The organism is Streptomyces sp. NPDC001970, assembly GCF_053594115.1.
In genome coordinates, this window is sequence record NZ_JBSFDW010000021.1 from 1 (window position 1) to 55488 (window position 55488).

Genomic DNA, 55488 nt, shown 5'->3' on the forward strand with positions numbered 1-55488 from the left:
TACATTTCGAACCCGGAAGCTAAGCCTTTCAGCGCCGATGGTACTGCAGGGGGGACCCTGTGGGAGAGTAGGACGCCGCCGAACAATTATTGGGGGAAGCCCCGGACCTTGTGGTCCGGGGCTTTTCTGCGTTCAGGCTCCAACCCGCCCGGCGATCCTCCGAAGTGATGCCCTGCCAGACGAGGTTTGGTGCACACGTCAGTTCGGGGTATGCTCTGTTGCGTTGCCGCGCGGGAGACCGTGAGAGTGCAACAGGCCCCTATAGCTCAGTCGGTAGAGCGTCTCCATGGTAAGGAGAAGGTCAACGGTTCGATTCCGTTTGGGGGCTCAGGACTGCAAAAGGCCCCCGCCTCACGGCGGGGGCCTTTTGCGTACCCTGACGCAAGCTCAGATTTTCTGCGGCTCCGGGACGCGCATCGCGAGGATCGCCATGTCGTCCGAAGCGGGCTCGGCCGCGAAACGCTCGACCGCGCGCAGGATGCGTGCCGCGACCGCGCCGGCCGTCAGGCCCGTACAGGTCGTCAGAACGTCGACGAGGCCGTCGTCGCCGAGCATGCGTGTGCCCTCGCGGCGTTCCGTGACGCCGTCGGTGACGCAGAGCAGGACATCGCCCGGGTCGAGGGTGACCGTCTGCTCGTACAGCTCCAGGTCGTCCATCACGCCCAGCAGCGGCTGTGGCTCGGCCGCGGGCTCCACAGTGCCGTCCTGGCGCAGGCGCAGGGGAAGAGGGTGGCCGGCGCAGACGACCTTGAGGAGCGCCGAGCCGTCCTCCTGGGGCCACAACTCGCCGTACAGGAGCGTGAGGAAGCGGCTGCGGGCGCCCTCGTCGAGGATCGCCGCGTTCAGTCGCTCCAACACTGCCGGGCCGCCGAAGCCCTCGCGGGCGAGCAGGCGCAGGGCGTGGCGGGCGAGGCCGGTGACCGCTGCGGCCTCCGGGCCCGTACCGCAGACGTCGCCGATGGCGAAGCCGTACGCGCCGTCGCGGATGGGGAAGAGGTCGTAGAAGTCGCCGCCGACCTCGTTGCCTTCGCCCGCCGCGCGGTAGATGACCTCGACCTCGACGCCCGGGATCTGCGGCAGGCCGGGTGGGAGCAGGCTGCGCTGCAGCGACTGACTGATGGCCGTGCGCTCGGAGTAGAGGCGTGCGTTGTCGAGGGCGAGGGCCGCTCGGCGGGAGAGGTCCTCGGCGAGTTCGAGGATCTCTTGGCGGAAGTGGTCGTCGGAGGGCTTGCCGAGGGTCAGCATGCCGATGACGCGGTTTCGGGCGACGAGCGGGAGGACGACGGTCTCGCCGCCCACCGCGGATGCGGTGGCCAGGGTCGCATTGCTGCCGGCGGACAGATAGGTGGTGCCGAGGCCCAGTTCGCGCATCGAGGTGCGCAGCGCGGCCTTGTGGGCGGCTTCGGCCGGGGCGGTCCATACGCGGGCGCCCGGGGTCGGCACCGGGTCCGGAGGCGCGATCCTGGAGAGGAGTGCCTTGAGGCCGTCGATGCGCTCCTCGTCCTCGTGGAGGACGTACGAGAGGTACGGGTCCGACGCCTGGTCGGCGATCGTGTAGACCGCGCACCAGGTGGCGAGAGTGGGCACCGTCATCTGGGCCATGAGGGCCAGGGTCTGGTCGCGGTCGAGCGTGCCGGCCAGCAGGTCGGAGGCTTCGACGAGGAAGCTGAGGGAGCCTCGGCGGAGCCGTTCCAGCTCGCCGAGGCGGGCGGACTCGACGGCGAGCGCGATGCGGTCGGCCGCGAACTGGAGGCGCAGGGCCTCCTCGTTGGAGTAGCGGCCCGCGGATTCGGCGGCGACGCCGAGCGAGCCGGTGAGGCGGCCCTCGACCTTGAGCGGCACGGTGACGACGGAACGCATGCCCGTGCCCGCGAGGAGCGGGACGGCGCCGGGTACGGCGGTGAGGTCCTCGTGGACGGCCGGCATGCGCGCCGAGCCGTAGCGGCCGGTGCCGGCCTCGACGGGGACGCGGGCGAAGCGCTGGCGGGCGGACGGGAGGCCGGTGGTGGCCCGGACCTCGAGCTCCGTCTCGTCGTCGGTGGCCAGCAGCAGGAACGCGGAGTCGCCGTCGAGCATGTCGCGGGCGCGCTCCACCGTGCGCTGGAGGAGGCCGTCGAGGTCGTCGGGGGCGGGAGAACCGATGAACAGTTCGAACGGGTCCGAGCTGCGGCTCTCGGATCCGCCGTCGGTGGAAGGGGTGCGCAGGGGCGTCTGCAGGACCGCGCGCTCGTAGTCGCGGACGAGGAGGCAGACCGTGGATGCCTCGCCCTGCGTGTCGCGGACGCGGAGATGGGAGGCGTACACGGGGACGACGCGTCCGTCGGCGTCGCGAAGTCCGTAACTGCCCTCCCAGCGGGAGAGTTGGAGGGCCTCGGCGATGCCGGTGCCGGTGCCGGGGGTGTGCGGCCAGGCCGCGAAGTCGCCGAGGGGCTTGCCGAGGACCTGGTCGGCCGCGTAACCGAAGAGGTGCTCGGCATCGTCGTTCCAGGAGCCGATCGCGCCGTTCCGGTCGATCTGGACGACGGCGACGCGGACGCGTTCGTCGGCGACGGGCAGGAGGTCGGCAGGGAGGACCGGGCCCGCCGAGCGGGTACCGACCTGGCGCTGCGGCATGTCGAGTTGGAACCAGACCTGCTTGTGGGTCGGCGTGTACTCAACACCCCAGCGGGCGGCGAGGGCGGCGCAGAGCAGCAGTCCCCGGCCGTTCTCGCGGTCGGGATGGGCGAGGGTCCTGCCGGAGCCCTGGAGGGGGATCTCGCGCTCGGGGTAGCGGTCGGCGACCTCGACCCGTACGCCCTCGTCGGTCCGCAGGCAGAGCACGTCGGCGGCGGTTCCGGCGTGGATGACCGCGTTGGTGACGAGTTCGCTCGTGAGGACCACGGCGTCGTCGACGACGTCGGAGTACCCCCAGCCCTGGAGGGTGTCTCTGACAAAGGCGCGGGCGGTCGCGACGGACCGCCCCACGGGGTCGAAGCTGGCGGCCGCCCGCGCGGTGATCACAGAAGTTTTCGTACGCGTCTCGACGCCCGGCTCTGCCATGGTCGGTGCCTGCCCCTCCCGGTGCCCGGTGGTAGTCCCTCGCTCCGTCCCGTCCGCGCCGGGCTACCGGGGCGGTTGGACAGCCGGATGCCAGGTTACTTACCTTCACTGTCCGAGCGGATGCCGGTCACCGCCGTTTCCGCCCACAAAGGGCGGGGACGCTATGCGAAGCTGCCGAACTGTTATGGCCTGGTTCGGCTGTGGTGAAACACTGGGAAAGCTTCCTGAGTCAGCACGAGCATGACGGTCGACCCCTGTGGGAGGGACACGGTGGAGTCTGGTGCAGCAGCGCGGGTCACTGGCACGCGCGCACAAGGCGGACAGTCCCGGAGAAATCAGCCACGTGGGGGGACGACGGCGGTGGACACCGCCGCTCTGAACCGGCTGCTGGCGGCGCTCGTCGCGATGCGGGACGGGAACTTCCGCAAGCGGCTGACCGTCTCCGGCGACGGTGTGATGGCCGAGATCGCGGCGGTGTTCAACGAGGTCGCCGACCGCAATCTGCATCTCACGGGTGAGCTGGCGCGGGTGCGCCGGGTCGTCGGACGTGAGGGAAAGCTCACGGAGCGGCTGGAGCCCGGGGCCTGCGAGGGCTCCTGGGCCGCCGCCATCGACGCGTCCAACGCGCTGGTGGACGATCTGGCCCGACCGGTGTCCGAGGTCGGCAGGGTGCTGTCCGCGGTCGCCGAGGGCGATCTGCAGCAGCGCATGGAGCTCCGGTCGCACGGGTCCGAGAGCGACGGCTCGGTGCGGCCGCTGCGCGGTGAGTTCCTGAAGGTCGCGCGCACGGTCAACAATCTGGTCGACCAGCTGTCGGCGTTCACCGATGAGGTGACGCGGGTCGCACTGGAGGTCGGCACCGAGGGCAAGCTCGGCGGCCAGGCGCAAGTGCGAGGTATGTCCGGTTCGTGGAAGGATCTCACGGATTCGGTCAACACCATGGCGTACCGGCTGACGGCTCAGGTGCGTGACATTGCTCTCGTCACGACGGCGGTCGCCAAGGGCGATCTGTCGCGGAAGGTCACCGTCCATGTGGACGGCGAGATGCTCCAGCTGAAGAACACCGTCAACACGATGGTGGACCAGCTGTCCTCGTTCTCCTCCGAGGTGACGCGGGTCGCGCGCGAGGTGGGTACGGAGGGCGAGCTCGGCGGCCAGGCGGTCGTCCCGGGCGTCGCGGGTGTGTGGAAGGACCTCACGGACTCCGTCAACACGATGGCGGGCAATCTGACCTCGCAGGTGCGGGGCATCGCCGAGGTCACCACGGCGGTCGCGAACGGCGATCTGTCGCAGAAGGTCACGGTCAGCGCGCGCGGCGAGGTGGCGCAGCTCGCCGAGACCATCAACCAGATGACGGAGACGCTTCGTACGTTCGCGGACGAGGTGACCCGGGTGGCGAGCGAGGTCGGCGCCGAGGGCCTGCTGGGCGGTCAGGCGCAGGTGCCGGGCGCGGCGGGGACGTGGAAGGACCTGACCGACTCGGTCAACACCGTCTTCCGCAACCTCACGACACAGGTGCGGGACATCGCGCAGGTGACGACGGCGGTGGCGAACGGCGATCTGTCGCAGAAGGTCACCGTCGATGTCGCGGGCGAGATGCTGGAGTTGAAGAACACCGTCAACACGATGGTGGACCAGCTCCAGTCGTTCGGTTCCGAAGTGACCCGGGTGGCCCGTGAGGTCGGCGTCGAGGGCCGGCTCGGCGGCCAGGCCGAGGTGCCGGGCGCGGCGGGGACGTGGAAGGACCTCACGGATTCGGTCAACACGGCGTTCCGTAACCTGACCGGCCAGGTGCGGGACATCGCGCAGGTGACGACGGCGGTGGCGAACGGCGACCTGACGCAGAAGGTCACGGTCGACGTGGCCGGCGAGATGCTGGAGTTGAAGAACACCGTCAACACGATGGTGGCGCAGCTGTCGTCGTTCGCCGACCAGGTGACGCGGATGGCGCGGGACGTGGGCACGGAGGGCCGGCTCGGCGGCCAGGCCCGCGTCGACGGTGTGTCCGGTACGTGGAAGGAACTCACCGACTCCGTCAACTTCATGGCGGGGAACCTGACCTCGCAGGTGCGGCAGATCGCCCAGGTGACCACGGCCGTGGCGCGCGGTGACCTGTCGCAGAAGATCGACGTGGACGCGCGCGGCGAGATCCTCGAGCTGAAGAACACCATCAACACGATGGTCGACCAGCTGTCGGCGTTCGCCGAGCAGGTGACCCGGGTGGCCCGCGAGGTGGGCACGGACGGGCGGCTCGGCGGTCAGGCACAGGTGCCGGGCGTCGCCGGTGTGTGGCGCGATCTGACCGACTCGGTGAACGGCATGGCCGGGAACCTCACCGCCCAGGTGCGCAACATCGCCCAGGTCGCCACGGCCGTGGCGCGCGGTGACCTGTCGCAGAAGATCGACGTGGACGCGCGCGGCGAGATCCTGGAGCTGAAGAACACCCTCAACACGATGGTGGACCAGCTCTCGAACTTCGCGGAGCAGGTGACCCGGGTGGCCCGCGAAGTGGGCACCGAGGGCATCCTGGGGGGCCAGGCCGAGGTACAGGGCGTCTCCGGCACCTGGAAGGACCTCACCCAGTCCGTCAACTTCATGGCGAACAACCTCACCTCGCAGGTGCGCAACATCGCCGAGGTGACGACAGCGGTCGCCAAGGGCGACCTGTCCAAGAAGATCACCGTCGACGCCAAGGGTGAGATCCTGGAGCTGGTGACGACCGTCAACACGATGGTCGACCAGCTGTCCAACTTCGCCGACGAGGTGACGCGAGTCGCGCGCGAGGTGGGCACGGAGGGCATCCTCGGCGGCCAGGCCCGCGTGCGCGGCGCCACGGGCATCTGGAAGGACCTCAGCGACAACGTCAACACGATGGCCGCCAACCTGACCAGCCAGGTGCGGAACATCTCCCGGGTGTCGTCCGCGGTCGCCAACGGCGATCTGACCAAGAAGGTGACGGTCGAGGCGCGCGGCGAGGTCGCCGAGCTCGCCGAGACCGTCAACACGATGGTGACGACGCTGTCGTCGTTCGCGGCCGAGGTGACCCGGGTGGCCCGCGAGGTGGGCACCGAGGGCGAACTGGGCGGCCAGGCCCGCGTCCCGGGCGTCTCCGGCACGTGGAAGGACCTCACCGAGTCCGTGAACTCGATGGCGTCCAACCTCACCGGTCAGGTGCGCCAGATCGCCACGGTCACCACCGCCATCGCCAAGGGCGATCTCACCAAGAAGATCGACATCGACGCCCGCGGTGAGATCCAGGAGCTGAAGAACACCATCAACACGATGGTCGACCAGCTGTCGTCGTTCGCCGAGGAGGTCACGCGAGTGGCCCGCGAGGTGGGCACGGACGGCATGCTGGGCGGCCAGGCGCGGGTGCGGGACGTCGACGGCACGTGGCGCGACCTCACCGAGTCCGTGAACGAGATGGCCGGGAACCTGACCCGGCAGGTGCGCGCGATCGCCGCCGTCGCCACCGCGGTGACCCGCGGCGATCTCAACCTCAAGATCGATGTGGACGCGGCGGGCGAGATCCAGGTCCTCCAGGACAACATCAACACGATGATCGCGAACCTGCGCGACACCACCCTCGCCAACGAGGAGCAGGACTGGCTGAAGGGCAACCTGGCCCGTATCTCCGGTCTGATGCAGGGCCGCCGCGACCTCGAGGACGTCGCCTCGCTCATCATGGGTGAGCTGACGCCGGTGGTCTCGGCCCAGCACGGCGCGTTCTTCCTGGCGATGCCGACGGGCGGCGGGGAGCTCGGCGCGGACGGCGACGGCTCGTACGAGCTGGTGATGCGCGCCAGTTACGGCTACTCGGCGGGCTCGATGCCCACGTCCTTCCGGCCGGGGGAGACCCTGATCGGGACGGCCGCCGAGGAGAAGCGGACCATTCAGGTCAATGTGCCACCGGGCTATCTGAAGATCTCGTCGGGTCTCGGCGAGGCCTCGCCCGCGCATGTGGTCGTGCTGCCGGTGCTGTTCGAGGGGACGGTCCTCGGTGTGATCGAGCTGGCGTCGTTCCAGCCGTTCACCCAGATCCAGCGCGACTTCCTCAACCAGATCGCCGAGATGATCGCGACGAGCGTCAACACCATCAGTGTCAACACCAAGACCGAGGTGCTGCTCAAGCAGTCGCAGGAGCTGACCGAGCAGCTGCGCGAGCGCTCGGAGGAGCTGGAGAACCGGCAGAAGGCACTCCAGTCCTCCAACGCCGAACTGGAGGAGAAGGCCGAACTGCTGGCCCAGCAGAACCGCGACATCGAGGTGAAGAACACCGAGATCGAGGAGGCGCGGCAGGTGCTGGAGGAGCGGGCCGAGCAGCTCGCGGTCTCCATGCGCTACAAGTCCGAGTTCCTGGCGAACATGTCGCACGAGTTGCGCACCCCGCTCAACTCGCTGCTGATCCTCGCCAAGCTGCTCGCCGACAACGCCGACAGCAACCTGACGCCGAAGCAGGTCGAGTTCGCCGAGACGATCCACGGCGCGGGATCCGATCTGCTCCAGCTCATCAACGACATCCTCGATCTGTCGAAGGTCGAGGCGGGCAAGATGGACGTCAGCCCGACCCGTATCGCGCTGGTGCAGCTCGTCGACTACGTGGAGGCGACGTTCCGGCCGCTGACGGCGGAGAAGGGGCTCGACTTCTCGGTGCGGGTCTCGCCCGAGCTGCCGGCCACGCTGCACACCGACGAGCAGCGACTGCTCCAGGTGCTGCGCAATCTGCTGTCGAACGCGGTGAAGTTCACCGACACCGGGGCGGTCGAGCTGGTGATCCGGCCCGCGAACGCCGACGTGCCGCAGTCGATCCGGGAGCAGCTGCTGGAGGCGGGTTCGCTGCGTGACGCGGACGGTGATCTGATCGCCTTCTCGGTCACCGACACCGGTATCGGGATCGCCGCCAGCAAGATGCGCGTCATCTTCGAGGCCTTCAAGCAGGCGGACGGTACGACCAGCCGCAAGTACGGCGGTACGGGCCTGGGGCTGTCCATCAGCCGGGAGATCGCACGGCTGCTGGGTGGCGAGATCCATGCGGCGAGCGAGCCGGGCCGCGGTTCGACGTTCACGCTGTATCTGCCGCTCCACCCGAGCGAACTGCCCCCGCAGGGCTACCCGCAGCTCGCTCCCGGTGCCGATCCGCAGTTCGCCCGGCTCGACGATCCGGCGGCCGTCGAGACCGGTCCGCAGGAATCGCAGCACTCGCACTCGCAGCGCACCGCGAGCGCGCCGCCGTCGAACGTCGACGGGCACGCCGCCGGCTCGGCGACGCTCTTCCGGCGCCGCCGCAAGGCACTGGGCGGCATGGACCTGAGGTCCGCTCTGCCCGGCCAGCCGGCAGGATCGCCGGGCCCGGTGCAGGACTCGTGGGCCGGGCAGCATCCGCAGGAGGCCGGGGGCGAGCCGCGGCGCACCTTCGAGTTCCACAGCGAGAAGGTGCTCATCGTCGACGACGACATCCGTAACGTCTTCGCGCTCACCAGCGTGCTGGAGCAGCACGGGCTGTCCGTGCTGTACGCGGAGAACGGGCGCGAAGGCATCGAAGTCCTCGAGCAGCACGACGATGTGACGGTCGTACTGATGGACATCATGATGCCCGAGATGGATGGATATGCGACGACGACGGCGATCCGCAGAATGCCGCAGTTCGCCGGACTGCCGATCATCGCGCTGACCGCGAAGGCGATGAAGGGCGACCGGGAGAAGGCGATCGAGTCGGGCGCGTCCGACTACGTCACCAAGCCGGTCGACCCTGATCATCTGCTGTCGGTGATGGAGCAGTGGATGCGCGGAAAGTGACGAGGGTTGGTCGCGGGTGCATCACGGTCTGATTGCGGGCTGTGCGAGTATCCGCGAGTTGCTGACCGGCTGTGGCCGAAGGCGTGTGAGGAGGCGCTGTCCGGGGAACCTTCTGGTCTCCTACCGCGTTTCTGCTACGTGCACAGTGACATCGCGGTGACAGGGTGTGGCGACGGGCGGGGTGCGGCTACCATGACCGGCACAAGGACGGGCGACGCAAGGGAGTCGTCCCCTGGGGCGGCGCCCGGTGCTTCCCCCGGCTCGTCGAGCTGGGGTGACCCCAAGCCGGGGCGAGGAGGGCGAGGCATGGTGCAGAAGGCCAAGATCCTCCTGGTCGATGACCGGCCGGAGAATCTGCTGGCGCTGGAGGCCATCCTCTCTGCGCTCGATCAGACGCTGGTACGGGCATCGTCCGGGGAGGAAGCGCTCAAAGCGCTGCTGACGGACGATTTCGCGGTCATTCTGCTGGACGTCCAGATGCCAGGAATGGACGGATTCGAGACCGCCGCGCACATCAAGCGGCGGGAACGGACCAGGGACATCCCGATCATCTTCCTGACCGCGATCAACCACGGCCCGCACCACACCTTTCGCGGGTACGCCGCGGGCGCGGTGGACTACATCTCCAAGCCGTTCGACCCGTGGGTGCTGCGCGCGAAGGTCTCCGTCTTCGTCGAGCTGTACATGAAGAACTGCCAGCTGCGCGAGCAGGCCGCGCTGCTCCGGCTCCAGCTCGAGGGCGGCCACGCGGGCGCCGGTGACAGCAAGGAGCCGGCCGGCCTCCTCGCCGAGCTCTCTGCCCGGCTCGCGGCCGTCGAGGAGCAGGCCGAGGCGCTGTCCAAGCAGCTCGACGACGAATCGGCGGACGCCGCGGCGGTCGCCACCGCCGCTCACCTCGAGCGCAAACTCACCGGCCTGCGCAGGGCGCTGGACGCCCTGGAGCCGGGCACGGGCAGCAGCGCGCCCACGCTCCCCTCGCAGAGCTAGGGGCCCCCGACAGGGCCAGGCCCGATCCGGAGGACGGGCCTCTCGACCCCGTCCTGCCGTTCCGGTGCCACCTCGGCGCCATCGGCCGGACGGATCATCGGCCGGGCGGGACCGGATTGCCGCGTGTACGTGTGTTGTACGCCTGCCGCTTGAGGAAACGTCAGTTCCGGGTCCAGTAAGGGCGACACGAACGGGTGAAGCGGTGGGCACACGTGTCCGCCGCCGTTCACACCGGTAACCTCACCACCATGGCCTCACGTACGTCCGGCAAGGGTTCCCAGGGCACGGCGGGCACCGCAAAGCCGCGCGCCGGCCGTACGACTGGCGCCGCGAAGAAGGCGGCACCCGCCAAGAAGACCACGCCCGCGAAGAAGACCGCGGCCAAGAAGACCACGCCCGCGAAGAAGGCGCCCGCCAGGAAGACGGCGGCGAAGAAGCCCGCGCCCAGGTCCGCACCCAGCCCCACCGGCGGCGTGTACCGGCTCGCACGCGCCGTGTGGCTGGGCGTCGCGCACGCCCTCGGCGCGATGCTCCGCGGCATAGGGCGCGGCGCCAAGGGACTCGACCCCGCGCACCGCAAGGACGGCCTCGCGCTCCTCCTGATCGGCATCGCCCTGATCGTCGCCGCCGGCACCTGGTCCCATCTGCGCGGCCCGGTCGGCGACCTCGTCGACATGCTCGTCACGGGCGCATTCGGCCGTCTCGACCTGCTCGTGCCGATACTGCTCGCCGCGATCGCCGTACGGCTGATCCTCTACCCCGAGAAGCCCGAGGCCAACGGGCGTATCGTCATCGGCCTCTCGGCCCTCGTCATCGGTGTGCTCGGCCAGGTCCACATCGCCTGCGGTTCGCCGGGCCGCGGCCAGGGTTCGGAGGCGATGCAGGACGCGGGCGGGCTGATCGGCTGGGCCGCCTCCAAGCCGCTGATCTTCGCGATGGGCACGGTCCTCGCCGTACCGCTGCTGGTGCTGCTCACCGTCTTCGGTCTGCTCGTCGTCACCGCGACCCCCGTCAACGCGATCCCGCAGCGGCTGCGCGGGCTCGGGATCAGGCTCGGCCTCATCGACGCGCCCCACGAGCCCGGCGAGGACGGCGGGGACGACGACGAGCGGTACGACGACCAGTGGCGCGACGCCGTGCCCGCCAGGTCCTCGCGCCGTCGTGGACCGTCTTCCGGGGCAGACGTGTACGACGCCGAACTCGTGGAGGAAGAGGCGCTCTCGCGGCGCCGGGGGCGCAGAACCTCCGTGCAACCCGCCGCCCTGGAGCGGTCCATGGACGCGGTCGACGTCGCCGCGGCCGCCGCGGCGGCCCTCGACGGGGCCGTGCTCAACGGAATGCCCCCCTCACCGGTCGTCGCCGATCTGACCCGGGACCTCGCCGCCGACCGGCTGCGCGCCGTCGGCCCCGTGCCGGGCGCACGGACCGGGCAGTCCGAGCCGGGTGTCCCCGTACCGGATCAGGGTGTCTCCGTACCGGATCTGACCAAGTCCGCGCCCGAGGAGCCGCAGCCGCTCCCGCCGCGCGCCGAGCAGCTGCAGCTGTCCGGTGACATCACCTACTCCCTGCCGTCGCTCGACCTCCTGGAGCGGGGCGGACCGGGCAAGACCCGCAGTGCGGCCAACGACGCGATTGTCGCCTCGCTGACGAACGTCTTCGCGGAGTTCAAGGTCGACGCCGCCGTCACCGGCTTCACCCGCGGGCCGACGGTCACGCGCTACGAGGTGGAGCTCGGCCCGGCCGTGAAGGTCGAGCGGATCACCGCGCTGACCAAGAACATCGCGTACGCCGTGGCCAGCCCCGACGTACGGATCATCTCGCCGATCCCCGGCAAGTCCGCCGTCGGCATCGAGATCCCCAATTCCGACCGCGAGATGGTCAACCTCGGCGACGTGCTGCGGCTGGCAGACGCGGCGGGGGACGACCACCCGATGCTGGTGGCGCTCGGCAAGGATGTCGAGGGCGGCTACGTCATGGCCAACCTGGCGAAGATGCCGCACGTCCTGGTCGCCGGTGCCACCGGCTCCGGAAAGTCGTCCTGCATCAACTGCCTCATCACCTCGGTGATGATGAGGGCGACCCCGGAGGACGTCCGGATGGTCCTCGTCGACCCCAAGCGGGTCGAGCTCACCGCGTACGAGGGCATTCCGCACCTGATCACGCCGATCATCACCAACCCCAAGCGGGCCGCCGAGGCGCTCCAGTGGGTCGTCCGCGAGATGGACCTGCGCTACGACGACCTCGCGGCGTACGGATACCGCCATATCGACGACTTCAACCAGGCCGTCCGGAACGGCAAGGCCAAGGCGCCCGAGGGCAGCGAGCGCGACCTCCAGCCGTACCCGTATCTGCTGGTGGTCGTCGACGAGCTCGCCGACCTGATGATGGTCGCCCCGCGGGACGTCGAGGACGCCATCGTCCGGATCACGCAGTTGGCGCGCGCGGCCGGCATCCATCTGGTCCTGGCCACCCAGCGGCCATCGGTGGACGTCGTCACCGGTCTGATCAAGGCGAACGTGCCCTCCCGGCTCGCCTTCGCGACCTCGTCGCTCGCCGACAGCCGCGTCATCCTCGACCAGCCCGGGGCCGAGAAGCTGATCGGCAAGGGCGACGGCCTCTTCCTCCCCATGGGGGCCAACAAGCCGACCCGTATGCAGGGCGCCTTCGTGACCGAGGAGGAGGTCGCGGTCGTCGTTCAGCACTGCAAGGACCAGATGGCCCCGGTCTTCCGGGACGACGTGGTGGTCGGGACGAAGCAGAAGAAGGAGATCGACGAGGACATCGGCGACGACCTGGATCTGCTCTGCCAGGCCGCCGAACTGGTCGTGTCCACTCAGTTCGGGTCGACGTCCATGCTCCAGCGGAAGCTTCGCGTCGGCTTCGCGAAGGCCGGCCGGCTGATGGATCTGATGGAGTCACGGAACATCGTCGGACCCAGCGAGGGGTCCAAGGCGCGCGACGTTCTGGTGAAACCTGATGAGCTGGATGGAGTGCTTGCCGTGATCCGTGGGGAGTCTGACTCGTAAGAGATGTCATAAAGGATGACGTACGGGATTGTGAGGCAACCGTTTCCCTTGGTTGTACGTCAAGTTGGGTGGAGGGACGGGTTCGTGTCCGACTCTCTCGCTGTCGGGCCGTGCTGTCCGGCCATACAGATGGCGTACAAACGGCACCCGCCCGGTTGCCCCACCCTTTCGTACCACCCCTAGACTGAACATCCAGCAGGTGGCTACACGCTCGAAAGGCGCCCCCGTGTCCATCGGCAACTCCCCCGAAGACGCCCGGCCTTCCACCGAGGACGACCGGCCCTCGATCGGAGACGATCTGCCTTCGATCGGCCGCTCGCTCCAGCAGGGTCGGATCGATGCAGGTCTGACCGTGGACGAGGTCAGTACCTCCACCCGTGTCCGTGTCCCCATCGTGCAGGCGATCGAGCAGGACGACTTCTCCCGCTGTGGCGGCGATGTGTACGCACGCGGGCACATCAGGACGCTCGCGCGCGCCGTTGGACTGGATCCCGCCCCGCTCGTCGCGCAGTACGACGCCGAGCACGGCGGCCGGCCTGCGCCCACCTCCGCTGCGCCGCTCTTCGAGGCGGAACGTATCCGCCCAGAGCCCAGGCGGCCGAACTGGACCGCCGCGATGGTCGCGGCGATCGTCGCGGTCGTCGGTTTCGCCGGCTTCACCCTCTTCAACGGTGGGGACGACGCCAAGAGCGGAAAGCAGGTCGCCGAGGGCCCGGCCCCGGCGAAGACCACCCCGAAGCCGACCCCGCCCCAGCCCGCCACCCCCAAGCCCGCGCCCTCGGAGAGCGCGATCGCCGCTGTTCCGCAGGACAAGGTGACGGTGAAGCTGACCGCCATCGACGACAAGAGCTGGATCTCCGCGAAGTCCGCCAACGGAAAGCTGCTCTTCGACGGGCTGCTCCTCGCGGGCGAGTCCAAGACGTTCCAGGACGACGAGCGCCTGGACCTGATCCTTGGCAACGCCGGCGCGATCGAACTGTTCGTGAACGGCAAGAAGGTCGAGGACAAGTTCGAGCCCGGGCAGGTCGAGCGGCTGTCGTACTCGAAGGGCGACCCCGAGGCCGGCTGACCCGGGGCGGGGTGGTCCCCGACTGTTCACCTCGCGGAACGGGTGTGGGCCAGGACAAAGTAGTCTTGAGCCCATGCCCGAACGCCGTACCGTCGCCCTTGTCACTCTTGGCTGCGCCCGTAACGAGGTGGACTCGGAGGAACTCGCAGGCCGCTTGGCAGCGGACGGCTGGGAGCTCGTCGAGGAAGCCGCCGACGCGGATGTCGCGGTCGTCAACACCTGCGGATTCGTCGAGGCCGCCAAGAAGGACTCCGTCGACGCGCTCCTCGAAGCCAACGATCTCAAGGATCACGGCAGGACTCAGGCCGTCGTCGCCGTGGGATGCATGGCCGAGCGGTACGGCAAGGAGCTCGCCGAGGCCCTGCCCGAGGCGGACGGCGTGCTCGGCTTCGACGACTACGCCGACATCTCCGACCGCCTCCAGACCATCCTGAACGGCGGCGTCCACGCCCCGCACACCCCGCGCGACCGGCGCAAGCTGCTGCCGATCAGCCCGGCCGAACGTCAGTCGGCCGACGTGGCCCTCCCCGGGCACGCCCAGGCCCCCGTGGCCGTCGCGGCCCCCGAGAACGTGCCTGTGGACCTGCCGGAGGGCCTCGCGCCCGCCAGCGGGCCGCGCGCGCCCCTGCGCCGCCGCCTGGACACCAGCCCCGTCGCCTCGGTGAAGCTGGCCTCCGGCTGCGACCGGCGCTGCTCCTTCTGCGCCATTCCGTCCTTCCGCGGCTCCTTCATCTCGCGGCGCCCCAGCGATGTGCTGGGCGAGACGCGCTGGCTCGCCGAGCAGGGCGTCAAGGAGATCATGCTGGTCTCCGAGAACAACACCTCGTACGGCAAGGACCTCGGCGACATCCGGCTGCTCGAGACCCTGCTGCCGGAGCTGGCGGCCGTCGACGGGATCGAGCGCGTCCGGGTCAGCTATCTGCAGCCCGCCGAGATGCGTCCGGGCCTCATCGACGTCCTGACGTCGAGCGAGAAGGTCGCGCCCTACTTCGATCTGTCCTTCCAGCACAGTGCGCCGGGCGTGCTGCGCGCGATGCGGCGCTTCGGCGACACCGAGCGGTTCCTCGAACTGCTGCAGACGATCCGCTCGAAGGCCCCGACGGCCGGTGTGCGCTCCAACTTCATCGTGGGCTTCCCCGGCGAGACCGACGAGGACTTCGCCGAGCTCGAGGGCTTCCTCACGGCCGCGCGGCTGGATGCCATCGGTGTCTTCGGCTACTCCGACGAGGAGGGCACCGAGGCCGCCACGTACGACAGCAAGCTGGACCAGGACATCGTCGACGCGCGGCTCGCGCGGCTGTCGCGGCTCGCCGAGGAGCTGACCGCCCAGCGCGCGGAAGAGCGGATCGGAGAGACCCTGGAAGTACTGGTCGAGTCCGTCTTCGACGCGGATCCGGACGGGGAGCAGGACGAGGACGAGTACGCGGCGGTGGGCCGGGCCGCGCACCAGGCGCCCGAGACCGACGGTCAGGTGATCTTCACGAGCGCCGACGGCTTGGTCCCCGGCCGCATGGTCGAGGCCAAGGTGGTGGGCACGGAGGGCGTCGACCTGGTGGCCGACATCGTTACGGAATGTCGTGAGGAGGCAGCCAGATGACGGGAGTCCCGGCATCCGCAGCGGGCGGGACCGGAAGGCCGGCGCCCGGGGGCAAGCTGGGTGCTGCGGCCGTCAATCAGGCCAGCCTGTGGAACATCGCCAACATCCTCACCATGGTGCGGCTGCTGCTCGTACCGGCGTTCGTGATCCTGCTGCTCCAGGACGGCGGCCACGACCCGGTCTGGCGCGCGTGGGCCTGGGCGGCGTTCGCCGTCGCCATGATCACGGACATCTTCGACGGGCATCTGGCGCGGGCGTACAACCTGGTCACCGACTTCGGGAAGATCGCGGATCCGATCGCCGACAAGGCGATCATGGCGTCCGGTCTGATCTGTCTCTCGGCGCTCGGTGATCTGCCCTGGTGGGTGACGGGCGTGATCCTCTTCCGTGAGCTGGGAATCACGCTGATGCGTTTCTGGGTGATCCGGCACGCGGTGATCCCGGCCAGCCGCGGCGGCAAGCTGAAGACGCTCGCACAGGGCACGGCGGTCGGCATGTACGTACTCGTGCTGACCGGTCCGCTGGCCACCCTGCGGTGGTGGGTGATGGCCGTGGCGGTCGTGCTGACCGTGGTCACCGGGCTCGACTATGTGCGCCAGGCGGTGGTCCTGCGGCGCAAGGGGCTCGCGGCCGAGAGGGCCGAGCGTGCCGCCGCAGAGGCGCAGACCACCGGACGGGGCGGAGCGGAGCGCTCGCGATGAGCGTCGTGCCCGCTGCCGCGGCCGGGGTGCTCGCGCTGCTCGAGGCGCGTGGCGAGACACTGGCCGTCGCCGAGTCGCTCACCGGCGGTCTGGTGGCCGCCGAGCTGACCGCCGTGCCCGGATCCTCGAAGACCTTCCGCGGCTCCGTGACGGCGTACGCGACGGGCCTGAAGCAGGACATCCTGGGTGTCGACGGGACCCTGCTGGCCGCGCGCGGCGCCGTGGACGCGGACGTCGCGGCGCAGATGGCGGCAGGGGTGCGGACCAGGCTCGGGGCCGGCTGGGGAATCGCGACCACGGGCGTCGCGGGGCCCGAGCCGCAGGACGGGCAGCCCGTCGGAACGGTCTTTGTGGCGGTCGCCGGGCCTGACGGGACACGGAAAGTGTCCGCGCTGCGATTGAACGGCGACCGTGCGGAAATCCGTAGAGAGAGTGTACGGAGCGTGCTGGAACTGCTCGCGACAGAGCTCGCCGGCGAACGCTTGGGCGAACTCTCGGAGTATGAGCGGGCACAGGATACGGAACAGAACGGGGGGACTTGATGTTTGCAGCCCTGAGTGAACACGTCATCGCTCCCCGCACGGCCGCAGCGCGAGGCGGTACGGTGGGGCGTGAAGGATGCGGTTTCGCGGTCCGAGGAGGGAGCCACCGATGATTCTGCTCCGTCGCCTGCTGGGTGACGTGCTGCGTCGGCAGCGCCAGCGCCAGGGCCGTACTCTGCGCGAAGTCTCCTCGTCCGCCCGAGTCTCGCTCGGCTATCTCTCCGAGGTGGAACGGGGGCAGAAGGAGGCTTCCTCCGAGCTGCTCTCCGCGATCTGCGACGCGCTTGACGTACGGATGTCCGAGCTCATGCGTGAAGTGAGCGACGAGCTGTCGCTGGCCGAGCTGGCCGAGTCGGCAGCGGCGAGTGAGCCGGTGCCTGCGCCAGTACGCCCGATGCTCAATTCCGTGTCCGTGACGTCGGTGGCGGGCGGGCCGACGGAGCGGGTGACGATCAAGGCGCCCGCGGAAGCGGTGGACGTCGTCGCCGCGTGACGGCGAGGAACTGCATGGCAGCGAGGAGCCGCATGGCGTCCGTTCGCTGAGTCTCGGCGTGTGAGCATGTGTGAGCCCCGGTCGGGTGGGTACCCGGCCGGGGCTTCACTCTGCCGTCGAATGACCGTTTCTCACCATTTGTGCCATCGTGGGAGGCGGTGTCATCGCAAGGAGGTCACGCATGTCTGTCGTGAAGAGCCCGCTGTCCGAGGCGGACCGGAAGGTCACCGGCGAGGCGCTCCAGGGCGCGCTGGTGGATCTGGTCGATCTGGCGCTGGTGGCCAAGCAGGTCCACTGGAACGTGGTCGGCCCGCGCTTCCGCTCCGTGCATCTCCAACTCGACGAGGTCGTCGCCACGGCGCGGCAGCACTCCGACACGGTGGCGGAACGGGCCTCGGCGATCGGTGTCGCGCCGGACGGGCGGGCCGGGACCGTCGCGTCGACGAGTGCCATCGGGAAGGTGCCGGAGGGCTGGATCCAGGATGTGGACGTGGTCAGCACGATGGTGCAGGCGCTCGGCGCCGTGATCGGGAAGATGCGGGAGCGCATCGACGCCACGGAGGAGCCCGACCCGGTCAGCCAGGACATCCTGATCGGCCTCACACGCGACCTGGAGAAGCACGCCTGGATGTTCCAGGCGGAGAGCGTCTAGCCGAGTGGCGGGCGTCCCGGTGGTGACCGCCCAGGGGCCTCCAGGGCTGTCCGAGAGGCCTTCCGAGGGCTCGGTCACAGACGCTCGTGCCGCTGTGATCGCGGGAACTCGTGCCGCCGTGGTCGGGGGAACTTGTGCCGCCGTGGTCGCGGGCGCTCCGGATACCGCGCCCGGGGGTGTGGCTGTGGGCGTTCCTGAGGCCGTGGTCGCTGCCGGGCCGGTGGCATCGGCGGCTCCGGTGGCTGAGGTTCGGGGTGTGCGCGGGCGCATGGTCCGGTGCATGAACCGCTGGGGCGCCTGGCACATACGCTGCGGGCGCGCCCGGTGTGCATCCGGTGCGCCCTCCCGCCGAGTGATCGGTCCGGTCTAGCGTCGACCGGAGGAGGCGGCCATGGTGAGGCGATGGGTCCTGCTGCCGGCGCTCGCACTGGGCGCACTGTGGTGGTGGGCCGTTCTGCGGCTGGCGCTGGTGCCGGAGCATGCGGGACTCGTCGAGGGGGCAGTGGCGGCAGGCGGGTGGGGGCTCAGCCTGTTGCCGGTGCATGTCACGTCGCGGGCCGGGGGTACCGGTGCGGCCGGGGGAACGACCGCGGCTACCACGGCATCGCGACGCCCCCGTTCGGGCGGAGGATCTGACCCGTCGTGAACGACGACGCGTCGGAGGCGAGATGGAGGACCGCGTGCGCGATGTCCTCGGGCTCGCCGACCCGGCCGAGCGGTGACAGCCGGACCATGGCGGCCTCCGCCTTCTGCTGAAGGCCCGCGTCATGACGGTCGGTCATGGGTGTGCGGATCCAGCCCGGTGCGACCGCGTTCACCCGGATGCCGTGCGGTCCGAGCTCGGCGGCGAGGGTCTTGGTGAGCTGCACAACGGCCGCCTTGGCGGCGCTGTAACAGAGCAGGCCCGGGTTCGCGGCATCGACCGCGCCGGAGGCCATGGTGACGATGGAGCCCTTGACACCTGCGTCGATCATGGACCGGGCAGCGGCCTGGCAGGCGTGGAGCACGCCCTTGAAGTTCACCGCGAGGACCCGGTCGAGGTCCTCGTCGCGGGTCTCGAGAACCGGGCTGGAATGCATGATTCCGGCGACCGCGGCCATGATGTGCAGCGGTCCTGTCGCATCCACCGCCGCTTGCACGGCCGCGTGGAGACGGTCGCGGTCGCTGACGTCGACGAGGTGGGTGTGGGCGGTGCCCTCGGCGTCGTCGATCAGGGTCCGGGTCTCGTGGAGGCCCTTCTCGTGGACGTCCGCGCAGTGGACGGTGGCGCCCGCCCGGGCCAGGAGGACGGCGGTGGCGCGGCCTATGCCGCTCGCCGCACCGGTGACGAACGCGGTGCGGCCGGTGAGGTCGTACGCGGTGAGGGGCATGCCGGTGACCGTACGACCGCATCTGACGGATCGTCAACCAGCCTGGTGTGGCTCGGCCATGGGTCCGGACTGGCAGGCCGGGCACCAGTAGGTGACGCGGTCGTCCAGGCCTGCCCTGCGGATCGGGGTGCCACAGCGCAGACACGGGTGGCCCTCACGGCCGTAGACGAACAGGCGCTGCTCGGTGCGGCGTTCCGCGGTGCCACGCGCGGTGGGCGTCGTACGGCGGTCGAAACGTTCCTTGTTCGCCTCCAGGAGCCGATGGGCCGTGGCGACGAGCCGCTCGGGAACGTCGGCGGCGAGGTCGCCGACCGGCAGCCAGGGCGTGACTCGGGCCAAGAAGGCCAGCTCCGACTTGTAGACATTGCCGATGCCGGCCAGATTGCGCTGGTCGAGCAGCGCTTCGCCGAGGGGACGGGCAGGGTCGGCCAGCAGGTTGCGCGCGGCGGTGGTGGGGTCCCAGCCGGGGCCGAGCAGATCGGGGCCGAGGTGTCCGACGACCTGCTCCTCGTCCTTGGTCCGGAGCAGTTCGAGGACCGGGAGGCGATAGCCGACGGCGGTGTGCGCCGTATTGCCGAGGATCGCCCGGACCTGGTGGCTCGGGCCGCCGCGCCAGCGTTCTCCGGCGGCGTACACCCGCCAGGAACCGTCCATCCGCAGATGCGAGTGGAGGGTGAGGCCGCCCTCGATCCGGGTGAGGAGATGTTTGCCGCGCGGGGTGACGTCGAGGACCTCCCGGCCTGTGAGATCCGCGGTGGCGAACCGTGGAACCCGCAGGTCGGAACGGGTGAGCTCGCGTCCGGCAAGGGCGACGTGCAGCTTCCGGGCGGTCAGCCAGACGGTGTCTCCTTCGGGCATGGCATCCATGATGCGGGAGGACGGGTGGGCGGCGCCCCCGGGCCGCTAAGGCCGTATCCGGAGGCCTCTCGGGGTGGCGTGGAAACCGGACTCCTCGAAGGGTCGGGACAGAGGCGAGGTCAGGGCCGTGGCGCCGTTGATCCGCTCCACGGTGACCGTGCCGAGCGTGCCCGCCCGGGCCGCCGCGGCGAGTGCCTCGGCGGCGGACCGGAGCGCGGGGGCGTCCGGCTCGGTGGGCCACGACAGCAGGGTCTTGCCGCCGCGCTCCATGTAGAGGGTGAGCTCGCCGTCGACGAGGACGACCAGGGAGCCCGCCTTGCGCCCCGGTTTGTGGCCCGCGCCGGTCGGGGGCTCGGGCCAGGACAGCGCCGCCCCATACGCGTTCGCCGGGTCGGCCGCGGCCAGCACCACAGCGCGGGGTGGCGCCTGCGCGTCGGCCCGGTCGCGGGCGGTGGCCGCGGCGCGCAGCCGGTCCACCGCGCCGTCCATCGCGAACTGGGCGGCACCCAGGCCCTCGACGACATAGCCGCGTCGGGCCTGCCCGCTGTCCTCGAAGGCGGACAGGATGCGGTACGTCGCCGAGAAACCGCCCTCGACCCCTTCGGCCGCGACCGCTCCCCGGGTGACCACGCCATGGCGGTCCAGCAGGGTGCGGGCCTGGGCATGGGCGCGGTGCGTCGGGTCGGGCTCCTGGGCGGGCAGCAGTGACCAGCGCCCGGAGACGGTCGGCGGGCCCGTGCGGGACGCGGGGCGGGCGGACGCCGTCAGGGAGCCGTAGCGCCCGCGCGGGACGGTGCGCTTGGCGCGGTGCGCCGTCGAGCCCGCGGTGCGACCCGAGCCGAGGAGCGAACGCAGCGGCGCCAGGGTGTCGTTGGTGAGCCGCCCGGACCAGGCCAGGTCCCAGAGCGCGTCGGCGAGCTGGGGATCGGTGACGTCGGGGTGGGTGGTGGCGCGCACCTGGTCGGCGATCTGGCGGAAGAACAGACCGTATCCGCCGGACAGCGTCGTGAGCACCGATTCGTGGAGGGCGGTCGGCTCCAGTGGATGCGGCTGCGGGAGCAGCAGCGGAGCGGCTTCGGCGAGATAGAGGGAGACCCAGCCGTCCTTACCGGGCAGCGCACCGGCTCCGGCCCACACCACCTCGCCGGTCGTCGTCAGCTCGTCGAGGAGGGCGGGGGAGTAGCCCGCGACGCGGGACGGGAGGATCAGCTTCTCCAGGGCGGAGGCGGGCACCGGCGCGCCCTGCAACTGCTCGATGGCGCGGGCCAGTCCGTCGATCCCGCGGAGGCTGTTGTTCCCCAGGTGCTGCCACTGAGGGAGGAAGGTGGCGAGCGCGGCCGGAGGGACCGGTTCCAGCTCCTCGCGCAGCGCGGCCAGGGAGCGGCGCCGCAGCCGCCGCAGCACGGCGGCGTCGCACCACTCCTGGCCGATGCCCGAGGGATGGAACTCGCCCTGCACCACCCGCCCGCTCGCCGCGAGCCGCTGCAGCGCCCCGTCGGTGACGGCCGAGCCCAGGCCGAACCGGGCAGCGGCCTGGGAGGAGGTGAACGGCCCGTGGGTGCGGGCGAAGCGGGCCAGCAGATCGCCCAGGGGGTCCTTCACGGGCTCCGTGAACGCCTCGGGCACGCCGACCGGGAGCGCCGTGCCCAGAGCGTCGCGCAGCCGTCCGGCGTCCTCGATCGCCGCCCAGTGGTCGGCGCCCGCGACACGGACCCGGATGGCCCGGCGGGCCGCGGCGAGCTCCTGGGGCCAGTGCGGATCGGCGCCGCGCTCCTCCAGCTCGGCGGTCGTGAGCGGCCCGAGGACGCGCAGCAGATCGGCGACGCCCTCGGCGTCCTTGACGCGGCGGTCGTCGGTGAGCCACTGGAGCTCCCGCTCCAGCTCGGTCAGCACGTCCGCGTCGAGCAGCTCGCGCAGCTCGGCCTGACCGAGCAGTTCGGCGAGGAGCCGCGAGTCCAGGGACAGGGCGGCAGCGCGGCGCTCGGCGAGCGGCGAGTCCCCCTCGTAGAGGAACTGCGCCACGTACCCGAAGAGGAGGGAGCGGGCGAAGGGGGAAGGCTCGGGAGTGGTGACCTCGACCAGCCGGACCCGGCGGGACTCGATGTCTCCCATCAGCTCCTCGAGCCCCGGGACGTCGAAGACGTCCTGGAGGCACTCCCGCACGGCCTCCAGGACGATCGGGAACGAGCCGAACTCGCTCGCCACCTGCAGCAGCTGGGCCGCGCGCTGGCGCTGCTGCCAGAGCGGGGTGCGCTTGCCGGGGTTGCGCCGCGGCAGCAGCAGGGCGCGCGCCGCGCACTCACGGAACCGGGACGCGAACAGCGCGGAGCCGCCCACCTGATCGGTGACGATCTGACCGATCTCGCCCTTGTCGAAGAGGGTGTCGGCGGCACCGACGGGGGCCTGCTCGCTGTCGTACGTCGTGTCCAGGTGCACCGGGTCCTGGTCGAGCAGGTCCAGGCCCATCAGATCGGCGTCGGGCAGGCGCAGCACGATGCCGTCGTCGGCATGCATGACCTGCGCGTCCATGCCGTACCGCTCCGCCAGCCGGGCGCCGAGCGCCAGCGCCCACGGGGCGTGGACCTGCGCGCCGAACGGGGAGTGCACCACGACCCGCCAGTCGCCCAGCTCGTCACGGAACCGCTCCACGAGGATGGTGCGGTCGTCGGGCACATGGCCGCAGGCGCGGCGCTGCTCGTCCAGATACGCGAGCACATTGCCGGCCGCCCATGCGTCGAGACCGGCGGCCAGCAGCCGGAGCCGCGCGTCCTCCTCGGAGAGCGAGCCGACCTCACGGAGGAACGCGCCCACCGCACGCCCCAGTTCGAGCGGGCGGCCCAGCTGGTCGCCCTTCCAGAACGGCAGCCGGCCCGGCACACCGGGAGCGGGGGAGACCAGCACCCGGTCGCGCGTGATGTCCTCGATGCGCCATGAGGTCGTGCCGAGCGTGAAGACGTCCCCGACGCGGGATTCGTAGACCATCTCCTCGTCGAGCTCGCCGACCCGGCCGCCGCCCTTCTTCGGGTCCGCCCCGGCGAGGAAGACGCCGAAGAGTCCGCGGTCCGGGATCGTGCCGCCCGAGGTGACGGCGAGGCGCTGGGCGCCGGGACGCCCCGTGACCGTCCCGGCGACCCGGTCCCACACCACGCGCGGGCGAAGCTCCGCGAAGGCGTCGGACGGATAGCGTCCCGCGAGCATGTCCAGCACGGCCGTGAAGGCCGACTCGGGGAGCGAGGCGAAGGGCGCGGCGCGTCGCACCAGGGCGAGCAGGTCGTCGACCTGCCAGGTGTCGAGGGCGACCATCGCGACGAGCTGCTGGGCCAGGACGTCCAGGGGGTTGGCGGGGATGCGCAGCGACTCGATGGAGCCGGTGCGCATCCGCTCGGTGACCACGGCGGCCTGGACCAGATCGCCCCGGTACTTGGGGAAGACCACGCCGGTGGAGACCGCGCCCACCTGGTGTCCCGCACGGCCGACGCGCTGCAGGCCGGACGCGACGGACGGCGGAGACTCGACCTGGACGACCAGATCGACCGCGCCCATGTCGATGCCCAGCTCCAGACTGGACGTGGCGACGACCGCGGGCAGCCGGCCCGCCTTCAGGTCCTCCTCGACGAGGGCGCGCTGCTCCTTGGACACCGAACCGTGGTGCGCGCGGGCGAGCAGGGGCGGGGCGCCCTGCGCGGCACCGGACTGGGCCATGATCTCGGCCGGGGGAGCGCTTTCGGGAAGAGCTTCTCCGACGGCCCGCTCGTACGCGATCTCGTTCAGCCTGTTGCACAGCCGCTCGGCCAGGCGGCGGGAGTTGGCGAAGACGATCGTCGAGCGGTGGGCCTGCACCAGGTCGGCGATCCGCTCCTCGACATGGGGCCAGATCGACGGCTTCTCACCCGGGCTGTCCGGCTCGGAAGCCGGGGAGCCGCCGAGCTCGCCGAGGTCCTCGACCGGGACGACCACGGAGAGGTCGAACTCCTTGCCGGAAGGCGGCTGGACGATCTCCACCTTGCGCTGCGGTGAGAGATAGCGCGCCACCTCGTCGACGGGCCGGACGGTCGCGGACAGACCGATCCGGCGGGCCGGGCGCGGCAGCAGCTCGTCCAGCCGCTCCAGCGACAGGGCGAGGTGCGCGCCCCTCTTGGTCCCCGCGACCGCGTGCACCTCGTCCAGGATCACCGTCTCGACGCCTGTCAGCGCCTCGCGGGTCGAGGACGTGAGCATCAGGAACAGCGACTCGGGGGTGGTGATGAGAATGTCCGGCGGACGGGTCGCCAGCGTCCGCCGCTCGGCGGCGGGAGTGTCGCCGGAGCGGATCCCGACCCGCACCTCTGGCTCGGGAAGACCGAGCCGCACCGACTCCTGGCGGATACCCGTCAGCGGGCTGCGCAGATTCCGCTCGACATCGACCGCGAGAGCCTTCAGCGGCGACACGTACAGCACGCGGCAGCGCTGCTTGGCGTCCGCGGGCGGCGGAGCGGACGCGAGCCGGTCGAGCGCGGCCAGAAAGGCCGCGAGGGTCTTGCCGGAGCCGGTCGGGGCCACGACCAGCACGTCCGAACCCTGCCCGATGGCCTGCCACGCACCTTCCTGGGCCGCGGTGGGCGCACTGAACGCCCCCGTGAACCAGCCGCGGGTCGCGGGGGAGAAGGAGTCGAGCGCTGTCCTGGACATGCACCCATCCTGCACCCGACCACCGACAACGGCCCCGACCTGGGAGGATGTCCGCATGGCCAAGGGTGAGTGGGCGCGCTACTGGCAGCACGAGCGGCTGCCGGGCATCGATCTGCTCCGGGCCCATTACGTCCGCCACACCTTCCCCCGCCACAGTCACGAGGGGTACGTCTTCGCCACGATCACGGGCGGGATCGAGGACGTCGGCCTGCCCGGTGGCACCCTGCACGCGGGACCCGGCACCGTCGTCATGATCAACCCGGAGGTCCCGCACACCGCCAGGGCAGGAGGCCCCGAGGGCTGGATGTACTCGACGCTGTATCCGTCGGCGCAGGTCGTGGCCGAGATCGCCGCCGAGACCACCATGATCCGCGGCACACCCGGCTTCGCCGAGACCGATGTGGTGGACCACCAGGCCGCCCGGCTGATCCGTGAGGTCCATCGTGCGGCCGAGGAGGGCAACGCGCTCGCCGCCGACAGCGTGCTGCGGATCATGGTCTCGCGGTTGCTCCGGGCGTACGGCGGCGCCCTGCCCCCGCGCGAGCCGTGCACGGCGGGCGCGCGCGATGCGGCCCGCGCCCGTGCGGTGCTGGAGGAGCGGATGTCCGATCCGCCCACCCTCCAGTCCCTGGCCACCGAGCTCGGCACGAGCCCCTTCGCCCTCCTGCGGGCCTTTCGCGACAGCTACGGCATGCCGCCGCACACCTGGCTCACCGACGCCCGGGTCCGCCGCGCCCGTCGGCTGCTGGACGCCGGCGTCACCCCGGCGGAGGCGGCCGTGGCGGTCGGCTTCACCGACCAGCCTCACCTCAACCGGCACTTCGCCCGGATCGTGGGGGTGCCGCCTGGTGCGTACCAGCGGGGGCGCGGGGTCGGCGGACCCCGCTGAGCAGCGGGCAGGCGGCGCCCGAACCTGACGTCGCGGGTGTCCTTGCCGGGGCCGGCCGGTGCGGAGCGCAAGAACGTACAAGACCGAGTGCGGCTCGTCCCCGTAACGTCCACGACGTGGCAGAACAGACAGCATCCGCAGACATACCCATCGGCGAAGGACCGGCGGCCGCCCGTGAGCCCGCAGGACGCGGCGTGCCCGGCGCTCCCGGCACCGTCGGCGGCCCCGGCGCTCCCGTGAAGGCCGACTCCGCCGTCGTGCGGGACGCCCTCGGCGTCGGTCTCGCCGTCGGCCTCTCGGGCTTCGCCTTCGGCGTCACCGCGGCGGGCGCCGGACTCGACGTCCTGCAGATTTGTGCGCTCAGCCTGCTCGTGTTCACCGGCGCGTCGCAGTTCGCGCTGGTCGGCGCCCTCGCGGCGGGCGGCAACCCGTTCACCGCGGCCGCGGGCGCCTTCTTCCTCGGGACCCGCAACGCCTTCTACGGTCTGCGGCTGTCCCAGCTCCTCGCACTGCCGCGGTCCGTACGCCCCTTCGCCGCCCACTGGGTCATCGACGAGACCACGGCCGTCGCCCTGGCGCAGCCCACCCGTCGCGCCGCACGTCTGGGCTTCACCGTCACCGGCCTCACGCTCTATGTGCTGTGGAACCTGACCACGCTGCTCGGTGCGCTCGGTGCCGAGGCGATCGGCGACACCAATGCCTGGGGCCTCGACGCTGCCGGGCCCGCGGTGTTCCTCGCCCTGCTCGCACCCATGCTGCGGACCACGACCGAGCGGGTCGTCGCCGGTGTAGCGGTCGTCCTCGGGCTCGGGCTGCTGCCGGTGCTCCCTGCCGGAGTGCCGGTGCTGGTCGCGGCGCTCGCCGCGCCCGCAGTCCTCTGGCTCGAAGGCCGCAAGATCATCAACAAGCGGAAGGGAACGGACCGTTGAACGTCTGGATCGCGATCGGCGTGACCGCGGCCGCCTGCTACCTGGTCAAACTGGCCGGTCTCCTGGTTCCTGCCGGAGTACTGGAGCGCCCGCTCGTGCAGCGGCTCGCCGCGCTGCTCCCGGTGGCGCTGCTCGCCGCCCTCACGGCGCAGCAGACGTTCAGCACCGACAGCGCACTCGTCCTCGACGCCAGGGCCGCAGGCCTGGCAGCAGCGGCGGTCGCCCTGGTCCTGCGCGCGCCTTTCCTCGTCGTCGTGGCCGCGGCCGTGCTCGTCACCGCGGGCCTGAGGGCCATCGGAGGCTGAGAAGAGCGATGCCGCATGCAAGGGGCTCGGTCTCTTGATCGAGCCCCTTACCGCATCTCTGCCCGGATCGGCCGGATCAGTGTGCGACCGCGACCCTCACCGGCCGGCACGCCTGCTCCCGGGCGGACAGGAGCCGTGCCTCAGCGCACAGCGCGTCCGTGCGCCCTCAGCGTCCGCAGCGCCTCGATCGTCACGATCGGCCGCGACTCCAGGGCCGTGCCCGGCGCCCACTCACGCCAGTTGATCGGCCAGCCGCCGTCCTCCTGCTGCTCCGCCGCGAGGTGGTCGAGCGAGCGCTCCATCTCCTCGTCGGTGAACCAGCGGCGGGCCAGCGAGTCGGGCACGCGCGCGTAGTCGTACGGGAAGTGGCGCTCGTCCGGGGCGTACCCGTCGGCGACCGGGTACGCGTCCGGCCGCGACGGGTCGAGGACCGCCAGGCGCTGCTCGCGCACGAGCCGGCCGAGCCGGTCCGCCGCGGCCTCGGCGCGGGCACGGTCCGGGACACCGTCCAGGAAGGCGACCGCCGCCTGGATCTCGTACGGATGCGACTTCTCGAGCGCGTCGACAGCCGCCCAGCAGAAGTCGGTCGCACGGAACAGCCACGCGTGCCACACCCGGTTGCGATGCAGCAGCCCGACGACGGGTCCTGTCGCCAGCAGCTCGCTCGGAGGGTCGTCGACGATGGGGACGAACGGCGCGGCAGGATAGCCGCGCTGCGAGGGATGGACCGCGGGCAGCGCGCCCTCCCGGGTGGCCACACCGGTGAGATAGCGGCACATCCGCTCCACCCGCAGCCCGCCGCAGCGACCGATGGAGTCGAGCACGCGCAGTGCGTGCGCCGTGTGCAGCGGCTGGCTCACCGGGCCGCGGAGATCGGGTTCCAGTGCGTGTCCGTAGCCGCCGTCCTCGTTGAGATACGCGCTCAGCGCGACCTCGACCGGTTCCGCGTCCGCGCCCAGGAAGTGGTACGCGAACCGCCGCTGCTCGAGCACGCGGGCCGTCAGCCAGATGAAGTGCTCGGCCCGTGACAAGGGTGTTCCAGCCATGTTCCGACGGTAGGGCGGAAACGGCTTTCGGCAAGGCGGACGGGCTCGGCTGCACTCTCAGGAGCGGGATACTGAGGGCATGAGGTTGACGATTTTCTGGGAGCGGATGCAAGAGCACTTCGGCGCGGCGTACGCCGACTCCTTCGCACGCGACCATGTGATGGCCGAACTCGGCGGCCGTACGGTGCAGGAGGCACTGGCCGCCGGCTGGGAGACGAAGGACGTCTGGCGCGGGGTCTGCGCCGCCGTGGGCATCCCTCCGGACAAGCGGTGAGCCCCGGATCCGCGAGTTGTCCACAGGCCTGCGCCCGGTTGTCGCCGCGGTAGGCGAGACTTGCTCCGTGGCACCGAGAGACGAGACCCCCCAGGACGAAAGCCGCTCGACCGCCGAATACGCGGAGGCCGGGCGGCTCGACGACGATGCCGGACGCGGGTCGGCCGGGGCCGACGGGCCGGTGAGGGTTCCCGCGCCCGCCACCGCGCCGGACGGCGGGGGCGGAGGCGGCAGGCGTGCCGTCACGGCCGGCGAGCCAGCGCGGATGCCGCGCTGGCTGCCCCGCGCCATGGTGCTGGCGCTGGCGCTCTACGGCTGCTTCCAGCTCGGCAGCTGGGCCTTCCACCAGCTCATCGGGCTGCTGATCAACGTGCTGATCGCGTTCTTCCTGGCGCTGGCGATCGAGCCCGCCGTGGGTCGGATGGCGGCCCGCGGTATGCGCCGCGGCATCGCCACCTTCCTCGTCTTCTTCGCCGTGCTGATCGTCGGCGTCGGCTTCGTGGTGCTGCTCGGTTCGATGCTGGCGGGCCAGATCGTCGAGATGGTCGAGGACTTCCCCAAGTACCTCGACCAGGTGATCAACTGGATCAACAGGACGTTCCACAGCGAACTGTCCCGGGTCGCGATCCAGGACAGTCTGCTGCGCTCCGACTGGCTGCAGAAATACGTGCAGAACAGCGCGAGCGGGGTGCTCGACGTCTCCGCGACCGTGCTCGGCGGGCTGTTCAAACTGCTGACGATCTTCCTGTTCTCCTTCTACTTCGCGGCCGACGGGCCCCGGCTGCGACGCGCGCTGTGCTCGGTGCTGCCGCCGTCGAAGCAGGCAGAGGTGCTGCGCGCCTGGGAGATCGCGGTCGACAAGACCGGTGGCTATCTCTACTCGCGCGGACTGATGGCCCTGATCTCCGGCGTCGCGCACTACATCCTGCTGGCGCTGCTGGGCGTGCCGTACGCCCCGGCGCTGGCCGTGTGGGTGGGACTGGTGTCGCAGTTCATCCCCACGATCGGTACGTATCTGGCCGGCGCCCTGCCGATGCTGATCGCGTTCACGATCGAGCCCTGGTACGCGCTGTGGGTGCTGGGCTTCGTGCTGATCTATCAGCAGTTCGAGAACTATGTGCTGCAGCCCAAGCTCACCTCCAAGACGGTGGACATCCACCCCGCGGTCGCGTTCGGTTCCGTCATCGTCGGCACCGCGCTGCTGGGAGCGGTCGGCGCGCTGATCGCGATCCCCGCGGTCGCGACGCTGCAGGCCTTCCTCGGCGCCTACGTGAGGCGCTACGCCGTGACGGATGACCCACGGTTCCACGGCCACCGGCGGCAGGGCGAGGCGGCGCTCGCCCGGGTCCAGCGTGCGCTGCGCAGCAAGCGGGACGAGGCGCCGCCCTCGGAGGGGAGCGGCGCCTGAGGGTCCGTCAGCCGTCAGTGGTGCTCCAGCTCCACCTTCGGCAGCGCCCGGCGCAGCCAGGACGGCAGCCACCATGCGCTGCGTCCGAGTAGCTGCATGACCGCAGGGACGATCAGACAGCGGATCACGACGGCATCCAGCAGGATCGCCACCGCCAGCCCGAGCCCGAACTGCTGAAGCATCCGGTCGGGGCTGAGCACGAATGCCGCGAACACCACGATCATGATCGCTGCGGCGGCCGTGATGACCTTCCCGGTCGCCGCGAGGCCCTCCCGCACCGCACCCTGCGGGTCCTTCGTGCGCTCCCACTCCTCATGGATCCGGGAGAGGAGGAAGACCTCGTAGTCCATGGACAGCCCGAACACGATCGCGAAGATCATGACCGGGATGAACGCCTCGATCGGACCGGGCTCGACCCCGAACCAGCCGTGCTGGAAGACCAGCGTGATCGCGCCGAGTGCCGCCCCGATGGACACCAGGTTCAAGATCGCCGCCTTCACCGGAATCAGCACCGACCGGAAGACCACGAGCAGCAGCAGCGCCGAGAGACCGACGACGATCGCGACGAACAGCGGCATCCGGTCGGAGACGGTCGACGCGAAGTCCTCCGTGGCCGCGGTGGAGCCGCCGACCAGCAGGTCCGTACGCGTTCGCCGCTCGAGCGGCGGGAGCACGTCGTCACGGAGCCGGTCCACGAGCCGCGAGGTCTCGACGGCCTGCGGCGCCGAGTCCGGGAACACGATGACGGTTGCGACCGAACCGTCCTCCGTGGGCACGGGCGGGGTGGTCGCCGTGACCCCCGGCGTCCGTTCCAGAACGTCCCGCACCTGGCTTGCGGTGTCGGCGGCGCCCGTGCCCGCCGTCCGGCCGGCTCCGCTTCCGGCCGAATTCCCGGCGCCACTTCCGTCCACGACCACGATCAGCGGTCCGTTGAAACCGGGCCCGAACCCCTCCGCCAGCATGTCGTACGCCTGTCGGCTGGTCTTCGTCTCCGTGTCGTTGCCCGCGTCCGCGAAGCCCAGCCGCATGTCGAGCGCGGGCGCGGCCAGTGCGCCGAGCGCCACGGCCGACACCAGCAGGGCCGCCCACGGACGGCGCTGCACGCCGGTCGCCCAGCGCCGCCACCTCGCGCCCTCGGTCCGCCCCTTGGCCGTGGCCTTCGCGGCCCGCTTCTCGACCTGCCTGCGCAGACGGTTGCCGCAGAGGCCGAGCAGGGCGGGCAGCAGGGTCAGCGAAGCTGCCATCGTGACGAGCACGGTCAGCGCGACCGCCAGCGCCACGCCCTGCAGTGAGCCCAGCCCCAGCGCGACCAGCCCCATCAGCGCGATGATCACCGTGCAGCCCGCGAAGAAGACCGTCCGTCCTGCGGCGTCCAGCGCCCTGCGGGTCGCGTCCTCGGACGTCGCACCGCGCAGGAGCTCGCCCCGGTAGCGGGAGAAGATCAGCAGCGCGTAGTCGATCCCGACGCCCAGACCGACCAGCATCATGATCGGCGGGGTGAAGTCGGCGACGTCCGCGAGATGCGAGGCGAGCGCGATCAGGCCGATCGAACTGCCCACGGCGAACAGTGCGGCGACAACGGGAAGGCTCGCGGCCACCAGCGACCCGAAGAGGAAGACCAGGATCACCAGCGCACCGAGAATGCCCGCCCCCTCGGCCGCGCCGCCCTCGCTCTCCTCGGCACCGCGGGCCGCGTCACCACCGACGGCCGTCTCCAGTCCGTCGCCCTCGATCGAGTCGGCGGTGTCGATGATCTTCCGTACGTGCTCCTTGGGAACGTTCTCGGCCTCGCCGTCGAGGGTCACGGTCGCGTAGCCGATGGTGCCGTCCCGGGAGACCGCGACGGCGTCCTCGTACGGGCTGCGCACGGTCGTGACACTCGGCAGTCCGGACACCTTGCCGAGCATGCCTTCCACGCGTCGCTCGACCGCACCGTCACGGATCCCATCCGGAGCCCTCACGACGATCTGCACCGTCGCGTCGGCCTGCGCCGAGCCGTGCCGGTCCAGCACCGTCGCGGCCCGCTGCGAGTCCGTGCCGGGCAACGAGAAGTCGTTGTGGTAACCGCTGCCGGCGGCCGTCGAGGCCACGGTGATCCCTGCCACGACCACGACCCAGAGGAGCAGGGCCCGCCAGCGGTTCCGGAACGAGAAGGCGGCCAGGCGTTCGAAGACGCTCTCGCGCCGCCGGATCGCGCGGTCGGTGTCCCGGGTGAGGGTCATGATCGATCTCCCATCGGATCGGACGTACGAGGCTTCAGAGGTGCGAGGGTTCAAGGGGTGCGAGGGTTCAAGGGGTGCGAGGGTGCGAGGGGTGCGAGGGTGCGAGGGCTCAGAGGGGCGGGGCTTGGCTTCAGAAGTACGAGGGGCGGGTCACTCGGTGCCGGAACGTCCGCCACGTCCAGGCCTGTGCGGCGACCAGCAGCGGAGTGACGACGAGCAGCGCGGGCACGAGCAGCGCGAGCGTCGCGCCGTCCGCGGCCGACGAGCCCAGCTCCAGCCCGGACCCCGCGAACAGCGGCAGGGCGCCCATCAGCACCGCGGTCAGTGCGAACGACTTCCCGGGCCCGGTCCGCCCGACCAGCCGGCGGGCCCGTTCGTACGGCGCCCCGGTCAGCCGCATCGCGGCGAATCCGAGCCCGTGCACGGCGAACAGCGCGGCGACCGCGGTCGCCGTGAGCACCGCGACGGGACCGGTGGCGAGCTCGCCCGGCCGCCCTGTGAACAGCGCGGCCAGCAGCCAGCCCCAGGCCAGCGCGACCACCCAGCTCCCGCACACCACGGCCGCGTCGCACACGGCGCGCCAGCCGCGCCCGCCGCAGCGGCCCCGCAGCCACAGGCCCGTGTCGCGGATGATCCAGCCGGCCAGCAGCGGCACGACCACCGCGAACTGCCCGCTCAGCAAATCCCCCTCGAGATCCGGGAAGCAGCCCACGAGCAGACCCGCGGTGGCTATCAGCCACACCTCGTTGCCCAGGAAGAACGGCGCGAAGGAGGCGATGACCAGTCGGCGTTCCCGTTCGTCGCGGCCGAGATGAGGGGCGACCATCCCGGTGCCGATGTCGGCCCCGGCGAGCGCGAAGTACCCGGCGGCGAAGAAGCCGAGCAGGACGATGGCAAGAGTTTCCACAACGGCTCCTCAGTAGCTGGGCGCGGCGAGCGAGCCGGCCGCGTCGCCCCCGTCGTCGCCGGAATCCGTACGGTCGTCGTGGCCGAGACCGTCGTCGACGGGCCCACGCCGTGCGAAGCGCACCAGCAACCACCCATTGAGGGCCGCCAGCAGGGCGAACAGGGTGGTGAAGGTGATGAGCGAGGCCCGCATCGCGCCGGGGGAGAGGCTGGAGACCGCGTCCTCGGTCGTGAGCAGCCCGTACACCACCCAGGGCTGACGACCCGCCTCCCGGAACACCCAGCCGCTGATCATCGCGACGTACGGCAGTGGTACGGCGGCGATGAGCACGACGTGCCAGGCGCGGAAGCGGTACACCGCGGTCCTGAAGAGCGCCATGACGAAGCCCGGCAGGACGAGGTACATCATCAGCGCGAAGCACAGCAGCATCACGACCGCGCCGCCGCGGGTCCATGCCTCGGACGGCACATAGTCGCCAGGACCGAATCTGGCGACCATGTCCGCCTGGATCTCGGCGATCTCGGCCTTCTTCTGGCCGAACACGGCCGATTTCATGGGCTGGAGGGTCGCGAGCGAGGCCAGCTGCACCCCGCCGAACGCCGCCGTCACAAAGAGCGCGGGCAGCGACAGGAACACGCCCGTACGCAGACCGCTGCCGAACAGCTCCCACTCCGGACTCCTCCGGAACAGGTGGTACGCGCTGATCGCCCGGGTCTGGATGCAGGCGACGACCGTCGCCAGCCCGAGCGTCAGGGCGACGAAGAGGAAGTGGCCCCCAGCCGTGAGGGCGAACTGGAGCCGGGCGAGATCGAGGACCTCTGTGCTTTCACTGGAGACTGCCACCCGGTCAGCGTCGGCGTACGGCTCGGTCCGGGTCGTCGGCCGACGGGTGACACCCTGTCTACCCCATGAGTTGCGGGGCGGGCCCGCCGGATACCACCCCGGTTGCGGGCCGGGCCCTCGGCCCCCTAGGGGGCCGAGGCCGCCCGTGGCGTCAGCCCAGCCAGCCCGGCGTGATCATCCCGGACTCGTACGCCAGAATCACCAGCTGCGCCCGGTCCCGTACGTCGAGCTTGGTCATGATCCGGCTGACGTGCGTCTTCGCGGTGGCGGGGGACAGGACGAGCCGCTGCGCGATCTCGTCGTTCGACAGCCCGGCCCCCACCAGACCCATCACCTCCCGCTCGCGCTCGGTCAGGGCGTTGAGCCGCGGGCTCGGGTCGGGCTGCCTGCTGCGGCCCGCGAAATCGGCGATCAGCCTGCGCGTGACTGCGGGCGCGATCAGCGCGTCGCCGCGCGCCACCACCCGTACGCCGTGGAGGAGTTCCATCGGCTCGGTGTCCTTGACCAGAAAGCCCGAGGCCCCGGCCCGCAGCGCGCCGTAGACGTAGTCGTCGACGTCGAAGGTGGTGAGGATGATGACGCGTACGTCCGCGAGGCGCTCGTCGGCGGTGATGCGACGGGTGGCTTCCAGGCCGTCCAGCCCCGGCATACGGATGTCCATCAGGACGACATCGGGGCGCAGTTCGCGGGCGAGCGCGATGGCCTGCTCGCCGTCGGCGGCCTCGCCGACGACCTCTATGCCCTCCTCGTCGTCGAGGATCGAGCGGAAGCCGGCCCGTACCAGCGTCTGGTCGTCCGCCAGCACGACACGAATCATCCCTGGGTCCCCCCGATGGTGGTGAGCGGCAGCCGGGCACTGACCCGGAAGCCGTCCGCGGTGTTCTCCGCGGTCAGTTCGCCGCCGAACGCCTTCGCGCGCTCGGCCATCCCGCGGATGCCGCTGCCGAGCGCCTGCTCGTCCGCCGAGCCCTGCCCGTCGTCGTCGATCCTCACCCGTACGTCCTCGTCGGTGAAGGCGATGGTGACCAGCGCGCTGTGCGCCTGCGCGTGCCGAGTCACGTTCGTGAGCGACTCCTGCACGATCCGGTACGCGGCCAGGTCGAGCGGCGGCGGCAGCGGGCGCGGTGTGCCCTCCGTCCTCGTGCGGACCTCGATGCCGGTCGACCGGGCCCGCTCGACCAGCTCGTCGAGCCGGTCGAGCCCGGAGGTCGGCGCGGTGGGCGCGGCCTCGTCGGCGTGACGCAGCACGCCGAGGGTGGCCCGCAGCTCGCGCAGGGCGTCCTTGCTGGTGGCCTTGACCGCCTCCAGCGCCTCCTCGGCGGTGGTCAGCGCGGCGGACGGCTCGGGCTTCTTGCCCAGTTTGTGCAGCGCGGCGGAGGACTGGACGTTGATCAGCGAGATGCTGTGGCCGAGCACGTCGTGCAGCTCGCGGGCGATCCGCAGCCGCTCCTCGGTGGCGCTCTCCCGGGCCCGCGCCTCCTGCTCACGCTCGGCGGCCAGCGCCCGTTGCTCCACTTCGTGGAGATAGGCGGTACGGGTGCGCTGCGCGCGGCCGATGGCCACGAGGCTGATCAGCCATCCCGCCAGCATGAACAGGGACGTGTCGTCGATCTGGCGGTTGCCCCCGGTCTGGTGCGCCTCGCCGAAACCGACGGCGAGCAGCGTGATCACACCGAGCGCGACCGCGGCGGTGAAGCGGCCCTCCGCGCTCGCGGTGTACAGCGCCAGCGCGAACGTGACCATCAGCGGGCCGTCGTATGCACTCAGCGGGTAGTAGACGGTCGAGACGGCCAGGGTGACGACGGCGACCGCGACGGGGTAGCGGCGCCGGAAGTACAGCGCCCCGCAGCCCACAACGATGAGCGCCCAGCCGACCAGGGTGCGGCTCAGCGGCTCGTCCTCGTACTGCATGGCGACCACCGACCAGGCGACCACGACCGCGGTGACGACGAGCGTCAGCGCGGTGTCGGCGGCCCGCGCGGACAGACGGCCGACGGGGGCGCGGGAGGGGAGAGCCATGACGGAAGGATAGGCGTGCTCCGGGACGTGACAGCTCCCGCCCGGCGTGCAGTCGCCACGCCGGCCGCGCCCAGCGTGCATGTCGGCGATGCCGTCCATCAGGGCGTTGTCAGGGTGTTGCCGCGAACGCGTCGACTCCAGTGAGTTCGGCCGAGAGCTTCCACGGCCGCGCCGCCTGCGCGGGGTCGATCGCGTAGGCGCGCACCCCACGGGTGAGCTCTCCCACGCGGTCGTCCTCGTCCGAGGGCTCCGCGATGTCGCAGTCCTCGCAGTAGACGCCGCCCATGCTGCCGGCTGCGGGGAGGTTGCGGCCCGCACCTGCGTCGCCGCGCCCTGCTCAGGGGTCTTGAAGCCGGGGTCCGACGGATTGCCCTCCTCGTCGATCCAGCCGGCGGCGACCGTTTCCTCCTGGGGCAGGTGACGTACCAGCTCGGTGAGGATCTCGCCGGGATGGAGCGAGAAGGCCCGCACCCCGAAGCCCCGGCCGAGTGCATCGAGCTGTACGGCGAACAGCACGTTGGCCGTCTTCGACTGCCCGTAGGCCTGCCACTTGTCGTAACCGCGTGCGAACTGGACGTCCTCCCAGCGGATGGGCGAGAGGTGGTGGCCCCTGGAGGACACCGAGACGACGCGCGCACCGCCGTTGCGGGCGATCGCCGGCCAGAGCCGGTTGACGAGCGCGTGGTGGCCGAGGTGGTCGGTCGCGAACTGCGCCTCCCAGCCCGGTCCGACCCGGGGCTCCGGGCTGGCCATGATCCCGGCGTTGTTGATCACCAAGTCGATGCTTCGGCCGGAGGCGAGGAAGCGGTCGGCGAAACCGCGGACGCTCTCGAGGTCCGTGAGATCGAGCTCGTCGACCTCGGTGCCGTCGATGCCGTGACCGCCTCCTGGGCCGCCGAGCGCCGCCGGGCGGGCACGACGACGTGGGCGCCGGCGCCGGCGAGCGCCCGCGTCGTCTCCAGGCCGAGGCCCGAGCAGCCGCCGGTGACGATCGCGAGCTTTCCGGTGAGGTCGACTCCCCGTACGACCTCCTGCGTGGTGCTTCGGGCTCCGAAGCCCGAACCGATCTTGTGCTGAGGAGTGGTCATGATTCGACGCTACGGATTGAAGTGCGCTCGAAGGCACGTCGCCGTGCCGCTGCGGGTCTTCCTCCGGATCCTCGCCGGCCCCCGGGGCCCGCTCGGAATCCGGGGGCGGGGTCCGCGGGTCCGCCTTGACACGAAAATCGAACATCCATTCTTATGGAGCTCTGCCCTTGAAACTCCGGGGTTTGTCGCCGAGTTTTCCACAGGCTGGACGGACGTCGGGGCGCATTGTCAGTGGCAGGGGTTAGCGTCTTTGACGTGAAGCGATCGACTCAAGCAACCCGGGTGGAACCCATGGCAGGAACCGACCGCGAGAAGGCGCTCGACGCCGCACTCGCACAGATTGAACGGCAGTTCGGCAAGGGCGCAGTGATGCGCCTGGGCGAGCGGCCGAACGAGCCCATCGAGGTCATCCCCACCGGGTCGACCGCGCTCGACGTCGCCCTCGGCGTCGGCGGCCTGCCGCGAGGCCGTGTGGTGGAGGTGTACGGACCGGAGTCCTCCGGTAAGACGACCCTGACCCTGCACGCCGTGGCCAATGCGCAGAAGGCCGGCGGCCAGGTGGCCTTCGTGGACGCCGAGCACGCCCTCGACCCCGAGTACGCGAAGAAGCTCGGCGTCGACATCGACAACCTGATCCTGTCCCAGCCCGACAACGGCGAGCAGGCGCTCGAGATCGTGGACATGCTCGTCCGCTCCGGGGCCCTCGACCTGATCGTCATCGACTCCGTCGCCGCGCTCGTGCCGAGGGCGGAGATCGAGGGCGAGATGGGTGACTCGCACGTGGGTCTCCAGGCCCGGCTGATGAGCCAGGCGCTGCGGAAGATCACCAGCGCGCTCAACCAGTCCAAGACCACCGCGATCTTCATCAACCAGCTCCGCGAGAAGATCGGCGTGATGTTCGGCTCGCCGGAGACCACGACCGGTGGCCGCGCGCTGAAGTTCTACGCCTCGGTGCGTATCGACATCCGTCGTATCGAGACCCTCAAGGACGGCACGGACGCGGTCGGCAACCGCACCCGCTGCAAGGTCGTGAAGAACAAGGTGGCGCCGCCCTTCAAGCAGGCCGAGTTCGACATCCTGTACGGCCAGGGCATCAGCCGCGAGGGCGGCCTCATCGACATGGGCGTGGAGCACGGCTTCGTCCGCAAGGCCGGCGCCTGGTACACGTACGAGGGCGACCAGCTCGGCCAGGGCAAGGAGAACGCGCGGAACTTCCTGAAGGACAACCCCGACCTGGCCAACGAGATCGAGAAGAAGATCAAGGAGAAGCTGGGCGTCGGTGTCCGCCCGGAGGCTCCGTCGGCGGAGCCGGGCGCGGACGCGGCGAGCGCTGCGGCCTCCGGCGATGAGCCCGCGAAGTCGGTGCCCGCACCTGCCGCGAAGGCCACCAAGGCCACCAAGGCGGCGGCCTCGGCCAAGAGCTGAGCCGACTCGTGACCCGGCGCACCGAATGGCCGGGCGACAGCCCCGACTCGTCGAGGGCCGAGAAGGAGCTGTCGCCCAGGGATCCGGCTGAGCGGGCGCGGGCGATCTGCCTGCGCCTGCTCACCGGAACCCCGCGCACGCGGAAGCAGCTTCGCGATGCGCTGCACAAGCGGGACATCCCGGAGGATGTCGCCGATGAGGTCCTGTCCCGTTTCGAGGATGTGGGCCTCATCGACGACGCGGCGTTCGCGGACGCCTGGGTGGAGTCCCGGCACCACGGGCGGGGCCTGGCCCGCCGCGCTCTCGCGCGCGAGCTGCGCACCAAGGGCGTCGACTCGGCGCTGATCGACGAGGCGGTCGGTCAGCTCGACGCGGACCAGGAGGAGGCGACGGCCCGCGAGCTGGTCGACCGCAAGCTCCGGAGTACCCGCGGTCTCGACCGGGACCGCAGGCTGCGCCGCCTTGCGGGCATGCTCGCCCGCAAGGGATACCCGGAGGGCATGGCCCTGCGAGTGGTCCGCCAGGCCCTGGAGGAAGAGGGCGAGGACACCGAGGGCTTGGGCGAGGGCGGCCTGGACGACGACCTGTACTGACGCGGTGCTCTGCTCTTGAGGGCTCCGCCCCGCGCCCTGGGGGTACGCCCGGTACCGTCCGGTGGGTCCTGGTCCCGGGGCGTCCGTCCTCAACCCGGACGGGCACGATAACCCGGACGGGCACGATGCGTGACGGGCACCGGCCCCGGCCCCGGGTGTCCGTCCTCACACGCCGGACAGGCACATGAGGACCTACGACGTCGCCCCCGGTACCCGCACGGGGAGGCCCTCCGTGCGCCATGCCTGGAAGCCGCCCACCAGATCGGTTGCCCGGTGCAGCCCCAGCTGCTTCAGCGAGGCGGCCGCGAGCGACGAGGCGTATCCCTCGTTGCAGATCACCACGACGTGCAGGTCGTGGCTCGTGGCCTCGGGCGCGCGGTGGCTGCCCTGCGGGTCCAGCCGCCACTCCAGCTCATTGCGCTCCACCACCAGCGCGCCGGGGATCAGCCCGTCCCGGTCCCGCAGGGCGGCATAGCGGATGTCCACCAGCAGCGCCCCGCTCCCCGCGGCATCGAAGGCCTCGCGGGGCCCGACCCGGTCCAGGCCCTCCCGGACCTGCTCCAGCAACGCGTCGATGCCCACACGATGTTCGCTCACTGCCAGTCCTCCGGACGCTCGACCTGCTCAAGACGGAGCACCGCTCCGGACCGGCTGAAGCGCCGGATCAGCGGCAGCGGCGGATAGTACGCATGGACCGAGATGGCGTGCTCGGTCGCCGACTCGTTCAGTACCTCGTGCACATGGTGCTGCCCGAACGCCCGTCCCTGGCCCGCGCCCAACCGCCGCTCGCGGTCCACTCCTTCGGCCAGCTCCAGGGTCCTCCAGCCGTCGGCCGGGAGCCGTACCGCGAGCGAGTTCTCCTTCAGCTCGCCGGAGGCCGTGGCGAACGCGCCGGCCGACTCGGCGTGGTCGTGCCAGCCCGTTCCGGTGCCCGGAGGCCAGCTGATCAGCCAGGCCTCGCTGCCGCCCGGCCCTTCGAGCCGCACCCAGGTGCGGCCCTCCGGATCGAGCGGAAGGGACCCGGTCAGTTCGGGGTCGGCGGCGGTGCGCCGGACGAAGTCGAGAAGGTCGGCCGCGGTGGGCGCGGCGTTTTCCGTACGTACGGGGACAGACTGAGGCACGAGAACCGTCCTGGGAGTTCGCTGTGGTGCACGCGGCCCGGCGTACGGAGAAAACGGCGTATCGAGTACGAAGGCGTACGAAGCGCCGGTAGGACGAACGCGGCCGCGCGGAAGAGGAGAAGGCGAATTCAGCAGGACGGACGACACACGCAGCCCGCATAGCGGAGCAGGTCCATATGGACCCTCCGCCACAGGCGCACATCGATGTCGGTCACGATCCGGAGTACACCATGTGCGCCCGTGTCGGTCAATTGATGTCCGCAGTGCGGTCAGCACCGACCGGCGAGGACTCGGGAGCGCCCCCGCGCGCCGCGTCCGCCGCCGCGTACAGCTCGGCAGCGCGCACCCCGCCGAAGGCAGCCACGAGATGCCCGTCGGGCCGCACCAGCAGCACCGTGTGCGCCGAAGCCCCCGGGTAGCCCTCGGTGACCAGCAGTTCGGCCCGCACCGGCAGTGCCTCGACGGCCGAGGCCAGGCGCGGCATCACACCCGCGCTCACCCAGTGCCGCCGGTCCCACACCCCCGTGCCGGGCGCCACCAGCACCACCAGCAGCCGGCCCAGGCCCAGCCGGTCCCACAGCCGTACGGTCGTGCCGTCCGGTGCCATGACCCGTACGTCGTCCACCGGTGCTCCGAACGGGGTGCCGACCGCGGTGTGCGCGTCGGTGTGTTGCGGCGCGAGGGGGGAGTGCTGGTACGAGGGAGGCGCGCCCAGCGGCCCGAGCCCCAGATGCCCGTCGGTCAGCAGAGTGTCGTGCCCGCGCCCCGCACCCGGCAGATAGGTCCGCAGTCCTCCGCTGCCCCGCAGTATCGGCAGCGACTGGTCGGCGGCGCGCAGCCGCGCGGCGACGGCGGTGCGCCGCTCCGCCTGATAGCTGTCGAGCAGCGTCTCCGAAGCGCCGTGGTGCCAGACGTGCGCCAGCTTCCAGGCCAGGTTGTCGGCGTCGCGCAGCCCTTCGTCGAGACCCTGCGTACCGACCGCGCCGAGGAGATGGGCCGCGTCCCCTGCGAGAAAGGCCCGGTCGACGCGCCAGCGCCGGGCGAGCCGGTGGTGCAGGGTGTAGACGCCCGTGTCGATGAGCTCGTACTGCGGGGGCCCGTCGCACCAGCCGGACAGGGTGTCCCGCACCCGGGACACCAGCGCGTCCGGTGTCACCAGCTCGCCGCGGGCGGGCAGCAGCCAGTCGAGCCGCCAGGCGCCGTCCACCAGCGGACGGGCCGTCACCTCGTCGCCGCCCGAGCGCCACGGCGGCAGCCGGTGCAGCACCGCCTCGTCAGGCCACGGCAGCTCGGTGCGGAGAGCGGCCACGGCATGGCGCTCCACGGCGGTACGGCCAGGGAACCGGACGCCGAGCAGCTTGCGCACCGTCGACCGTGCCCCGTCGCAGCCGACCAGATAACTTCCGCGCCACCAGGTCGACCCGGGCCCGCACGTGTGCGCCGTGACGCCGCTTCCGTCCTGCTCCAGCGTGTCCAGCCGGCTGTGTGTGGCGACCTTCACGAGGGCTTCGGCGGCGATGGCGTCGCGCAGCCCGCGCACCAAGGCGTCCTGCGGAATGTGCAGCGGAGCCGGGAACTCGTCCCCGCCGAGCTCCAGCACGCGCATCTCCTGCTTGCGCCGGAGCGACCGCCAGCCGACCCATCGGGCACCCTCGTCACGGATCGTGGCGCAGCCGAGCCGCTCCATCAGAGCCGCGGTGTCGGCACGCAGCACGACCGTACGGGCCGGACGCGGCTCGTCCTTGCCCGCGCCCTCGTCCAGGACGACGGAGGGAACGCCCTGCGCGGCCAGGGCGAGCGACAGCGCAAGCCCGACGGGGCCGGCGCCGACGACGATCACCGGGTCCACGGCGCTGCTCCTGAGGCCCGCGGGGACAGAGGGAACAGTGGGGATGGGCTGGCCGAAGCCCGGTGCGCGATCACAGAACGTATGCAACCTACTGCCGGTGCCCCCGTCAAGCGACACCGGAACGCGGCGAGGGGCGGCGGCCCTGCGGCCACCGCCCCTCGCACAGTCAATCCCTGACGACTGCTCAGACCGCCCGGCCGTCGTCGACGTGGTTCGTCGAGGGGCCGATGGTCTCCAGCCCGCCGCCGGGCCCGGCGTGCACCACCGCGCCCGTGCTCTTCTTGCCGCGCCGCAGCTTGCGCTCGAGCCAGCCCGCGCAGGAGGTGAGAACGAAGTTCAGCGCCACGAAGATGACCGCGACGACGGTGAAGCAGGCGATGGTGTTGGCGCCGTAGTTGGCGCTCATCGGGCGGACGGAGGCCAGCAGTTCGGAGAAGGAGAGCATCGCGCCGCCGAGGGCGGTGTCCTTCACGATGACCACCATCTGGCTGACGATCGCCGGGAGCATGGCCGTCACCGACTGCGGCAGCAGCACGTGCCGCATTGTCTGGCCCTTGCGCATGCCGATCGCCTTGGCGGCGTCGGTCTGGCCCTTGGGCAGGGACAGGATGCCGGCGCGGACGATCTCGGCGAGGACCGAGGCGTTGTACAGCACCAGGCCGGTGACCACCGCGTACAGCGGGCGGACCTCGCTGCTGATGTCGGTGAAGTCGGAGTACGCCTGGTTGGCGAACAGCATGAGGATCAGCACGGGGATGGCGCGGAAGAACTCCACGACCGTGCCGGCCACACCGCGCACCCACCGGTGGTCCGACAGCCGGGCGATGCCGAAGAACGCACCGAGCGGCAGCGCGATGACCAGCGAGAGGCCTGCGGCGATCAGGGTGTTCTGCAGACCCGGCCAGAGGTACGTCGTGTACGGCTGGGAACTCGTGAAGAACGGCTCCCACTTGATCCAGTCGAGCTGGCCCTTGGAGCTGAGACCGTCGTACACCCACCACAAGACGAGGGCGAGCACGACCGCGAACAGGACGGTGTAGCCGATGTTGCGGCGCTTGGCACGCGTGCCCGGGGCGTCGTAGAGAACGGAAGTCATCGCTTCACCGCCACCTTCTTGCTCACCCAGCCGAGGGCCAGTCCGGTCGGCAGCGTGAGGCAGATGAAGCCGAACGCGAAGACCGAGACGATCGGGATGAGGGCGGCGTAGGTCTCGATCCAGGACTTCATGAGGAGCGAGGCCTCCGCCACACCGATCACCGAGGCGACGGTGGTGTTCTTGGTCAGCGCGATCAGCACGTTGGCCAGCGGGTTGACGACCGAGCGGAAGGCCTGCGGAAGGACGATGAGCGTCAGCACCTGGGTGAAACTCAGCCCCAGGGCCCGCGCCGCCTCCGCCTGCCCGACGGGCACGGTGTTGATGCCGGACCTCAGCGCCTCGCACACGAAGACCGCGGTGTAGGCGATGAGCCCCAGCACCGCCAGCCGGAAGTTGATCACCGTGATGATGTCGCTGCCCATGGTGACACTGAGGGTCTGGTAGAGGCCCAGGGAGGTGAAGAGGATGACGACGGTGAGCGGGATGTTACGCACGACGTTCACGTACGCGGTGCCGACGGCCCGCATCAGTGGCACCGGGCTGACCCGCATGCCGGCCAGCAGCGTTCCCCATATCAGGGAGCCGATGGCCGAGTAGACGGTGAGTTTCACCGTCACCCAGAAGGCGCCCAGCAGGGCGTCCATATCAAGAAAGTCGAACACGATCTCCCGCGCTTCCGCGTGTGCGAGTGGGAAGGGCTCGGCGCGCCGCCGCCGTCAGCGGCGGCGCGCCCGGTCAGCCAGTGGTCACTTGACGATGTTGCCGATCTCCGGGGCGGGCTCGTTCTTGTAGCCGGCCGGGCCGAAGTGGGCCGCCACGGCCTTGTCCCAGGACTTGTCCTGGACCATCTTCTCCAGCGCCGCGTCGATCTTGCCCTTGAGCTCGGTGTCGCCCTTCTTGAGGCCGATGCCGTAGTTCTCGTTGCTCATCTTGAAGCCGGCGAGCTTGAACTTGCCCTTGAAGGCGTCCTGCGCGGCGTAGCCGGCGAGGATCGAGTCGTCGGTGGTGAGCGCGTCGATGACCTTGTTCTCCAGGCCGGTCAGGCACTCGGAGTAGCCGCCGTACTCCTGGAGCTGCGCCTTCGGGGCGAGCTTGTCCTTCACGTTCTGCGCGGAGGTCGAGCCGGTGACCGAGCAGAGCTTCTTGTTGTTCAGGTCCGCCGGGGACTTGATGGAGTCGTCGTCGGCGCGGACCAGGATGTCCTGGTGGGCGAGCAGGTACGGGCCTGCGAAGTCCACCTTGGCCAGACGCTTGTCGTTGATCGAGTAGGAGGCGACGATGAACTTGACGTCACCCCGCTCGATCGCGGTCTCGCGGTCGGCGCTCTTCGTCTCCTTGAAGACGATGTCGCCCTCTTCGTAGCCGAGCTCCTTGGCGACGTACTTCGCGACGTCGACGTCGAAGCCGGTGTACGTGCCGTCCGGGGTCTTCAGGCCGATGCCCGGCTGGTCGATCTTGATGCCGATCGTGATCTTGTCGCCGCCGCCCGCGGAGCCGCTGCCCGCGGCGTCGTCCTTCTTGCCGGAACCACAGGCGGTGACGGTCAGGGCGAGCGCGACGGCGGCGGCTGCGGCGGCGGAGGCCTTGCGGAGCTTCATGGTGAACTTCCCTTGGTTAGACGTGATGTGGGCGATCAGCGGAACCCTGTCCAGGGCCAACGATGCCCAGGACCGGCCGGGTTCAAATGGCCCGGTTCAGTGGTGCAGGATCTTCGACAGGAAGTCCTTCGCCCGGTCGCTGCGCGGGTTGCTGAAGAACTGGTCGGGCGTGGCCTCTTCGACGATCTTGCCGTCCGCCATGAACACGACCCGGTTGGCGGCCGACCGCGCGAAGCCCATCTCGTGCGTGACGACGACCATGGTCATGCCGTCACGAGCCAGTTGCTGCATGACCTCGAGCACCTCGTTGATCATCTCGGGGTCGAGGGCGGAGGTGGGCTCGTCGAAGAGCATCACCTTCGGACCCATGGCCAACGCCCGCGCGATCGCGACGCGTTGCTGCTGACCGCCGGAGAGCTGCGCCGGGTACTTGTCAGCCTGGGAGCCGACACCCACCCGGTCGAGCAGCGCGCGCGCCTTGTCCTCGGCGGCCTTCTTGTCCGTCCTGCGGACCTTGAGCTGGCCCAGCATGACGTTCTCCAGCACGGTCTTGTGCGCGAAGAGGTTGAACGACTGGAAGACCATGCCCACATCGGCACGCAGCCGGGCGAGCTCCCTGCCCTCCTGGGGCAGCGGCTTGCCGTCGATCGTGATGACGCCGGAGTCGATCGTCTCCAGCCGGTTGATGGTGCGGCACAGCGTGGACTTGCCGGACCCGGAGGGCCCGATCACGACGACGACCTCGCCGCGCGCGATCGTCAGGTCGATGTCCTGGAGCACATGCAGCGCGCCGAAGTGCTTGTTGACGTTGTTCAGTACGACCAGGTCGGCCGCCGCCGGTACGGCATCCTCCGCGTCCTTGGTCACTGATACTCCGCTCATCGGCCTATTGCTCCGTCCTCCTCGGTTGGGAGGACCCTAAGCACGCATTGCGATCAGCGTCAGTACATCTGAGCGGAAATTGAGCATAACGATACGGCCGCAACCGGACACTCTGGGTGAAGAGGGTGGTGGTCGCCGTACCGGGTGGGTAACGGAAACCTGGGTGTAACGGGATGCCTCTTGACTGACAGGGCGGCCATCGGCGTTCATGCCCTGTACACACGCAAGAGCTACGCCCACGAAGCCACGCCCGGAGGGGGGCCATGAGACTACTGCTCGTCGAGGACGACGACCATGTCGCCGCGGCCCTGTCGGCCGTGCTTGCCCGGCACGGCTTCTCCGTGACGCACGCCCGCAACGGCGAGGAGGCGCTGCAGGCCGTGCTGCCGACGGCCGCCGAGGGCAAGCCGCCGTTCGGTGTCGTGCTGCTCGACCTCGGGCTGCCCGATCAGGACGGTTACCAGGTCTGCGGCAAGATACGGAAGCTCACCTCGACCCCGGTGATCATGGTCACGGCGCGCGCGGACGTGCGGTCGCGGATCCATGGCCTGAACCTCGGCGCCGACGACTATGTCGTCAAGCCGTACGACACGGGCGAGCTGCTCGCCCGCATCCACGCCGTCAGCCGGCGCACCGTGCCCGGTGAGGACGTGGCTCCGGCCGCCGACAGCGCCCTGAGGCTCGGTTCCGTCACCGTCGAGCTCGCCACCCGCCGCGTCAGCGTCGACGGTGAGGCCGTCCAGCTGACCCGCAAGGAGTTCGACCTGCTCGCGCTGCTCGCCCAGCGCCCCGGTGTGGTCTTCCGCCGGGAGCAGATCATCAGTGAGGTGTGGCGCACGAGCTGGGAGGGCACCGGCCGGACGCTCGAGGTGCACGTCGCCTCGCTGCGCTCCAAGCTCCGTATGCCCGCCCTGATAGAGACCGTGCGCGGCGTCGGCTACCGCCTGGTCGCGCCCGCCGCGTAAGGGCGGCCGCTTCCGTTGAGTACCCGTCTCCTTCCGCTCCTGATCGTCCTCATGGCGGGCGTGCTGCTCGCGCTCGGCTTCCCGCTCGCCGTGAGTCTTGCCGCCGCCGAGCAGCAGGGCGTCGTCGTCGACCGGCTGGACGACACCGCTCGCTTCGCGGCGCAGGCCCAGTTCGTCACCGACGGGATCTCCGGCCAGAACGAACGCCGCGAAATGCTCGAGGAGGAGCTGAGCCGCTACCACGACGTGTACGGGATGCGGACCGGCGTCTTCTACCGCAGCGACGCGGCCATGGCCCGCGCGCCCGAGTACTGGGATCTCCCGCAGGAGGGCGAGGGCCGCCGGGCCTTCCAGGAGTCGCTGCTGGGGCGCCGCAGCCACGACCCGCCCCAGGTGTGGCCCTGGCAGGAGGGCGCCAGGCTCGTCGTCGCCTCACCCGTGGTACGGGACGGTGACGTCGTCGCGGTCGTCGTCACGGACTCGCCCACCGGCCAGCTGCGTTCACGGATCCTCTCCGGCTGGCTGCTCATCGCCGCCGGAGAGTCCGCGGCGATGTTCCTCGCCCTCGGCGCCGCGGTGCGGCTCACCGGCTGGGTGCTGCGGCCCGTGCGCGTCCTGGACGCCGCCACGCACGACATCGCGACCGGCCGGCTGAACTCGCGCGTCGCCGCCGCCGGCGGGCCGCCCGAACTGCGCAGACTGGCCCGTTCGTTCAACGAGATGGCCGACAATGTCGAAGAGGTGCTGGAACAGCAGCGCGCCTTCGTCGCCGACGCCTCCCACCAGTTGCGCAACCCGCTCGCGGCCCTGCTGCTGAGGATCGAGCTCCTTGCGCTGGAACTCCCCGAGGCGAACGAGGAGATCGCCTCCGTGCGCACCGAGGGCAAGCGCCTCGCCCAGGTCCTCGACGATCTGCTGGACCTGGCGCTGGCCGAGCACGCGTCCGCGGACCTCCGGCTGACCGACGTCGGTGAACTGGCCGCCGAGCGGGTCGCGGCGTGGCGACCGCTCGCCGACGAGAAGGGCGTCCTGCTCACCGGCGAGAACCCGGCGGTGACCGCGTGGGCGGATCCCATAGCGCTCTCCAGCGCGCTCGACGCCGTGATCGACAACGCGCTGAAGTTCACGCCCCGGGGGGAGGAGGTCACCGTTGCGGTCTCGGCGGACGGCGAGAGCTCCACGATCGTGATCACCGACCGTGGCCCGGGGCTGACCGACGAGGAGCTCGACCGGGTCGGCGACCGGTTCTGGCGCAGCAACCGCCATCAGAACGTGAAGGGCTCCGGCCTCGGCCTCTCGATCACCCGCGCGCTGCTCTCGGTGGCCGGCGGCTCGATCGCGTTCGCGCACGCCGAGCCGCGCGGCCTGCGCGTGACGCTCACGCTCCCGCGTACGTCGCCGACGGGGCGTGTTCCGGCGGATCCCGCGGAGGCACCCGCGGTGTGACCGGGGACCGGGCCCCGCGGCGTGACCGGCTTCCTGCGGGGCGGGGCGGGTGGCCAGGCCGGTCCCGCGGCCTGACGGGGCGGCCTGCGGCCGGGCGGGCCCGGCCGGGCCGCCGCGAGGCCGAGGTTACGGCTTGGCCGAGCGGTAGTACCGCCGCGCGCCCTCGTGGAGCGGCAGCGGGTCGGTGTAGATCGCCGTCCGCAGATCCACCAGCTGCGCCGGGTGCACCTCGTGCCCGATCCGGTCCCGGCTGTTGATCACGGTGCGGGTCACGCGCTCGATCAGCTCGGAATCCGCTCCGGTCGTGGTGACCAGCAGATTCGTGACGGCAACGGTCTCCACCGGAGCGGTGGCCCCCGTGATGCTCGGGTAGGCGTCGGCGGGCACCACTGCCGAGCGGTAGTAGCGCGTCGTCGCACCCGCCTTGTGGAGCCGGTCGATCAGGTCCTCGCCCAGCGGGACCAGCCGGACGGGAAAGCGCTCGGACAGCGTCTGTACGGCACTGGTGGGCAGCCCGCCCGACCAGAAGAAGGCGTCCAGCTCGCCCCGCTCCAGCAACTCCGGCATGGTGTCGATGCCCGCGGCGACCGGAGTGACGTCCTTCGCGGGGTTCAGCTTCGCCGCTTTCAGCACCCGCTCGGCGATGAGCCGGACACCCGATCCGGCCTGACCGACGCCCACCCGCTTGCCGCGCAGATCGGCCGGCGTCCGCGCCAGCGAGCTCTGCGGGACCACGAGCTGCACGTAGTCGTCGTACAGCCGGGCACAGCCTCGCAGCCGGTCAGCGCCGAGCCTGCCGTCACGCCGGTACTTCGCCACGGCGTCGGCGGTGGCGATGGTGAAGTCGGCCTCGCCGCTCGCCACCCGGGCGAGATTCTGCTGAGAGCCCTCGCTGGTCCGCAGATCTATCGAGACCCGGGGCAGATCGCGCGCGAGCGCGTCCTTCAGGAGCTCGCCGTATCGCTGGTACACGCCGCTCTTCACCCCCGTACTGAAGGTGAGCTTCCCGCTCGGAGTGCTCTCCCCGACGGGCAGCAGCCACCACAGCAGCAGCCCGCACACCACGGCCAGCACCGCGGACCCCTGGAGGGCGCGGCGTCGGCGTCGGGTGAGGCGGGGGAGTGCAGGGGGCATGGCCGCGATCCTGCCAGCTCGCTCCCCGTGAAGGCCAGGCCCTCCTGCGGACCGTGCGGTCCCACGCTCAACGTCGCACTCCGCGTCGTTCTCGCCGTGTACGTGAACGCCCGTAGAACTCCACGCGAGGGCACACACAGCAGGACACGGAGAGGCCCGGATGTGAGAAGACCGACATGGCGACCGACCGTGGCCGCGATGGCCACCGTCCGCCTGGTGGCCTTCGGCGACGGGGGACGCATGCGGACGAGCCGGGGGCCTCGGCCACGGAAGCGGTCGCCGAGGACCCCGGCCCACGTCAGCTTCCGGCTGATCAAGGCGGGAGCACGCCGAGTACGCCGGAGATCGTGCTGCCGCAGGGGTGCGCGCTGGTGCGGGGCGCCCACCACCGGGTGGCGAGCGAGCTCGAGTACCACTCCTTCATCACGGGCCCGAAGAAGATGCCGGTGCCCGTGGCCGTGCGCCGGCCCGGTGAGCGCATCGCGTCCGTGGTCAGCCACAGGACCCGGCCCGCGCTGGCCCGTGACGAGGCCGCCGGCCCGGTGACCTTCTCGATGCCGGTGAACTCGACGTCCGCGTCGAGCGCGAAGAACACCCTCGAGGCCTTCTCGCATCTGCAGCGGGTGCCCGGTACGTACTTCCGGCTCGAGCACAACGACGAGGAGCGGGCCGGCTGTCGAGGCCGTGCTGATCGACTCCGTGTTCGACGCGGAGGCGAAGGCGCGCGGCCACCACTGGACGCTGATGGGCTTCGAGACCAACAACCGGCTGCACCCGGACAATCCGCCGCACTGGCACCTCGCGTACCACCCGGGCGCGCACTTCAGCGCGAACGGCAACCCGCCGCACCTCTGGCTCGACGACAAGGGCCGGAACATCGAGAACTGCCCACCCTCACGACGGGCACCGAGGACGGCGGCCTCGACATCGACCCGGGCCAGGGCCGCCCCGTCCACAGCACCGTCGGCGGGCTCTCACGGGACGACCTGACGGGCTCGGTCCGCATCCTCGAAAACGGCGGGCCCTGGATGCGGCTGAGCACCTACGACAACGTCAAGGCCGTTGGGCTGTACGTGCACAAGACGGATCTGAACGCCCTGCGCCGGACCACTCGGCGCTGCACCTACGACGCCCAGATCGGCACGCTCGAGATCCTTGAGACGCTTGCCGACTGGTCGGTCGACGGTCCGAAGTCCCAGGACCGGAACCCGGCCGAGCCGATGACCGCGCCGCCGGTCGCCTCGTAGGACCCGCGAACGCCGTGCGGCGCCGCACGCTGTCCGTGCGGGTGCGGCGCCGCTCCGGTGCCGGGATGTGGTCAGGAGCGGTAGGGGTTGCGCAGGTAAGTGCGGTCCAGGGTGCCGGTGTTGGTGAAGTACCGCGAGACGAGGAGCGCCGGGTCGGTGACGATCGCGCCGGGCTGGAGCGCGCTGCCGTCGTTCGAGTCGTCCCAGGCCCAGGGGGCGTGCGCCGCGTTGTCCCTGCCGTTGTCGCCCCGGAAGGCGCCCCACGAGGCGTACGTCTCCGCGTTGTTGCGCCGCTCCCAGAGGCCCCCGCCGGCCGTGATGTCGACGAGCTGGTACGTCGCGTTGCGGTCGTTCCCGCCGCTCGGCACCGATCCCGCGCCGCGGCTGGGCCGGTAGACGATCCCGTCGCCGCCCGGGAACTCCGCGCCGTCCCAGGCGTACGCGCCGTGGCCACGGGCCTCCTGGAAGCTGGTCGGGTGGCCCGCTCCGTCGAAGTCCTGCATGACGACGGTGCCGTCGATGTTCTCCTGGCCGGCGGTGAAGGGGCTTCCGGGCGGGGTGTAGGAGTAGAAGTTGTCGTGGGCCAGGGTGACCATGGCCTCCAGGCTCCCGTAGGTGCTGCCGTCCTTGCGGATCACCTCCAGTTGCCCCTCCATGTCGTTCTCGTGCGAGAACCAGTTGAGGGGATGGTCCTTCCAGTCCCTCGGGTGGAAGAAGGCGTAGGTCAGATACCAGTGCGTGCCGGTCTCGGCGACGGAGTAGTAGACGGTGCCGGTCAGCCGGCCGGCGTTCGCGTCGAGCTCCTCCCAGTTGTCGAGGGTGTTCCAGTCGCCGTCGTAGTCGACCGGGGCGAGGTAGTCGGCCGTGTAGTACGCGGACGAGGAGTCCTGGTAGTGGATCGGGGCCCAGCGGTGGGCGAGTTCGGGATCGGCGGGGGCGGCATGGGCGGGGCCGGGGGCGACGAGAAGGGCGGCGACCGCGAGGGTGGCTGCGGGCAGTGCGGTGAGAGCGGAACTCCACCGTGACATGAGCACCTCCAGTGCGGGGATCGCCCACATGCTGGAGGTGCGACGGCGGCCCTGGGGCCCTTTCCCACGGGAGTTCACCAGCCTCTCGCCCGGCACGGGACGCGTGGTGGTTGATCGTTCACCGACGGATCGGCGCCGCTGCCCGCGTGGTGGCGCAGGCCCTCCGGGACGGCCCCTGCGCCGGTCGCCTCCGGTCGCACGATGGACCGTCGCAGCGAAGACTGGGCGTGTACGGGCAGTTCGACGACGGCAGACGGTGCTCGCGGTCGAGTGAAGCCCGCGGTGGGCCGCGCCGGATCGGGTGGTTACTGTGACGACTTCGCCCTTCGGGTCAGGCGACCCGTTCTCCGACCTCTTCAACCGCTTCTTCGGTATGAGCCCGGGGGCCTCCCCGCCCGCCGTGCAACGGGTGCCCATCGGCCGCCTGCTCAGCGACTCCTCGCACGAGCTGCTGGCAGCCGCAGGCGGCCGAGCGGCGGAGGACGGCTGCGACCTGGACACCGTCCATCTGCTGTGGGCCGCCACGCAGATACCGTCGGCTCGCCATGTGCTGGAACAGGTCGGTGCCGATCCGGACAAGCTCGCGGACGACCTGCAGGAGCAACTGCCCTCCGGCACCGGGTCCGGGGATCCCGCACTCACGCCTGCCGCGAAGCGCGCCCTGCTCGCCGCCCACGCTCGCTCCCAGGCGGCGGGCGCCTCGTACATCGGGCCGGAGCACATCCTCGCCGCGCTGCTGGAGGACCCGCGCTCCGAGGCCGCACGGGCGCTGCGTTCCGAAGGAGCCTCGACCGGCGCGCTGCGGGACGGCACGGGAGGGCAGCGGGCGGCCGGGGGCGGTCACAGCGACACCCCCACGCTCGACGAGTACGGCCGCGACCTCACGGACGAGGCCCGCAGCGGCCGGCTCGACCCGGTCGTCGGCCGCGCCGAGGAGATCGAGCAGACCGTGGAGGTCCTCTCCCGCAAGTCGAAGAACAATCCCGTGCTGATCGGCGATCCCGGCGTCGGCAAGACCGCCATCGTCGAGGGCCTGGCGCAGCGGATCGTCTCCGGTGACGTGCCCAAGGCGCTGCAGGGCCGGCGGGTCGTGGGCCTCGACATGGCAGGACTCGTCGCCGGGTCCCGGTACCGCGGCGACTTCGAGGAACGGCTGAAGAAGGTGATCGACGAGGTCACCGCGGCGGAGAAGAACGTCATCCTGTTCATCGACGAGGTGCACACGGTCGTCGGCGCCGGGAGCGGTGGCGAGGGGGCCATGGACGCCGGCAACATCCTCAAGCCCGCCCTCGCCCGCGGAGACCTCAGTCTCGTCGGGGCGACCACGATCGACGAGTACCGCAAGAACATCGAGAAGGACGCCGCCCTGGAGCGCCGCTTCCAGCCCGTGATGGTGCCTGAGCCCACGGTGGACGAGACCATCGAGATCCTGCGCGGACTGCGCGACTCCTACGAGGCCCACCACCAGGTGCGCATCACCGACGAGGCCATCGACGCGGCGGCCGCGCTCTCCGACCGCTACATCACCGACCGCTTCCTGCCCGACAAGGCCATCGACCTCGTCGACCAGGCCGGGGCGCGGGTGGCGCTGCGCGGGACAGGCGGCGGCAGCACCGCGGCGGGCGACCTCCGCGAACGCCTCACCAAGCTCAACCGGGAGAAGGACGAGGCGGTCAGCAACGAGGACTTCGAGCGCGCGGCCGATCTCAAGCGGAGCATCCAGGAGGCGGAGCGCCGGCTCGCCGATCTCGGTGAGGAGCGGGAGCAGGTCGGCGCCGTCACAGCCGAGGACATCGCCGAGGTCCTCTCCCGGCGCACCGGCATTCCCGTCTCGCAGCTCACCGAGACCGAGCGCGAACGCCTGCTGAAGCTCGAGGAGGCCCTGCACAAGCGCGTGATCGGCCAGGACGAGGCCGTCACCGCCGTCGCCCAGGCGGTACGCCGCGGGCGTGCGGGCATGGGCGACCCCGGTCGTCCCACCGGCAGCTTCCTCTTCCTCGGCCCCACCGGTGTCGGCAAGACCGAGCTCGCCAAGGCGCTCGCGGACCTGATGTTCGGCGAGGAGGACCGGATGGTCCGCTTCGACATGAGCGAGTTCCAGGAGAAGCACACGGTCTCCCGGCTCGTCGGCTCCCCTCCCGGGTACGTCGGCTACGAGGAGGCCGGGCAGCTCACCGAGGCGGTACGCCGCAAGCCCTACAGCGTCCTGCTCTTCGACGAGGTCGAGAAGGCGCACCCGGACGTCTTCAACCTGCTGCTGCAGGTCCTGGACGACGGGCGGCTGACGGACGCGCAGGGCCGCACGGTCGATTTCCGCAACACCGTGGTGATCATGACCAGCAACATCGCGTCGAAGCACATCCTGGACCACGAGGGCTCGGTGGACGAGATCAGGGACGACCTCATGGCCGAGCTGCGGGCGCACTTCCGGCCCGAGTTCCTCAACAGGATCGACGAGATCGTCGTCTTCCATGCCCTGGCCCGGGCCGACCTGATCAGGATCGTCGACCTCCTGCTGGAACGCAGCCGTCGTCGGCTGCACGCGCAGAAGATCGGTCTCGAGGTCACCGAGACGGCCAAGGAGTGGCTGGCCAACCGCGGCTACCAGCCCGAGTTCGGCGCCCGGCCGCTGCGCCGCACGATCCAGTCCGAGCTGGACAACCGGCTGTCGAACATGCTGCTCGACGGGACCCTCGACCCCGGCGACACGGTCGTCTGCGACATCCGGGACGGCGAGCTCACCTGCTCCATCGCGGGCTCGGAAAGCTCGGGTGAGGAACCCGCGACCGCAGAGGCCTGACCCGGACCCGGCCGCCCCGATCCCGCCGACCGGCTCGGGGAAGAGCTGCCCCGGCGCCCCCTTACCCTGGAGGAATGACCAGCAGCGACCGGAGCGAAGCAGTGGACGTCAAAGGAACATACGAGGTGCGCACCTACGGGTGCCAGATGAACGTCCACGACTCCGAGCGGCTGTCGGGCCTGCTGGAGGACGCAGGCTATGTGCGTGCGCCCGAAGGCACCGGCGAGGGCGAGGCCGACGTCATCGTCTTCAACACCTGCGCGGTGCGGGAGAACGCCGACAACAGGCTGTACGGCAACCTCGGGCGGCTCGCCCCCATGAAGGCCGCCCGCCCAGGGATGCAGATCGCGGTCGGCGGCTGCCTGGCCCAGAAGGACCGCGACACCATCGTCAAGAAGGCGCCCTGGGTCGACGTCGTCTTCGGTACGCACAACATCGGCAAGCTGCCGGTGCTGCTGGAGCGTGCCCGCGTCCTCGAAGAGGCGCAGGTCGAGATCGCCGAGTCGCTGGAGGCGTTCCCCTCGACGCTGCCGACGCGGCGCGAGTCCGCCTACGCCGCCTGGGTCTCCATCTCCGTCGGCTGCAACAACACCTGCACGTTCTGCATCGTCCCCGCCCTGCGCGGCAAGGAGAAGGACCGCAGGCCCGGCGACATCCTGGCCGAGGTCGAGGCGCTCGTCTCCGAGGGCGTCTCCGAGATCACCCTGCTCGGCCAGAACGTCAACGCGTACGGCTCCGACATCGGTGACCGCGAGGCCTTCAGCAAGCTGCTGCGGGCCTGCGGGAAGATCGAGGGCCTGGAGCGTGTCCGCTTCACCTCACCGCACCCGCGCGACTTCACGGACGACGTGATCGCGGCGATGGCGGAAACGCCGAACGTCATGCCGCAGCTGCACATGCCGCTCCAGTCCGGCTCGGACACGGTGCTCAAGGCGATGCGCCGCTCGTACCGGCAGGACCGGTACCTCGGCATCATCGAGAAGGTCCGCGCCGCGATTCCGCACGCCGCGATCTCGACCGACGTCATCGTGGGCTTCCCCGGCGAGACCGAGGAGGACTTCGAGCAGACCCTGCACGTCGTGCGCGAGGCACGCTTCGCGCAGGCCTTCACCTTCCAGTACTCCAAGCGGCCCGGGACCCCGGCCGCCGAGATGGAGGGCCAGATCCCCAAGGAGGTCGTCCAGGCGCGCTACGAGCGGCTGGTCGCCCTCCAGGAGGAGATCTCCTGGGAGGAGAACAAGAAGCAGGTCGGCCGGACCCTGGAGGTCATGGTCGCGGAGGGCGAGGGCCGCAAGGACGGCGCCACCCACCGCCTCTCGGGCCGTGCCCCGGACAACCGTCTCGTGCACTTCACGAAGCCCGAGGCCGAGGTGCGCCCCGGCGACGTCGTCACCGTCGGGATCACGTACGCGGCGCCCCACCACCTGCTGGCCGAGGGCCCGACGACGGTGGTACGGCGCACCCGCGCCGGCGACGCGTGGGAGAAGCGCAACGCGGCCCCGGCCCAGCCGGCGGGCGTCATGCTGGGCATCCCGGCGATCGGCGTCCCGGCGCCGCTCCCGGCCGCGACGGGCGG

Annotated in this window: 44 protein-coding genes, 1 tRNA gene, 1 rRNA gene and 1 pseudogene; 25 read left to right on the plus strand and 22 right to left on the minus strand. The window is 70.8% G+C overall.

All coding sequences use genetic code 11. The features are described 5' to 3' along the window. Both rrf and ACWCP0_RS24080 read left to right on the plus strand, forming a co-directional pair. Nucleotides 1-84, plus strand: a 5S ribosomal RNA gene (gene rrf / locus ACWCP0_RS24075); the annotation flags it as partial. A gap of 171 nt (nt 85-255) precedes the next feature. Continuing rightward, nucleotides 256-328, plus strand: a tRNA-Thr gene (locus tag ACWCP0_RS24080). Nucleotides 329-387: 59 nt separating this feature from the next. Here ACWCP0_RS24080 and ACWCP0_RS24085 read toward each other — a convergent pair. Next, nucleotides 388-3039 (minus strand): SpoIIE family protein phosphatase, encoded by a 2652-nt coding sequence (locus ACWCP0_RS24085; RefSeq protein ID WP_451080866.1) that lies wholly within the window; start codon nt 3037-3039, stop codon nt 388-390. A 270-nt stretch (nt 3040-3309) separates the two neighbouring features. Here ACWCP0_RS24085 and ACWCP0_RS24090 point away from each other — a divergent pair, with 270 nt between their 5' ends. The 10 genes from ACWCP0_RS24090 (at nt 3310) to ACWCP0_RS24135 (ending at nt 18548) form a co-directional block, all read left to right on the plus strand. Continuing rightward, nucleotides 3310-8835, plus strand: a complete 5526-nt coding sequence (locus ACWCP0_RS24090; protein WP_451080867.1) for a HAMP domain-containing protein — start codon at nt 3310-3312, stop codon at nt 8833-8835. 306 nt (nt 8836-9141) lie between these two features. After that, nucleotides 9142-9822, plus strand: a complete 681-nt coding sequence (locus ACWCP0_RS24095; protein WP_451080868.1) for a response regulator — start codon at nt 9142-9144, stop codon at nt 9820-9822. A 248-nt stretch (nt 9823-10070) separates the two neighbouring features. Beyond that, nucleotides 10071-12848 (plus strand): DNA translocase FtsK, encoded by a 2778-nt coding sequence (locus tag ACWCP0_RS24100; protein ID WP_451080869.1) that lies wholly within the window; start codon nt 10071-10073, stop codon nt 12846-12848. A 226-nt stretch (nt 12849-13074) separates the two neighbouring features. Continuing rightward, a complete protein-coding gene (locus ACWCP0_RS24105) occupies nt 13075-13917 on the plus strand; it encodes a helix-turn-helix domain-containing protein (RefSeq protein ID WP_451080975.1) in 843 nt (280 codons plus the stop codon). Nucleotides 13918-13990: 73 nt separating this feature from the next. Next, nucleotides 13991-15514 carry a 30S ribosomal protein S12 methylthiotransferase RimO gene (rimO, locus tag ACWCP0_RS24110; RefSeq protein WP_451080870.1) on the plus strand — a complete coding sequence of 508 codons (1524 nt, stop codon included), beginning with the start codon at nt 13991-13993 and terminating at the stop codon, nt 15512-15514. Further along, nucleotides 15511-16215, plus strand: a complete 705-nt coding sequence (pgsA, locus tag ACWCP0_RS24115) for a CDP-diacylglycerol--glycerol-3-phosphate 3-phosphatidyltransferase (RefSeq protein WP_451080871.1) — start codon at nt 15511-15513, stop codon at nt 16213-16215. The genes rimO and pgsA overlap by 4 nt, the downstream gene beginning before the upstream one ends. Then, nucleotides 16212-16757, plus strand: a complete 546-nt coding sequence (locus tag ACWCP0_RS24120) for a CinA family protein (RefSeq protein ID WP_451080872.1) — start codon at nt 16212-16214, stop codon at nt 16755-16757. The genes pgsA and ACWCP0_RS24120 overlap by 4 nt, the downstream gene beginning before the upstream one ends. Nucleotides 16758-16866: 109 nt before the next feature. Continuing rightward, nucleotides 16867-17250: a helix-turn-helix domain-containing protein gene (locus ACWCP0_RS24125; protein WP_149180268.1), complete on the plus strand. Its 384-nt coding sequence runs from the start codon at nt 16867-16869 to the stop codon at nt 17248-17250. A gap of 181 nt (nt 17251-17431) precedes the next feature. Next, a complete protein-coding gene (locus ACWCP0_RS24130; RefSeq protein ID WP_451080873.1) occupies nt 17432-17902 on the plus strand; it encodes a Dps family protein in 471 nt (156 codons plus the stop codon). Nucleotides 17903-18293: 391 nt separating this feature from the next. Further along, nucleotides 18294-18548, plus strand: coding sequence for a hypothetical protein (locus tag ACWCP0_RS24135; RefSeq protein ID WP_351229160.1), 255 nt, complete (start codon nt 18294-18296; stop codon nt 18546-18548). Here the strand turns inward: ACWCP0_RS24135 and ACWCP0_RS24140 are convergent. Genes ACWCP0_RS24140 through ACWCP0_RS24150 form a run of 3 tightly spaced genes read right to left on the minus strand, consistent with a single transcriptional unit; the run spans nt 18496 to nt 24798 of the window. Continuing rightward, nucleotides 18496-19272, minus strand: coding sequence for an SDR family NAD(P)-dependent oxidoreductase (locus ACWCP0_RS24140; protein ID WP_451080874.1), 777 nt, complete (start codon nt 19270-19272; stop codon nt 18496-18498). The genes ACWCP0_RS24135 and ACWCP0_RS24140 overlap by 53 nt on opposite strands. A 33-nt stretch (nt 19273-19305) precedes the next feature. Next, nucleotides 19306-20130 (minus strand): Fpg/Nei family DNA glycosylase, encoded by an 825-nt coding sequence (locus ACWCP0_RS24145; RefSeq protein WP_451080875.1) that lies wholly within the window; start codon nt 20128-20130, stop codon nt 19306-19308. Between the two features lie 45 nt (nt 20131-20175). After that, nucleotides 20176-24798 (minus strand): ATP-dependent helicase, encoded by a 4623-nt coding sequence (locus ACWCP0_RS24150; protein ID WP_451080876.1) that lies wholly within the window; start codon nt 24796-24798, stop codon nt 20176-20178. A 55-nt stretch (nt 24799-24853) separates the two neighbouring features. On the opposite strand from ACWCP0_RS24150, the gene ACWCP0_RS24155 reads away from it, so the two are divergent. From ACWCP0_RS24155 to ACWCP0_RS24165, 3 genes are all read left to right on the plus strand, one after another. Continuing rightward, on the plus strand, nt 24854-25687 hold the full coding sequence (locus ACWCP0_RS24155; RefSeq protein ID WP_451080877.1) for an AraC family transcriptional regulator: 834 nt from the start codon (nt 24854-24856) through the stop codon (nt 25685-25687). Nucleotides 25688-25881: 194 nt separating this feature from the next. Continuing rightward, nucleotides 25882-26616 (plus strand): AzlC family ABC transporter permease, encoded by a 735-nt coding sequence (locus ACWCP0_RS24160; RefSeq protein WP_451080976.1) that lies wholly within the window; start codon nt 25882-25884, stop codon nt 26614-26616. Next, nucleotides 26613-26921, plus strand: coding sequence for an AzlD domain-containing protein (locus ACWCP0_RS24165; RefSeq protein ID WP_451080878.1), 309 nt, complete (start codon nt 26613-26615; stop codon nt 26919-26921). The genes ACWCP0_RS24160 and ACWCP0_RS24165 overlap by 4 nt, the downstream gene beginning before the upstream one ends. A 140-nt stretch (nt 26922-27061) precedes the next feature. Here the strand turns inward: ACWCP0_RS24165 and ACWCP0_RS24170 are convergent, their stop codons facing one another. Further along, a complete protein-coding gene (locus ACWCP0_RS24170; RefSeq protein ID WP_451080879.1) occupies nt 27062-27967 on the minus strand; it encodes a hypothetical protein in 906 nt (301 codons plus the stop codon). Nucleotides 27968-28046: 79 nt separating this feature from the next. On the opposite strand from ACWCP0_RS24170, the gene ACWCP0_RS24175 reads away from it, so the two are divergent. Together ACWCP0_RS24175 and ACWCP0_RS24180 are read left to right on the plus strand one after the other, a co-directional pair. Further along, entirely contained in the window at nt 28047-28241 is a 195-nt protein-coding gene (locus ACWCP0_RS24175) for a DUF3046 domain-containing protein (protein WP_451080880.1), read from the plus strand. A 265-nt stretch (nt 28242-28506) separates the two neighbouring features. Next, nucleotides 28507-29649 carry an AI-2E family transporter gene (locus tag ACWCP0_RS24180; RefSeq protein WP_451080977.1) on the plus strand — a complete coding sequence of 381 codons (1143 nt, stop codon included), beginning with the start codon at nt 28507-28509 and terminating at the stop codon, nt 29647-29649. Between the two features lie 14 nt (nt 29650-29663). On the opposite strand, the gene ACWCP0_RS24185 is transcribed toward ACWCP0_RS24180, so the two are convergent. From ACWCP0_RS24185 to ACWCP0_RS24210, 6 genes and pseudogenes are all read right to left on the minus strand, one after another. Next, entirely contained in the window at nt 29664-31871 is a 2208-nt protein-coding gene (locus ACWCP0_RS24185; RefSeq protein WP_451080881.1) for an MMPL family transporter, read from the minus strand. A gap of 130 nt (nt 31872-32001) precedes the next feature. After that, nucleotides 32002-32778, minus strand: a complete 777-nt coding sequence (locus tag ACWCP0_RS24190) for a cytochrome d ubiquinol oxidase subunit II (RefSeq protein WP_451080882.1) — start codon at nt 32776-32778, stop codon at nt 32002-32004. Nucleotides 32779-32787: 9 nt separating this feature from the next. Then, on the minus strand, nt 32788-33621 hold the full coding sequence (locus ACWCP0_RS24195; RefSeq protein WP_451080883.1) for a cytochrome ubiquinol oxidase subunit I: 834 nt from the start codon (nt 33619-33621) through the stop codon (nt 32788-32790). 151 nt (nt 33622-33772) lie between these two features. Continuing rightward, nucleotides 33773-34438: a response regulator gene (locus ACWCP0_RS24200; RefSeq protein WP_451080884.1), complete on the minus strand. Its 666-nt coding sequence runs from the start codon at nt 34436-34438 to the stop codon at nt 33773-33775. Continuing rightward, a complete protein-coding gene (locus ACWCP0_RS24205; protein ID WP_451080885.1) occupies nt 34435-35739 on the minus strand; it encodes a sensor histidine kinase in 1305 nt (434 codons plus the stop codon). Before ACWCP0_RS24205 ends, ACWCP0_RS24200 begins: the two co-directional genes overlap by 4 nt. A gap of 10 nt (nt 35740-35749) precedes the next feature. Continuing rightward, nucleotides 35750-36728 (minus strand): annotated as a pseudogene (locus ACWCP0_RS24210) (SDR family NAD(P)-dependent oxidoreductase). 291 nt (nt 36729-37019) lie between these two features. On the opposite strand from ACWCP0_RS24210, the gene recA reads away from it, so the two are divergent. Together recA and recX are read left to right on the plus strand one after the other, a co-directional pair. Continuing rightward, nucleotides 37020-38153: a recombinase RecA gene (recA, locus tag ACWCP0_RS24215; RefSeq protein WP_451080886.1), complete on the plus strand. Its 1134-nt coding sequence runs from the start codon at nt 37020-37022 to the stop codon at nt 38151-38153. Nucleotides 38154-38161: 8 nt separating this feature from the next. Beyond that, the gene (gene recX, locus ACWCP0_RS24220) at nt 38162-38746 is read left to right on the plus strand and encodes a recombination regulator RecX (protein WP_451080887.1); all 585 of its coding nucleotides are present in this window, start codon (nt 38162-38164) and stop codon (nt 38744-38746) included. Between the two features lie 192 nt (nt 38747-38938). Here the strand turns inward: recX and ACWCP0_RS24225 are convergent, their stop codons facing one another. The 8 genes from ACWCP0_RS24225 to ACWCP0_RS24260 form a co-directional block, all read right to left on the minus strand. Then, entirely contained in the window at nt 38939-39343 is a 405-nt protein-coding gene (locus ACWCP0_RS24225; protein WP_451080888.1) for a rhodanese-like domain-containing protein, read from the minus strand. After that, entirely contained in the window at nt 39340-39867 is a 528-nt protein-coding gene (locus ACWCP0_RS24230; protein WP_451080889.1) for a cysteine dioxygenase, read from the minus strand. Before ACWCP0_RS24230 ends, ACWCP0_RS24225 begins: the two co-directional genes overlap by 4 nt. Nucleotides 39868-39995: 128 nt before the next feature. Next, entirely contained in the window at nt 39996-40082 is an 87-nt protein-coding gene (locus tag ACWCP0_RS24235; protein WP_451080978.1) for a putative leader peptide, read from the minus strand. A 32-nt stretch (nt 40083-40114) separates the two neighbouring features. After that, nucleotides 40115-41716 carry an FAD-dependent monooxygenase gene (locus ACWCP0_RS24240; RefSeq protein WP_451080890.1) on the minus strand — a complete coding sequence of 534 codons (1602 nt, stop codon included), beginning with the start codon at nt 41714-41716 and terminating at the stop codon, nt 40115-40117. Between the two features lie 184 nt (nt 41717-41900). Continuing rightward, on the minus strand, nt 41901-42812 hold the full coding sequence (locus tag ACWCP0_RS24245; RefSeq protein WP_451080891.1) for an amino acid ABC transporter permease: 912 nt from the start codon (nt 42810-42812) through the stop codon (nt 41901-41903). Beyond that, nucleotides 42809-43474 carry an amino acid ABC transporter permease gene (locus tag ACWCP0_RS24250; protein ID WP_451080892.1) on the minus strand — a complete coding sequence of 222 codons (666 nt, stop codon included), beginning with the start codon at nt 43472-43474 and terminating at the stop codon, nt 42809-42811. The genes ACWCP0_RS24245 and ACWCP0_RS24250 overlap by 4 nt, the downstream gene beginning before the upstream one ends. Before the next feature lie 84 nt (nt 43475-43558). Further along, a complete protein-coding gene (locus tag ACWCP0_RS24255; protein ID WP_451080893.1) occupies nt 43559-44410 on the minus strand; it encodes a glutamate ABC transporter substrate-binding protein in 852 nt (283 codons plus the stop codon). Nucleotides 44411-44506: 96 nt separating this feature from the next. Then, the gene (locus ACWCP0_RS24260; RefSeq protein WP_451080894.1) at nt 44507-45292 is read right to left on the minus strand and encodes an amino acid ABC transporter ATP-binding protein; all 786 of its coding nucleotides are present in this window, start codon (nt 45290-45292) and stop codon (nt 44507-44509) included. Nucleotides 45293-45555: 263 nt separating this feature from the next. Between ACWCP0_RS24260 and ACWCP0_RS24265 the strand changes: the two genes are divergently transcribed. Both ACWCP0_RS24265 and ACWCP0_RS24270 read left to right on the plus strand, forming a co-directional pair. Continuing rightward, on the plus strand, nt 45556-46257 hold the full coding sequence (locus ACWCP0_RS24265) for a response regulator transcription factor (protein ID WP_451080895.1): 702 nt from the start codon (nt 45556-45558) through the stop codon (nt 46255-46257). Nucleotides 46258-46272: 15 nt separating this feature from the next. Next, complete coding sequence (locus tag ACWCP0_RS24270; RefSeq protein ID WP_451080896.1) at nt 46273-47703, plus strand: ATP-binding protein; 1431 nt, start codon at nt 46273-46275, stop codon at nt 47701-47703. A 126-nt stretch (nt 47704-47829) separates the two neighbouring features. Here the strand turns inward: ACWCP0_RS24270 and ACWCP0_RS24275 are convergent, their stop codons facing one another. Further along, nucleotides 47830-48837 (minus strand): TAXI family TRAP transporter solute-binding subunit, encoded by a 1008-nt coding sequence (locus ACWCP0_RS24275; protein WP_451080897.1) that lies wholly within the window; start codon nt 48835-48837, stop codon nt 47830-47832. Nucleotides 48838-49150: 313 nt separating this feature from the next. Beyond that, the gene (locus ACWCP0_RS24280) at nt 49151-49432 is read right to left on the minus strand and encodes a hypothetical protein (RefSeq protein ID WP_451080898.1); all 282 of its coding nucleotides are present in this window, start codon (nt 49430-49432) and stop codon (nt 49151-49153) included. A gap of 89 nt (nt 49433-49521) precedes the next feature. Here ACWCP0_RS24280 and ACWCP0_RS24285 point away from each other — a divergent pair, with 89 nt between their 5' ends. Beyond that, nucleotides 49522-49827: a hypothetical protein gene (locus ACWCP0_RS24285; RefSeq protein ID WP_451080899.1), complete on the plus strand. Its 306-nt coding sequence runs from the start codon at nt 49522-49524 to the stop codon at nt 49825-49827. 38 nt (nt 49828-49865) lie between these two features. Then, nucleotides 49866-50084 carry a hypothetical protein gene (locus ACWCP0_RS24290; RefSeq protein WP_451080900.1) on the plus strand — a complete coding sequence of 73 codons (219 nt, stop codon included), beginning with the start codon at nt 49866-49868 and terminating at the stop codon, nt 50082-50084. 71 nt (nt 50085-50155) lie between these two features. Here ACWCP0_RS24290 and ACWCP0_RS24295 read toward each other — a convergent pair whose 3' ends face one another. Continuing rightward, nucleotides 50156-51112, minus strand: a complete 957-nt coding sequence (locus ACWCP0_RS24295) for a hypothetical protein (RefSeq protein WP_451080901.1) — start codon at nt 51110-51112, stop codon at nt 50156-50158. A 310-nt stretch (nt 51113-51422) separates the two neighbouring features. Here ACWCP0_RS24295 and ACWCP0_RS24300 point away from each other — a divergent pair, with 310 nt between their 5' ends. Then, on the plus strand, nt 51423-53912 hold the full coding sequence (locus tag ACWCP0_RS24300; protein WP_451080902.1) for an ATP-dependent Clp protease ATP-binding subunit: 2490 nt from the start codon (nt 51423-51425) through the stop codon (nt 53910-53912). 74 nt (nt 53913-53986) lie between these two features. After that, nucleotides 53987-55488 (plus strand): tRNA (N6-isopentenyl adenosine(37)-C2)-methylthiotransferase MiaB (miaB, locus tag ACWCP0_RS24305; protein WP_451080903.1); only part of this gene is annotated, 1502 nt, incomplete at its 3' end.

Coding starts and splice junctions, on each gene's coding strand:
- ACWCP0_RS24085 (WP_451080866.1), bottom strand. CDS start 3,039: ATGGCAGAGCCGGGCGTCGAGACGCGTACGAAAACTTCTGTGATCACC.
- ACWCP0_RS24095 (WP_451080868.1), top strand. CDS start 9,142: ATGGTGCAGAAGGCCAAGATCCTCCTGGTCGATGACCGGCCGGAGAAT.
- ACWCP0_RS24100 (WP_451080869.1), top strand. CDS start 10,071: ATGGCCTCACGTACGTCCGGCAAGGGTTCCCAGGGCACGGCGGGCACC.
- rimO (WP_451080870.1), top strand. CDS start 13,991: ATGCCCGAACGCCGTACCGTCGCCCTTGTCACTCTTGGCTGCGCCCGT.
- pgsA (WP_451080871.1), top strand. CDS start 15,511: ATGACGGGAGTCCCGGCATCCGCAGCGGGCGGGACCGGAAGGCCGGCG.
- ACWCP0_RS24120 (WP_451080872.1), top strand. CDS start 16,212: ATGAGCGTCGTGCCCGCTGCCGCGGCCGGGGTGCTCGCGCTGCTCGAG.
- ACWCP0_RS24125 (WP_149180268.1), top strand. CDS start 16,867: ATGATTCTGCTCCGTCGCCTGCTGGGTGACGTGCTGCGTCGGCAGCGC.
- ACWCP0_RS24130 (WP_451080873.1), top strand. CDS start 17,432: ATGTCTGTCGTGAAGAGCCCGCTGTCCGAGGCGGACCGGAAGGTCACC.
- ACWCP0_RS24135 (WP_351229160.1), top strand. CDS start 18,294: ATGGTGAGGCGATGGGTCCTGCTGCCGGCGCTCGCACTGGGCGCACTG.
- ACWCP0_RS24140 (WP_451080874.1), bottom strand. CDS start 19,272: ATGCCCCTCACCGCGTACGACCTCACCGGCCGCACCGCGTTCGTCACC.
- ACWCP0_RS24145 (WP_451080875.1), bottom strand. CDS start 20,130: ATGCCCGAAGGAGACACCGTCTGGCTGACCGCCCGGAAGCTGCACGTC.
- ACWCP0_RS24150 (WP_451080876.1), bottom strand. CDS start 24,798: ATGTCCAGGACAGCGCTCGACTCCTTCTCCCCCGCGACCCGCGGCTGG.
- ACWCP0_RS24155 (WP_451080877.1), top strand. CDS start 24,854: ATGGCCAAGGGTGAGTGGGCGCGCTACTGGCAGCACGAGCGGCTGCCG.
- ACWCP0_RS24170 (WP_451080879.1), bottom strand. CDS start 27,967: ATGGCTGGAACACCCTTGTCACGGGCCGAGCACTTCATCTGGCTGACG.
- ACWCP0_RS24175 (WP_451080880.1), top strand. CDS start 28,047: ATGAGGTTGACGATTTTCTGGGAGCGGATGCAAGAGCACTTCGGCGCG.
- ACWCP0_RS24180 (WP_451080977.1), top strand. CDS start 28,507: ATGCCGCGCTGGCTGCCCCGCGCCATGGTGCTGGCGCTGGCGCTCTAC.
- ACWCP0_RS24185 (WP_451080881.1), bottom strand. CDS start 31,871: ATGACCCTCACCCGGGACACCGACCGCGCGATCCGGCGGCGCGAGAGC.
- ACWCP0_RS24200 (WP_451080884.1), bottom strand. CDS start 34,438: ATGATTCGTGTCGTGCTGGCGGACGACCAGACGCTGGTACGGGCCGGC.
- ACWCP0_RS24205 (WP_451080885.1), bottom strand. CDS start 35,739: ATGGACGGCATCGCCGACATGCACGCTGGGCGCGGCCGGCGTGGCGAC.
- recA (WP_451080886.1), top strand. CDS start 37,020: ATGGCAGGAACCGACCGCGAGAAGGCGCTCGACGCCGCACTCGCACAG.
- ACWCP0_RS24245 (WP_451080891.1), bottom strand. CDS start 42,812: ATGACTTCCGTTCTCTACGACGCCCCGGGCACGCGTGCCAAGCGCCGC.
- ACWCP0_RS24255 (WP_451080893.1), bottom strand. CDS start 44,410: ATGAAGCTCCGCAAGGCCTCCGCCGCCGCAGCCGCCGCCGTCGCGCTC.
- ACWCP0_RS24260 (WP_451080894.1), bottom strand. CDS start 45,292: ATGAGCGGAGTATCAGTGACCAAGGACGCGGAGGATGCCGTACCGGCG.
- ACWCP0_RS24265 (WP_451080895.1), top strand. CDS start 45,556: ATGAGACTACTGCTCGTCGAGGACGACGACCATGTCGCCGCGGCCCTG.
- ACWCP0_RS24275 (WP_451080897.1), bottom strand. CDS start 48,837: ATGCCCCCTGCACTCCCCCGCCTCACCCGACGCCGACGCCGCGCCCTC.
- ACWCP0_RS24290 (WP_451080900.1), top strand. CDS start 49,866: ATGCGGCTGAGCACCTACGACAACGTCAAGGCCGTTGGGCTGTACGTG.
- ACWCP0_RS24295 (WP_451080901.1), bottom strand. CDS start 51,112: ATGTCACGGTGGAGTTCCGCTCTCACCGCACTGCCCGCAGCCACCCTC.